General features: G+C 52.4%; 52 protein-coding genes and 1 pseudogene (1 of these 53 cut by a window edge). 21 read left to right on the top strand and 32 right to left on the bottom strand.

The window, feature by feature from the left end:
• Nucleotides 1-77: 77 nt before the first annotated feature.
• The 11 genes from ACVL1J_RS15190 to ACVL1J_RS15140 form a co-directional block, all read right to left on the bottom strand.
• The gene (locus tag ACVL1J_RS15190; RefSeq protein ID WP_491665460.1) at nucleotides 78-413 is read right to left on the bottom strand and encodes a hypothetical protein; all 336 of its coding nucleotides are present in this window, start codon (nucleotides 411-413) and stop codon (nucleotides 78-80) included.
• 16 nt (nucleotides 414-429) lie between these two features.
• On the bottom strand, nucleotides 430-1,074 hold the full coding sequence (locus ACVL1J_RS15185; protein ID WP_341237053.1) for a hypothetical protein: 645 nt from the start codon (nucleotides 1,072-1,074) through the stop codon (nucleotides 430-432).
• Nucleotides 1,075-1,144: 70 nt separating this feature from the next.
• Nucleotides 1,145-1,825, bottom strand: a complete 681-nt coding sequence (locus ACVL1J_RS15180) for a hypothetical protein (RefSeq protein WP_341237054.1) — start codon at nucleotides 1,823-1,825, stop codon at nucleotides 1,145-1,147.
• Nucleotides 1,826-2,127: 302 nt separating this feature from the next.
• Nucleotides 2,128-2,367 (bottom strand): VF530 family protein, encoded by a 240-nt coding sequence (locus ACVL1J_RS15175; RefSeq protein WP_341237055.1) that lies wholly within the window; start codon nucleotides 2,365-2,367, stop codon nucleotides 2,128-2,130.
• A gap of 23 nt (nucleotides 2,368-2,390) precedes the next feature.
• Entirely contained in the window at nucleotides 2,391-3,038 is a 648-nt protein-coding gene (locus tag ACVL1J_RS15170) for a hypothetical protein (RefSeq protein ID WP_341237056.1), read from the bottom strand.
• A 555-nt stretch (nucleotides 3,039-3,593) separates the two neighbouring features.
• Nucleotides 3,594-3,953, bottom strand: a complete 360-nt coding sequence (locus ACVL1J_RS15165) for a ribonuclease E inhibitor RraB (RefSeq protein ID WP_341237057.1) — start codon at nucleotides 3,951-3,953, stop codon at nucleotides 3,594-3,596.
• Between the two features lie 720 nt (nucleotides 3,954-4,673).
• Nucleotides 4,674-5,201 carry a hypothetical protein gene (locus ACVL1J_RS15160; protein ID WP_341237058.1) on the bottom strand — a complete coding sequence of 176 codons (528 nt, stop codon included), beginning with the start codon at nucleotides 5,199-5,201 and terminating at the stop codon, nucleotides 4,674-4,676.
• 86 nt (nucleotides 5,202-5,287) lie between these two features.
• Nucleotides 5,288-5,677: a hypothetical protein gene (locus tag ACVL1J_RS15155; protein ID WP_341237059.1), complete on the bottom strand. Its 390-nt coding sequence runs from the start codon at nucleotides 5,675-5,677 to the stop codon at nucleotides 5,288-5,290.
• A gap of 24 nt (nucleotides 5,678-5,701) precedes the next feature.
• Nucleotides 5,702-5,926, bottom strand: a complete 225-nt coding sequence (locus tag ACVL1J_RS15150; protein WP_334118956.1) for a CopG family antitoxin — start codon at nucleotides 5,924-5,926, stop codon at nucleotides 5,702-5,704.
• Complete coding sequence (locus ACVL1J_RS15145; protein ID WP_341237060.1) at nucleotides 5,923-6,210, bottom strand: BrnT family toxin; 288 nt, start codon at nucleotides 6,208-6,210, stop codon at nucleotides 5,923-5,925. Before ACVL1J_RS15145 ends, ACVL1J_RS15150 begins: the two co-directional genes overlap by 4 nt.
• Nucleotides 6,211-6,786: 576 nt before the next feature.
• Nucleotides 6,787-7,110, bottom strand: coding sequence for a hypothetical protein (locus ACVL1J_RS15140; protein WP_341237061.1), 324 nt, complete (start codon nucleotides 7,108-7,110; stop codon nucleotides 6,787-6,789).
• A 135-nt stretch (nucleotides 7,111-7,245) separates the two neighbouring features.
• Here ACVL1J_RS15140 and ACVL1J_RS15135 point away from each other — a divergent pair.
• Nucleotides 7,246-8,259 (top strand): annotated as a pseudogene (locus tag ACVL1J_RS15135) (integron integrase).
• A gap of 247 nt (nucleotides 8,260-8,506) precedes the next feature.
• On the opposite strand, the gene ACVL1J_RS15130 reads toward ACVL1J_RS15135, so the two are convergent.
• Complete coding sequence (locus tag ACVL1J_RS15130) at nucleotides 8,507-9,421, bottom strand: metal-dependent hydrolase (RefSeq protein WP_159568535.1); 915 nt, start codon at nucleotides 9,419-9,421, stop codon at nucleotides 8,507-8,509.
• Between the two features lie 292 nt (nucleotides 9,422-9,713).
• Between ACVL1J_RS15130 and ACVL1J_RS15125 the strand changes: the two genes are divergently transcribed.
• On the top strand, nucleotides 9,714-10,574 hold the full coding sequence (locus tag ACVL1J_RS15125; RefSeq protein ID WP_341237062.1) for a pirin family protein: 861 nt from the start codon (nucleotides 9,714-9,716) through the stop codon (nucleotides 10,572-10,574).
• 72 nt (nucleotides 10,575-10,646) lie between these two features.
• Here ACVL1J_RS15125 and ACVL1J_RS15120 read toward each other — a convergent pair whose 3' ends face one another.
• From ACVL1J_RS15120 to ACVL1J_RS15085, 8 genes are all read right to left on the bottom strand, one after another.
• The gene (locus tag ACVL1J_RS15120) at nucleotides 10,647-12,122 is read right to left on the bottom strand and encodes a hypothetical protein (protein ID WP_341237063.1); all 1,476 of its coding nucleotides are present in this window, start codon (nucleotides 12,120-12,122) and stop codon (nucleotides 10,647-10,649) included.
• Nucleotides 12,123-12,276: 154 nt separating this feature from the next.
• Complete coding sequence (locus ACVL1J_RS15115) at nucleotides 12,277-13,968, bottom strand: AMP-binding protein (protein WP_341237064.1); 1,692 nt, start codon at nucleotides 13,966-13,968, stop codon at nucleotides 12,277-12,279.
• Nucleotides 13,965-15,260, bottom strand: coding sequence for a thiolase family protein (locus tag ACVL1J_RS15110; protein ID WP_341237065.1), 1,296 nt, complete (start codon nucleotides 15,258-15,260; stop codon nucleotides 13,965-13,967). Before ACVL1J_RS15110 ends, ACVL1J_RS15115 begins: the two co-directional genes overlap by 4 nt.
• Nucleotides 15,257-16,138, bottom strand: a complete 882-nt coding sequence (locus ACVL1J_RS15105; protein WP_341237066.1) for a MaoC family dehydratase — start codon at nucleotides 16,136-16,138, stop codon at nucleotides 15,257-15,259. Before ACVL1J_RS15105 ends, ACVL1J_RS15110 begins: the two co-directional genes overlap by 4 nt.
• A 22-nt stretch (nucleotides 16,139-16,160) precedes the next feature.
• Nucleotides 16,161-17,303, bottom strand: a complete 1,143-nt coding sequence (locus ACVL1J_RS15100; protein ID WP_341237067.1) for an acyl-CoA dehydrogenase family protein — start codon at nucleotides 17,301-17,303, stop codon at nucleotides 16,161-16,163.
• A gap of 106 nt (nucleotides 17,304-17,409) precedes the next feature.
• The gene (locus ACVL1J_RS15095) at nucleotides 17,410-18,426 is read right to left on the bottom strand and encodes an AraC family transcriptional regulator (protein WP_341237068.1); all 1,017 of its coding nucleotides are present in this window, start codon (nucleotides 18,424-18,426) and stop codon (nucleotides 17,410-17,412) included.
• A 9-nt stretch (nucleotides 18,427-18,435) separates the two neighbouring features.
• On the bottom strand, nucleotides 18,436-20,388 hold the full coding sequence (locus tag ACVL1J_RS15090; protein WP_491665461.1) for an oxidoreductase: 1,953 nt from the start codon (nucleotides 20,386-20,388) through the stop codon (nucleotides 18,436-18,438).
• A gap of 178 nt (nucleotides 20,389-20,566) precedes the next feature.
• Nucleotides 20,567-21,601, bottom strand: a complete 1,035-nt coding sequence (locus ACVL1J_RS15085) for a helix-turn-helix domain-containing protein (RefSeq protein ID WP_159568526.1) — start codon at nucleotides 21,599-21,601, stop codon at nucleotides 20,567-20,569.
• A gap of 123 nt (nucleotides 21,602-21,724) precedes the next feature.
• Between ACVL1J_RS15085 and ACVL1J_RS15080 the strand changes: the two genes are divergently transcribed.
• Complete coding sequence (locus ACVL1J_RS15080) at nucleotides 21,725-22,885, top strand: alkane 1-monooxygenase (RefSeq protein ID WP_491665459.1); 1,161 nt, start codon at nucleotides 21,725-21,727, stop codon at nucleotides 22,883-22,885.
• Here the strand turns inward: ACVL1J_RS15080 and ACVL1J_RS15075 are convergent, their stop codons facing one another.
• From ACVL1J_RS15075 to ACVL1J_RS15055, 5 genes are all read right to left on the bottom strand, one after another.
• Nucleotides 22,886-23,323 (bottom strand): acyl-CoA thioesterase, encoded by a 438-nt coding sequence (locus ACVL1J_RS15075; protein WP_341237072.1) that lies wholly within the window; start codon nucleotides 23,321-23,323, stop codon nucleotides 22,886-22,888.
• A gap of 7 nt (nucleotides 23,324-23,330) precedes the next feature.
• Nucleotides 23,331-25,010 (bottom strand): GMC family oxidoreductase, encoded by a 1,680-nt coding sequence (locus ACVL1J_RS15070; RefSeq protein ID WP_341237073.1) that lies wholly within the window; start codon nucleotides 25,008-25,010, stop codon nucleotides 23,331-23,333.
• Nucleotides 25,011-25,127: 117 nt separating this feature from the next.
• Nucleotides 25,128-26,216 carry an NAD(P)H-dependent flavin oxidoreductase gene (locus tag ACVL1J_RS15065; protein WP_491665458.1) on the bottom strand — a complete coding sequence of 363 codons (1,089 nt, stop codon included), beginning with the start codon at nucleotides 26,214-26,216 and terminating at the stop codon, nucleotides 25,128-25,130.
• Between the two features lie 100 nt (nucleotides 26,217-26,316).
• The gene (locus tag ACVL1J_RS15060; protein ID WP_491665457.1) at nucleotides 26,317-27,774 is read right to left on the bottom strand and encodes a hypothetical protein; all 1,458 of its coding nucleotides are present in this window, start codon (nucleotides 27,772-27,774) and stop codon (nucleotides 26,317-26,319) included.
• Between the two features lie 15 nt (nucleotides 27,775-27,789).
• Nucleotides 27,790-28,071 (bottom strand): hypothetical protein, encoded by a 282-nt coding sequence (locus tag ACVL1J_RS15055; RefSeq protein ID WP_159568520.1) that lies wholly within the window; start codon nucleotides 28,069-28,071, stop codon nucleotides 27,790-27,792.
• Between the two features lie 258 nt (nucleotides 28,072-28,329).
• On the opposite strand from ACVL1J_RS15055, the gene ppnP reads away from it, so the two are divergent.
• The 4 genes from ppnP to ACVL1J_RS15035 all read left to right on the top strand — a co-directional run bounded on the left by ppnP (nucleotide 28,330) and on the right by ACVL1J_RS15035 (nucleotide 31,408).
• Entirely contained in the window at nucleotides 28,330-28,641 is a 312-nt protein-coding gene (gene ppnP, locus ACVL1J_RS15050; protein WP_159568519.1) for a pyrimidine/purine nucleoside phosphorylase, read from the top strand.
• A gap of 152 nt (nucleotides 28,642-28,793) precedes the next feature.
• Nucleotides 28,794-29,429, top strand: a complete 636-nt coding sequence (locus tag ACVL1J_RS15045) for a TetR/AcrR family transcriptional regulator (protein ID WP_159568517.1) — start codon at nucleotides 28,794-28,796, stop codon at nucleotides 29,427-29,429.
• Nucleotides 29,426-30,082 carry a DUF6989 domain-containing protein gene (locus ACVL1J_RS15040; RefSeq protein WP_341237076.1) on the top strand — a complete coding sequence of 219 codons (657 nt, stop codon included), beginning with the start codon at nucleotides 29,426-29,428 and terminating at the stop codon, nucleotides 30,080-30,082. The genes ACVL1J_RS15045 and ACVL1J_RS15040 overlap by 4 nt, the downstream gene beginning before the upstream one ends.
• Nucleotides 30,083-30,085: 3 nt before the next feature.
• Complete coding sequence (locus ACVL1J_RS15035; RefSeq protein ID WP_341237077.1) at nucleotides 30,086-31,408, top strand: NADH:flavin oxidoreductase/NADH oxidase family protein; 1,323 nt, start codon at nucleotides 30,086-30,088, stop codon at nucleotides 31,406-31,408.
• On the opposite strand, the gene ACVL1J_RS15030 is transcribed toward ACVL1J_RS15035, so the two are convergent.
• The 4 genes from ACVL1J_RS15030 to ACVL1J_RS15015 form a co-directional block, all read right to left on the bottom strand.
• Nucleotides 31,405-32,703, bottom strand: a complete 1,299-nt coding sequence (locus ACVL1J_RS15030) for a GDSL-type esterase/lipase family protein (protein WP_341237078.1) — start codon at nucleotides 32,701-32,703, stop codon at nucleotides 31,405-31,407. The two genes, ACVL1J_RS15035 and ACVL1J_RS15030, sit on opposite strands and share 4 nt — an antisense overlap.
• Nucleotides 32,704-32,854: 151 nt before the next feature.
• Nucleotides 32,855-35,965, bottom strand: coding sequence for an efflux RND transporter permease subunit (locus ACVL1J_RS15025; RefSeq protein WP_341237079.1), 3,111 nt, complete (start codon nucleotides 35,963-35,965; stop codon nucleotides 32,855-32,857).
• Nucleotides 35,962-37,074, bottom strand: a complete 1,113-nt coding sequence (locus ACVL1J_RS15020) for an efflux RND transporter periplasmic adaptor subunit (RefSeq protein WP_341237080.1) — start codon at nucleotides 37,072-37,074, stop codon at nucleotides 35,962-35,964. The genes ACVL1J_RS15025 and ACVL1J_RS15020 overlap by 4 nt, the downstream gene beginning before the upstream one ends.
• The gene (locus tag ACVL1J_RS15015; RefSeq protein ID WP_159568511.1) at nucleotides 37,071-37,718 is read right to left on the bottom strand and encodes a CerR family C-terminal domain-containing protein; all 648 of its coding nucleotides are present in this window, start codon (nucleotides 37,716-37,718) and stop codon (nucleotides 37,071-37,073) included. The genes ACVL1J_RS15020 and ACVL1J_RS15015 overlap by 4 nt, the downstream gene beginning before the upstream one ends.
• A 175-nt stretch (nucleotides 37,719-37,893) precedes the next feature.
• Between ACVL1J_RS15015 and ACVL1J_RS15010 the strand changes: the two genes are divergently transcribed.
• The 4 genes from ACVL1J_RS15010 to ACVL1J_RS14995 all read left to right on the top strand — a co-directional run bounded on the left by ACVL1J_RS15010 (nucleotide 37,894) and on the right by ACVL1J_RS14995 (nucleotide 41,886).
• On the top strand, nucleotides 37,894-38,310 hold the full coding sequence (locus ACVL1J_RS15010) for a hypothetical protein (protein ID WP_341237081.1): 417 nt from the start codon (nucleotides 37,894-37,896) through the stop codon (nucleotides 38,308-38,310).
• A gap of 13 nt (nucleotides 38,311-38,323) precedes the next feature.
• The gene (locus tag ACVL1J_RS15005; RefSeq protein WP_341237082.1) at nucleotides 38,324-39,493 is read left to right on the top strand and encodes a hydroxymethylglutaryl-CoA reductase; all 1,170 of its coding nucleotides are present in this window, start codon (nucleotides 38,324-38,326) and stop codon (nucleotides 39,491-39,493) included.
• Nucleotides 39,494-39,587: 94 nt separating this feature from the next.
• A complete protein-coding gene (locus tag ACVL1J_RS15000; protein ID WP_341237083.1) occupies nucleotides 39,588-40,718 on the top strand; it encodes a ferredoxin reductase in 1,131 nt (376 codons plus the stop codon).
• 13 nt (nucleotides 40,719-40,731) lie between these two features.
• Nucleotides 40,732-41,886, top strand: a complete 1,155-nt coding sequence (locus ACVL1J_RS14995) for a fatty acid desaturase family protein (RefSeq protein WP_341237084.1) — start codon at nucleotides 40,732-40,734, stop codon at nucleotides 41,884-41,886.
• Between the two features lie 4 nt (nucleotides 41,887-41,890).
• Here the strand turns inward: ACVL1J_RS14995 and ACVL1J_RS14990 are convergent, their stop codons facing one another.
• Nucleotides 41,891-42,493: a LysE family translocator gene (locus tag ACVL1J_RS14990; RefSeq protein WP_341237085.1), complete on the bottom strand. Its 603-nt coding sequence runs from the start codon at nucleotides 42,491-42,493 to the stop codon at nucleotides 41,891-41,893.
• 156 nt (nucleotides 42,494-42,649) lie between these two features.
• Here ACVL1J_RS14990 and ACVL1J_RS14985 point away from each other — a divergent pair, with 156 nt between their 5' ends.
• Nucleotides 42,650-43,807, top strand: coding sequence for a YbfB/YjiJ family MFS transporter (locus tag ACVL1J_RS14985; RefSeq protein ID WP_341237086.1), 1,158 nt, complete (start codon nucleotides 42,650-42,652; stop codon nucleotides 43,805-43,807).
• Between the two features lie 3 nt (nucleotides 43,808-43,810).
• Nucleotides 43,811-45,253, top strand: coding sequence for an aminotransferase-like domain-containing protein (locus ACVL1J_RS14980; protein WP_341237087.1), 1,443 nt, complete (start codon nucleotides 43,811-43,813; stop codon nucleotides 45,251-45,253).
• On the opposite strand, the gene ACVL1J_RS14975 is transcribed toward ACVL1J_RS14980, so the two are convergent.
• Nucleotides 45,239-46,798, bottom strand: a complete 1,560-nt coding sequence (locus tag ACVL1J_RS14975) for a carbon-nitrogen hydrolase family protein (protein WP_341237088.1) — start codon at nucleotides 46,796-46,798, stop codon at nucleotides 45,239-45,241. The genes ACVL1J_RS14980 and ACVL1J_RS14975 overlap by 15 nt on opposite strands.
• Before the next feature lie 258 nt (nucleotides 46,799-47,056).
• Here ACVL1J_RS14975 and ACVL1J_RS14970 point away from each other — a divergent pair, with 258 nt between their 5' ends.
• The 8 genes from ACVL1J_RS14970 (at nucleotide 47,057) to ACVL1J_RS14935 (ending at nucleotide 55,681) form a co-directional block, all read left to right on the top strand.
• Entirely contained in the window at nucleotides 47,057-48,535 is a 1,479-nt protein-coding gene (locus ACVL1J_RS14970) for a SulP family inorganic anion transporter (protein ID WP_341237089.1), read from the top strand.
• A gap of 11 nt (nucleotides 48,536-48,546) precedes the next feature.
• Entirely contained in the window at nucleotides 48,547-49,407 is an 861-nt protein-coding gene (locus ACVL1J_RS14965; RefSeq protein ID WP_341237090.1) for a universal stress protein, read from the top strand.
• 63 nt (nucleotides 49,408-49,470) lie between these two features.
• The gene (locus ACVL1J_RS14960) at nucleotides 49,471-49,917 is read left to right on the top strand and encodes an Lrp/AsnC family transcriptional regulator (RefSeq protein WP_341237091.1); all 447 of its coding nucleotides are present in this window, start codon (nucleotides 49,471-49,473) and stop codon (nucleotides 49,915-49,917) included.
• Between the two features lie 363 nt (nucleotides 49,918-50,280).
• Complete coding sequence (locus ACVL1J_RS14955) at nucleotides 50,281-51,372, top strand: TRAP transporter substrate-binding protein (protein WP_341237092.1); 1,092 nt, start codon at nucleotides 50,281-50,283, stop codon at nucleotides 51,370-51,372.
• Nucleotides 51,373-51,387: 15 nt separating this feature from the next.
• Nucleotides 51,388-51,891, top strand: coding sequence for a TRAP transporter small permease subunit (locus tag ACVL1J_RS14950; RefSeq protein WP_341237093.1), 504 nt, complete (start codon nucleotides 51,388-51,390; stop codon nucleotides 51,889-51,891).
• Nucleotides 51,891-53,213, top strand: a complete 1,323-nt coding sequence (locus tag ACVL1J_RS14945) for a TRAP transporter large permease (protein ID WP_341237094.1) — start codon at nucleotides 51,891-51,893, stop codon at nucleotides 53,211-53,213. Before ACVL1J_RS14950 ends, ACVL1J_RS14945 begins: the two co-directional genes overlap by 1 nt.
• 18 nt (nucleotides 53,214-53,231) lie before the next feature.
• The gene (locus ACVL1J_RS14940; protein ID WP_341237095.1) at nucleotides 53,232-54,068 is read left to right on the top strand and encodes a sulfite exporter TauE/SafE family protein; all 837 of its coding nucleotides are present in this window, start codon (nucleotides 53,232-53,234) and stop codon (nucleotides 54,066-54,068) included.
• A 20-nt stretch (nucleotides 54,069-54,088) separates the two neighbouring features.
• The gene (locus ACVL1J_RS14935) at nucleotides 54,089-55,681 is read left to right on the top strand and encodes a gamma-glutamyltransferase family protein (protein ID WP_341237096.1); all 1,593 of its coding nucleotides are present in this window, start codon (nucleotides 54,089-54,091) and stop codon (nucleotides 55,679-55,681) included.
• Nucleotides 55,682-55,697: 16 nt separating this feature from the next.
• On the opposite strand, the gene ACVL1J_RS14930 is transcribed toward ACVL1J_RS14935, so the two are convergent.
• A protein-coding gene (locus ACVL1J_RS14930; protein WP_341237097.1) for a hypothetical protein crosses the window boundary here: on the bottom strand, nucleotides 55,698-56,198 show its 3' portion. It continues 411 nt past the right edge of the window; the window shows 501 of its 912 coding nt (coding positions 412-912); the start codon falls outside the window, past its right edge — the gene reads right to left on this strand; it ends in the stop codon at nucleotides 55,698-55,700.

Raw genomic sequence — 56,198 nt, 5'->3', positions numbered from 1 at the left:
TCGTCAGCCAAGTTGCGGCATTGGCCGCTTAACCCGCAGTGCTGGATCTTTATTAAAAATCCACAAAAACTGTCCGATTAAACGAAGCCTGCTCTCAGAACGGCAAAAACAACTCCCGATTTTTTAAAGAAATCAGCGATTTTTTTATAGTTAGTTTCATTGTTTCGCTTGTCGTAGTGATCTACGACAACCGTAAGTAAAACGACACAACCACATATCGACGCGGCAAACATCAACCAAGCAGCAATGTCATGAAGATGAATACCGGGAGATCGCCTGCCAAAAACCAGGTGAAGATCGTTGATCCATACGCCATATGTCCCATATGCTACAAAAAAGATTGAGCCAATAATGTTTTCTACTCTTTCTTTTACGGGGATATGGTTTGGTGTGTAGTTGTTCTCTTTGTCCATGGGGTCAGACCAAGCACTATTGCAGTTTTGCCAGCAAACGCTTGACTGCAACTTGCGATGCTTTTGCAAGTGCCACTCTTAACTTGGCAGGTTCATTTTGATAAGTTTCCAAAGACTGCCCTTGGTCATTCTCAGAGGCAAAATCTGAAACAAATTCACTTTCTTGCCAGATGATCTCATTATTTGGTTTGATGAGTTTCGCAGTCATTCGAATCATCGGATTCATATGAGTTCCGAACGGGTGCGTTTTATTGAAACCATACATATCAACCACGAATGTCAGGGTGGCATCACTTTTATCAACACTGCTTATCTGATAAGTTTTCAACGCTACCGTCTGCTTGGAAACTTCTGAATAGACGATTTCAGAAATATCAATTTTGTGTTTCTCCATGAATTTAATCATTTTTTCTGCGTCTGTCATGCCAGCGTCAGCAGTAGCAAATGCACCAAGCGCGCCAAACAAAGCGCCACCCCAAGCTTGAGTAGTTCCGCGCCAATATATTGCGCTTGGCTTTGATACATTCTTTTCAAGATGAATATTTTTAATTGGAGATCTCTTTTCCACACTCAAGGGAATCGATTGTGGTGTGCTGCAACCGGCAAGCAGGATAACGGGCAACGCGATAAAAACCATCAAAAAACGTAATTTATCCAACATCACTATTCCTTCAATTAAAAGTTGAAATTACGCAGCCGTTCTCGGTCCGATCCCTAGTCTGCACTGCAAATCAAGGTAACAAACCCAGCCCTTGCAGTGATGTTCGCGCATTCGTAGTGACACTTGTGATGACAGCTTTCCGAATCAATTCCTTTTCGTCTGCAGAGTACTTCTCGAAGCTGTCTTTCCACACCAGATCAGTGGCTTGATTGCAGGGGATGCTTTCCCGCCTTGGAAAGCTCCATGCAATTCCCATCTCCTTTCCTGACTTGACGTTGTAAGCTGTTGTTACAAACAAACTGTAGATGCAAGACCTGTCCATCGCAAACAGCGTCCTTCTGTAAAACCCATAACCGGGGCGGAAATCAGGCTGATTGCTGTTTCCTGCAAGCGTCACCAACAGCAATGTATCTGCATTCCTCGCCGCAGCGGCTTTAAGTAACTCAGGCAATTTCGCACTCGATGTCAGCATCGATGCGTTTAGCTTTCCACTTTGATTAATCGCCTCAACAGCGCTTTCAGCGAGTTTTTCGTCAACCTGCCAATCGCTAACATTCACTTTGTAACTACTGTTGCCGAATACTGTGGTGGCAGTCAGGGAACCATTAAAAGTGTCGCCCAGCTGAGAGACAACCACCACTTTGCGGACTGACTGAATATCGGCTTGATCGACCTGACGGATCATGCCGGTACAACCAGCCAAAGCAAAGCTGAGAGTCGCAACTACAAATAACCTACTGACTAAATTCATGATGAAGTTTCCATTTCAATTCATTCGGTTTTATCAACCAAAATTATCCAGAAAATTGATATACCAATCCAAGCCATAAACAATGGCTACAACAGCGACAGAGGCGACGTAATACAAACCTATCTCGCGACCTGAGAGCATCATTGTGTAGAACTTAAACACACGTTTTTTGCACTCGGGGCATCGTCCGAGAATGCGAAGATCTTCTCCCCACATTGAATACAACTGCGCAAAACAATGCGGACATATCTGAGCAGTCTTTATTCTCTGAATTGGACTTTCAGGAGTGTCCAAAGGATTCTTCATGTTCTCGGATGGCTTTGTGATGCGAGTGTAGAAAGATACAGTTGCTCCACCTCCTCTCTGGCCCAAGGCGTTTTTCGAAGAAACTTCAAGCTGGATTTAACAGAGGGATCATTCTTGAAGCAATTGATTTTGATTCTATTGGCGAGCTCATCCCAGCCGTAGTGCTCAACAAGCTTTACGACGATGGTTTCAAGCTTGACTCCATGCATGGGGTTATTTGTCTGTTCCATTTTCATGCTTTAGGTATGCTCTTCGGGCTTCATTTCACAACAGGATCTTTGAGTGAATACGAGTTACCAAAAAGTTGTGTTTCAAAGAGCCCATGTCGAACTGGCACATGCTTCACGAACGGAAATTGTTGCCTGAAGCCATTCACATACCGTTCGAAATCTTTCCGACCCTCGATATAGTTTCGCCACAAGAATGGTTCTGCTCCACAGTCAAGACCGAAGTGGCCTATGTAAACCACTTCTCCGGGACCCACTGTAAATGAACCACCAATCGGTTTTCCGTCCTCGATGAGATCGTCTGTAGATCCTTTGATATGAGCAACCTCCGTTATCGAGCGAGCAACTTTTACGTCGAAGGCAGTCAACGCATATTCACCCGGTTCGATCACAAACGTATACGGCAAAAATTGATTGTCTGCAGACAACTTGGAGGGTGTTTCAAGCGCCAAAGCTGAAGACGTTTCGTTATCGATAGGTGATTTGGTGAATGTAAGTGCTTGTAGCTGCGCATTTTCGAACTGCCCACATTTCCAGGCACGGCCCCAATTTACCTGAACGACGATCATTCCAAGGTCGGCTTTGTAAGTGTCTTCAGTGAGCTTTACGGGTTCTGCCGCAGTAGCGATTAATGGCAACAATCCGGCAGTTATTACTAAATGCGGTAGATACTTGGACATTCTCATCTCCTAGTGATTGAGCCCAATGCCGGCTGCAACAAGTTCAATGATGGCAGCATAATCAACGTGATAATACGCAGTGTTCTCATGGAAGTGTCCTACGTGAAAGTGAGCAACTGGGCTGAGTGGTCCGTTTGAATGTGAGGCTAAAGATCATGCGTCTTCATGACTCTCACACAGAAAATTGACGCGTACAAACCAATTCCAATATGGGACAAAACTAACGCCATCTGCTCATGCAAGGACAACGTAAAAATTGATTCTGTCGCAACAAAGAAGATGAATAACATTACAAATACCAAAGTTAGGCCTAATTGAAGCCTATCGACCAACACTGCACGCCAGCATCCATAACAAATTAGTCCTGCTAAGACATTCCCAAAAATAAACCACGCCCCTGGCCTGAAGAGAACATTTAAAATGATGGCGATCAGCAGTAGCGCAACTAAAGTAGGGCCAGCGCTTCGCTCCATGATTAGAAATAATGATTTAGCGTCTTGCTGAGGTGGCTTATGTAGGCTCATTGGGTTTGACTTGTAAACGCGTTGTTAGGTACTACTTTACAATTTCAGTGCCCCAGCCATCGTAACTGCCACCGTACTTGCTGGTTAAGGACTCTAGAGTTGACGATACTCTGTGTATGTTATCCAAGGTCGGGATGAGAAATCTTTTTGCTTCAATAGTCACAGTTTGATCTTCGTTCTCATACACCTTCACTCTGAATCCTTGGCTCTCCATACTCTGTGCCACTACAGCAGCCTGCTTAAGGTTATCGAAATCAAGGAAGAAATCTATTTCATGAACTTTACTTATGTCGGAACCATTCGCGACAAGCGCTTCAATAACCAAAGCATCTCGATCCGCGTAAGCCGTACCCAAGAAAAGTAATGCTATGGCTATGATTATTGTGCGCATTCCACTAGTGCCTAAAGGCTGGGTTGACCGTCACGTTTGCATGTTACGGTTAAACAATGAGTTAGCTTGAATCAACTTGCGAACCACGATAGTAAGCTTTGCGGTTACATCAGAGGCCCAGCGCCGCCGGAAGACTTTGGCTTGCGGGCCCTCAGCAGCAAGATTGCTGCCAAATAGAACATTAACGCCCATACAGCTGAGAATGCTGCGAGAGCGCTGCCTCCGGCATCCTGACCGCCTGCGGAAAACAGAAACAACGGCAGTCCGAGGGCAGCCATGCATATCCAAAAAACGACCAGAAGGGCTTGGTAGGCATCCGGTGGTAGATAAGCCTTGAGGATGGAAATGTTTAGACGGCCTCCGATTGCCCGATGACTTGGTTCTAGGACACGGTCCGTGCCGATTGAAAAGCCAATGGCGAATAGATGTAGAAACCATGTCCAATTCCCAAGGGAACTGACATCGGACCATCCAGCCCAAGCGCAAACGTACAATCCGATCGCGATGACGAACAAGAGAGTAGCAACCCGGCCTAGGATGCGACGCATTTAGTGAGGCCTAAAGTTTTTCCAAAACGGAGGCCTCTCGTGTAACAGAGGATTTTGAGATGACATTCGAAAAAGGCCCATTTGCTTCTCGATTGCTAAGGTTGGAGTTAAACAGACCTATACAGTTTTATCCGCAGGTTCTGTGTAACCGATAGGTTAGAAAACTGCAATTTCATGGCAAAGAACAAGAGTCCTCTAAAGCCGCAAAACCTATCGGCATTCCCTTTGAAGGACTGTCCCCGAGCGTTACCGAAACCTGCTCAGTAACAATAGAACCGTTTGAGTCCTGAGCCCACACCTTCGCTGAGACATCCGATGAGACCTCACCCTTAAGTATTAGCTTTGCATTGGGCAGTGCATTAACTTGGAGAGCAGCGAACCCGAAGCGGCTAGAAGCAAAGGACTCTCCAGCCGCAATAACGACAACAAGCTCATGTTTTCCAGGGGAAACAGGAAACGACTTGTTGAAACTACACCGCTGTTCTTTAGCGCGGCCAGTCACCTTCTTGTCGATACTGTCCATATAGATAAGAATCGGAGACAACGGCTTCTGTCCTTGAGTTTTGGAGCCTGAGATAATTGCTCTGTTGGGTTCTTTTGCGATCAACGCTGAATCATAGAAATCCAGTTTCGGTCCAACAATCGCGCATCCACTAAGGGTCAAGAAAGGCAAAAGCAAAAGAATATAAAGTATGGGCATAAGTTTTCTAACGTCGGAAATGATCGGGCCATAACATTTATGGCGAAGCCGCCATCTGCTGTTGTGGGTCCGTGTCGATTGACAAGTTATGTGGCAACGTCGCCTCGCTGCAAAGGCTTCCACACGTACAAAAACCAAAACACGGGCATTGCGAGGATGTTCCCCATGAACAGGACGACGGCCCAAAGCACCTTTTTGTCCTTCGGAACATGCTCAGTCTTGAACAAGTAGGCGATATAAATGACGAGTAAACCTACTATCAGAGCCATGGTGCCCAGGTGGAGTCGGAAGAGCAGATCAAATTTAGCTTGCATCTCTTCCTGTGTCATCTGGCCATCCATCGAGCCGAAAGCTGTAAAAAAATAGAACATATACACGACAGGTAAAGCCGTCGCGATTGCCAGAAGGATTGCAGCGCCTCGATTTACATGGACCTCCAATGTGCCAAATAACGTTTGAGTTAAGCTGCGTTGCAAAGCAACGTCGGCTTGAATGATTAGTTAGGACTTTACCTGCCAAGAAATATCAATTTTTCGATGTTGCGCAACGCAGTCGCGAAGGTATAAATTGATGAGGCTTTGATAGGGAACCCCCTTCTCATCCGCCATCTCTTTAAAATAAGAAATGACATCTTCACTTAGCCGCATAGTCACGGGTTTTTTAAGTTTCGAGGCGTAGGGGTTCTTACGCGACTTCATTTTTGAAAGATCGTATTCTGCTTTCATTGGTCACCACCTTTGTAGTGTTTGCGCTCTGTCTTGGTCGCCTTACGGGCAGAAATGATACGAATGACTTCACCATCGGCACGCTCGCAATGGCAGACAAGAAGAACTCGTGATTCATTACTCAGACCAAGCATAAGAAAGCGATCCTCATCTTCAGAGTGCTCTTCATCATAAAACTGAATTGCGTACTCGTCATAAAAGACAGATTGCGCCTCTTCGAAGCTGACCCCATGCTTTGACTTATTTGTTGTCCCTTTATCGGGATCCCACTCGAACTTGATCATATGTACATTGTATGTACATTTAAAGAATAGTCAACTAAGTCCTAACGTCGGAGTTGACCGGCACGCACCGGCTGGGCGCTGCAAGGTGCGAGATCACCTGGGGGCCTTGCGGCGCCCAGCCGGTGCGTGTCCGTGTCGAACGACATGTTAGACCTCACTTCCCTTTCCTTCCTTGTGCGTAGCCTCGGTCGGACTTCCTCTTAGAGAGGACTATTGCCACCAACAGGAGTCCCAGCGCGAACGCTGTTCCAAGAGATTTGCCCGTGCCGTTCGGCAACCAAGCGAAGGGAGCGTACAGCAGGTAAAAGGGCGCACTCCGGGCGCTGGAGCCTGCGTGAAGGGAAAGAGGTCCGGCGGCGTGTGGATGACCGCGATCAGGGCAAAGGCAAGTAAGACCAGGAGCGGGCGCATTCGGTGAGGTCTAACGTTGCGGTAAACGGCAGAATTTAAGTAGCTTTTTTGTGGAAATATTTTACGAAGTAAAACCACATAAAAGCTACTTAAATTCTGTCCAGTGGAGCGAAGCGAACGATGTTTGACCGCTTTGTTAGCTGCTTCTAAAGGGCTGAACAGCTATTAAATAAGCTTATGCTCTAACAGAGAATCTTCCCAAATAAAGTCTTTATTTGCTAAAAAATAGCTTCTTAGAATGTCACTAGCTTGTGGGGAATTCAAATTATTACTTTCGATAGCTGAGATTAGTATTTTGGAACTTTTTGTTTCTATAACACCAATTCCGATTTCTGGAGTACAGCAGCAGTATCCGTCAAATGATATTCGTACTAAATAGAGACAACCAGCTTGGTTAATATTGAAGTCTGCAAAGACGGAATCATCTTGAAAGGCCAAACAATATTTACATGGGCGCGTTTGCATAGGTTCAGATTTTCTAATTTCCATGATCAGTGTCTTTTCAGCTAACTAGTTTTATCGAACAATAACGGCGATATCCATTTATCCGAACATCCCCCCTGAGAGCACCTCAACCGAGTGAGCCCTTTGTATAGCTTAGCGACTGACAAATACACTGGGCAAATGAACAGTATAACCAAAACCCAAAACTCGCCACGTTTGCTTGACCAATTGCGCACTGCAATTCGGTACAAGCACTATTCCTATGCAACTGAAAAAGCCTATGTTTATTGGGTTCGGTTTTACATTCGATTCCACAACTTGCGGCACCCAGCAGAAATGTCTGCAGCTCAAGTTGAAGCATTCTTGCAGTATCTCAGCGTTAAACGAAAAGTTTCAGCATCGACACACAAGCAAGCATTGTCCGCTTTACTCTTTCTTTATCGCGAAGTTCTGAAGCAAAATTTGCCGTGGCTAGAAGAAGTGAGTCGTCCAACTACTTCAAAGCGTTTACCTGTGGTTCTTACGCGTCAAGAAGTCGCCTGTGCTTTCAATAACCTCGAAGGAGTCCACTTACTGGTTGCCAAGCTACTATACGGCACCGGCATGCGAATCATGGAAGCGCTTCGCCTGCGTACAAAAGACATTGATTTTGACCATAACTGCATCATCATTCGATGCGGTAAAGGTGACAAAGACTGAGTCGTTATGCTGCCAGCTTCACTTGCTGGCTCTTTGAAAAATCAGCTGCAATATGCGAATAGTGTATGGAAAGGTGACAGAGCGAATTTGCTTCCTGGTGTAGAGCTTCCCAACGCACTAGAGTTTAAATATCCTCGAGCACCCGAGAGTTGGGCGTGGTTCTGGGTATTCCCACAAGATAGAACTTCCACTTGCCCGGTAAGCGGCATTCACCGCAGGCATCATTTGTATCCACAAACTTTCAGAAGAGACTTCAAGCGAGCCTTGGAAAATGCTGCCATTCACAAACCGGCCTCGCCTCACACACTTCGACATAGTTTCGCAACGCATCTTCTCCAATCCGGCGCTGATGTTCGAACTGTTCAAACATTGCTAGGTCATAACGATCTGAATACAACTATGATTTACACACATGTTGCGAATTGCGTGGACGGAGTAGCCAGTCCTTTGGATTCGCTTCTTCGACCCACCATGGCTACCGCAGGCCGATACTGAAGCCCAGCTTTTGTTTTCAACATAATTTTAATAGTAATAGAAAGTAAATTATTCCTGCGCTAACAGCAAGCAATCTACTCCCGCCACCCTGCTGCTTAATAAATAATCAATAGCCAAAACCTGCACCCAGATTCACTCTCAACCAAACAGCAAAACACGCCACCCCACATTTGAGGGGCGTAAATAAAAAAACCGGACCCACCCCGCTACGAATGGTCCGGTTTTCAAGAACTAGAAGCTACTATTTTTATGCAGCCACTGGCGCCTTACTTACTGCTTTGCTCATGCGTGCACGCACTGCTTTTTTGACTTCGGGGTTGGGGTTGCGCATGGCCTGGTTGACCTTCTCCACGAATGAATCAATTTCGTTCATGAAGTGGCTGTTGTCATGGTCCCAGGGGTGAAAGTCGGCGCGGAAGTAGTCGAAGAAATCGCTCATCGCGTTGCGGAAAATGCCTTCCTTGCCCAGCAACATTTTGGCCACGGCTTTGTAGCCACTCAAGTGCTTGCCCTTGGTGTTGGGATCGGCAAATACCAGGCGTGCGTGGAAGTACATAATCACTGGCCAGAAAATTACCGTGGCCAGTACCATGCCGAAGCGGCGGATGAAGCGGTTGTACACATTGTCGGGAACAACTGTGTTCCACACGTCGTACGCAACTGCTTTGTGTTCGGTTTCTTCGTATGCGTGCCACTGCCACATTTGCTTGAAACCTTCGTTTGATTTCTCGCCAGTTACTTTTGGATCTTTCAACACGGCGTCGGCCATGATGGCGGTGTAATGTTCCAGCGCAATGGTGCCAGCCAGTGACAATTTTTTGCCCAGGCCTTTTTGCAAACCGCCCAGCAGGCTCCACAACATTTTATCAAGCTTCAATGCGGGCACGCCACTGCGGTCCATCATCTCGTTGTATTCCTCGTGCTCGCGGCTGTGCAGCGCTTCTTGGCCGATGAATGCGGTGATGGCTTTTTTCAGGTCAGGATCGGTTACCTGGTCTTTGTAAGCGCGTACGGAGTCCATGAACAAACGCTCGCCAGCCGGGAACAACACGGACAAGGCATTGAAGAAATGAGTAACGTGTTCACCGGCTTCGTGCCAGTTGTTGATGCGGGACTCGTCGAGATTGATTTTGACGTCACGGCGCACTGGAATAATTTTCATGGTGTACTCCTTTGGTTGCAGCTATTTTTATGCTTTGGTACTAACGTTGACACTGATCAATGTATCAATCATTTACGGCATTAACAACTGTAAACGTTAGAAAAACACTCTAAATTTCAAACGAGCGTTTGTTTTTAGAAACAGTGCAAACCCTTGATTCAATTGCGTTAATTATTTTGCACTGCAATATGAAATTAGGGAAACCCTGCAGAAGTGTTTGTTCCACAAGGTGTTCTTGCGCTTGTGGTGTGCGGTAAAATCGAAATATTCACCAGTTCATTAAGAGGTATGTATGAACGAAAAGCACACACCATCAGTTAGTAATCCACGCTCGGTTGAACACATCATTACGGGTCAGCCCACCAGCGATGGCGCGGGCGTGAAATTGACCCGCGTGATTACCCAAAACCTGCAGCGCAGGCTAGACCCCTTCCTGATGCTGGACAACTTTGGCAGCGACAACCCCAACGATTACATTGCGGGCTTTCCGAACCACCCGCACCGTGGGTTTGAAACCATTACCTACATGATTGCCGGCCGCATGTTGCACGAGGACAGCAAGGGCAACAGGGGCTTGCTGGAAAACGGTGGCGTGCAGTGGATGACCGCTGGGCGCGGGGTGTTTCACAGTGAAATTCCGCAGCAGGAAGAAGGTGTAATGGAAGGGTTTCAGCTGTGGTTGAACCTGCCTGCGAAAGACAAAATGTGCGCGCCCTGGTACCGCGATTTCACCAACGCTGATCTGCCCCAATTCACTACACCGGAGGGCGTGGCTGTAACCGTGATTGCAGGCAATAGCCACGGCGTAGAAGGCGCAGTGAGCCGCGAGGGCACAGAACCTTTGTACCTGGATTTGCACCTGCCTGCCGGTTCACAGTTTGTTCAAAACTTACCCGCCCAACACAATGCGGTGGTGTTTGTTTACCGTGGAGAAGTGAAGGTGAGTGGTCAAACCATTGGCGACAAGCGAATGGCCATTTTGAAAAATGAAGGCGATGGCGTGGTACTTGAAGCAACAGCCGAGACCAAGGCTTTGCTGATTGCAGGCAAACCATTGAATGAACCGATTGCGCAGTACGGCCCGTTCGTGATGAACACCGAGCAGGAAATTCGGCAGGCCTTGCAAGACTTCCGCGAAGGCACACTGGCATAAAAAAAGCCCGGAAAACTCCGGGCTTTTGATGAAACGTTTTGCGAATCGAAATATTACATATTGCGGCTTCGCTTACGGGGCTGGCGCTGCTTGCTCAAATTCACCCACGCGTTCGCTCAGTGAAAGAATGCGGAAGATGGTAAAGACATCTGTCTCATTCGGGTCGCTTGAGTCGGTCAATTCACGGTTGGTATCATTCAGCATTGCTGCACTCACTGCCACGGTTAAACCCGCTTCCAACGCGGGATTATTCACCGGATCAACACTGACCGTGTCTAGCAGAATGTCTGTGAATGTAAGTGATGTCCCAGTACTGTTCAACGAATAGTTTGCCAACACCACACCGTTTCTTTCATCTGAAGTCATTTCTGCATCGAGATCGGTGAACACCAGCATGACTCGCGAACCGGACAGGAAGTAATAGAACACGGATGCAACATCGGAACCGAAAGTTACTCGACCGTTGTCAGGAGCCGCAGTGGGCGTAACCCCAGGATCGCCTTCCGCAAACACCTCGTACCAAGTGCCAACCAAGCTGTCTTTAACGCTGTTGAAACGCTCGAAGGTGGCCACAATGGTGATGTTGTCTTCAATCAGCGTCAGTTCCAGCTGATTGCCACTCAATACAATTTTTGATGTGAAAAATGCAGCATCATTCTCTGTTGAAGAGTTGTTGAAGCCAGAGACCAACCTGCGCATGGGCAAGGACGTAAACTGAAATTCACCGGTTTCGCCGTTGTAGTTGGTGGTGCCGACACCAATGAAAGCAAATGGATCCATCGAGTCTGTGATGTCGTACTCGGAGAATACGAAGGAATTCACGATACCGTCTTCCGCCGCATTCGCATTGCCTACATCAAAGCTCAACAACACCTGGTAGTTCGCATTCGTTGTGGTTGTCACACCCTCTTCAACCGAGCTGACCAAACGCCAGTTGCCTTGCAGTTCGTTGCGGTAAAAACGCAGCATGGCTTCAACATCTGTAACCACTGTGGGGGGAGGTTCGCCCTCGTCACGCAGTTCTTCGCCGCTGGAAATGGCTGTGCTCAACTCGCCCTGAAAAGTTGCAGGAGCTTCGTCCAGATTGGCCAACAAGGCAGCCGTATTACCCAAAGTGGCGCCTTCACGAATGGCAATCGAACCGTTCTCGGGATCACCGTCGTTGTCCAATGTTTGGAACAGCGTAGCCAGGTTTGCAAGAATATTGGATTGCGTGGCTGCGTTACCAGCAGCCAATGATTCAGCAATTGTTTGTGGCGTAATTCGGGTTCCACCGGGTACGTCAATTTCAAGGCCTGCAATGTTGAAAGTCACTGTGTCGCCAGCCTGGAAATTGAACATGCCACCGTTCATTGTGGTGCCAGTCAGGCCACTGGGTGCTGCGCTGTAGCCAACGCCATCAATTGGAGAATTGGTAAGCTGCCCTGAAGTGGTGGTTCCACCACCGCCGCCGGCCGCAGGAGCACTACTGTCACCACCGCCACCGCCACAGCCTGCCAAAATGGCCAGGCTCAATACGCTGGCACCGAAAAAACGATTAAACCCCATACAACACCCCTTTTTGAGTCGGCTATTTGTTTCACCTTGATAAACAGATAATTAACACATTATTGATTGTGCAAATATGCGTTAACTACTTCAGAATACCGAAGCAACTTAGTGCCTGCCACCCACTCAAATTGGGGCCTGTAAAAATACTGACTTACTGCTCAATCACGACCGACTTTTTCATCTTCACCCAGGCCTCGGCCTTGGGCAAATAGTGCTCCTCAATCACATTGCGCTTGATTTTCATGGTGGGCGTCAGGAAGCCGTTTTCCATGCTCCACAAATCTTTCACCACCACAATGCAACTCAGTTTTTCATGCGCTTCAAGCTGATCATTTACATTTTGAAGCAATTCAGCCATTTCACTTTCAACCCGTGCAGCCTCAGAAGGGTTTTGTTCCACTTGTTTGTGTTCCTCAAGCGGCAACATCACCAAGGCAAAAGGCTTTGAAAACGAGGGGCCAGTTACGCACACGGCCTCAATCAGTTCATGACCGTTCAAGCGGTTCTCGATTGGCACAGGCGCAATGTATTTGCCCTTGCTGGTCTTGAACAGTTCTTTCACGCGGCCAGTGATTTTCAAGCGCCCTTGCTCATCGACCACACCCATGTCGCCTGTTTTCAGGAAACCGTCTTCGGTGTACGACTGCGCAGTAAGTTCGGGATTCTTGTAATAGCCCATCATGTTGCAGGGACTTTTTACCAGCACCTCGCCCACTTCGGAAATCTTGCATTCAACGCCTGGGTAGGTGTTGCCCACATAACCAACGCGCACCTTGCCGGGCAGGCTGCAATGCGAGTAAGCGAAGTTCTCGCTCATGGCATAACCTTCGAGCAAATCCAGGCCCAGGTTGCGATACCAGGACATTAGCGCGGGGGCCAAAGGCGCTGAACCGCTCAGCGCCATGCGCACTTCGGACAAGCCTAGTTTTTTCAGCAAGAATTTTTTGAACAAAGCCGAAAGAATCGGAATTCGGAAAATGACGTGTTGCACGCCCAGCGGAATTTTTCCGCAAATGCCGTTGTAAAACTTGGTCCACAAACGGGGCACCGAGAAAAACAGGGTTGGCCGCGCACGTTGCAAGTCTTGAATGAAGCTATCTAGCCCAAACGAGAAGTACACATGAAAGCCATAGAACAGCGAACCAGTTTCCAGAATGGCGCGTTCAGCGGCATGGGCCAGCGGCAAATAAGAAATCATGCGATCGGAGCTGTTGAAGGTCATGACCTTCGATGTGCCACGCAGCGCGCTGATCATGGCGTTGAACGAAATCATCACACCCTTGGGCTTGCCTGTACTGCCAGAGGTATACAGCATGGTGGCCATTTCATCTTTGCTGCGCTTCACGGGGTTTTGTGTGGGTGCAGTGGTGGCAACAATGTCGTCCCATTTTTTTGCGTGGGCCAATTGCGGCGCCAAAGGCAAAGTGATAGTGGGCATGTCAACAGGAATTCCCTTCTCGACCACGCGCCACAGCTCGTCCATTTTGCCGATGAAGATCATTTTTGAATCGCTGTTGTCCAGCACGTACTCAGCGGTTTCAGCATTCAGCGTGGGGTACAAGGGAATGGATACATGCCCTGCCCGCCAAATGGCGAGGTCGGCCATGATCCAGTGCGCGCTGTTCTTGCCCAAAATTCCAATGTGGGTTTTCTCGGGCAAGTTGAGCGACTGCAAATACGCTGCCATTCGGTTAACCTGGTCGGCCACTTGCGCCCAGGTGTAGTCCACGGTTTTCTCGGCCGAGAAAGGCTGCGTGAAATAAACCTTGTTCGGTTGTGCGGCAGCCCAATGGTCCAGGCAATCCAGGAGGGTTTCGAATTTTTCGTACTGCGCTGCACTCATGTGTTTTTCTCCATATTTTTTATTAGTATGGCGGCACCCAATCCACCGCCCGCACAACTGGATACTACAGCGTACTTCGCTTTTTCCGCCTTTAATCTTTTTGCAGCCGTGGTCAGCAAACGAATGCCCGTGGCTGCAAACGGGTTGCCCAGCGAAAGCGAGCCACCCCAGGTATTGAGTTTAGCGAGTGGCAACTCTCCGGGCACCACACCACCGTAATACTCTTCTGCGAATTCGCCACGCTGCATGCACGCCAAATTCACAAGTATTTGAGCCGCGAATGCCTCGTGGAGTTCCCACACGCCAATGTCGGCCATGCTCAGTTTGTTTCGCGCCAGCAGTTCAGGAATTGAAACCGCAGGACCCAGTAACATTTCTGTTTCGAGATCTTTCACGGCGGCCAATTGATAATCGACCACCTCAGCCAAAGGCTGCAGGCCCATTTCCTGGGCGGCTTCCTGACTGGTCACCAGCAAGGCGGCTGAACCGTCTGTGAAGCGGGATGAGCCCGCTGCAGTGATCACACCGCTTTTGCTGAAAATGGTACGCATGGTCGAGAGCTTCTGAATATTACTGTCTTCGCGCGGTGTGTTGTCTTGTGTAATGGGCTGTTGAAAACCGGGTACCTGTACAGGAATAATGGTGCCATCGAAATGGCCTTGGTTCATCGCCTCAATGGCCAGCTTGTGGCTGCGCACGGTGAATGCATCGCAATCTTCACGACTCACCTTGAATTTTTGCACCATTTGCTCGGCGCACACACCCATGGTTTTACGCGTGGTGAAGTCAGTGCCGGTGGGCACTTCAGGTTTCAAATCCGAAGGGCGCAGCTTGGCCAGGTTCTTGAATATGTTTTTTGCGGAGGAGTTATGCCGAACCTTCATGGCAGCACGGCGAATTTTCTGCGAGTAGCGAATTGGAATGTCAGAAAAACTTTCCACCCCGGCAGCAATGCCCACATCAATTCGACCCAGCGCAATCATGTCGCACAAATTGGCAAAGCCCACGCTGGCCGACAAACCCGCCATGGAGGTGGTGTAAGCCGGAATGGTGGCGGGAAGCCCTGCACTCAACATACTCTCCCGGGCCACGTTCGAGGTTTCAATTTCATGCAACACGGTGCCCATGGTCAGCATGTCCACGCGGCTTGAGTCAATGCCAGTTTTACTCATCAACCCTGCGATTGCTTTACCACCAAGTTCATACGTCATTAATTGGGAATACGCACCACCCGAATCGAGAAACGGGGTGCGGACACCATCAATAATCACTGCCTTGCGAATCGACTTCATTTGAAACGCCCCACCATGTGAAGTGTGCCGTCTGCTGAAGCCAAGCGCAGTTGCGTGTAGCCCTCAGAATCTTTCGTGGTGCTTGTTTGCACTTGCATGTGCGGGCTTGGCAATGGCAGTGGCTTAATCCAACGCACATCCAGATCCGCCAACGAATGCCCAGCGTTGTTCAACACTTCCCAGGTTCGGGCCAATTGCCCAAAGCCATGCAAAATACAGCTTTTGAAGCGGGTGCGTTTGCCCACTGCCTTCATGGTGTGGATGGGGTTGAAATCGCCCGTCAGCATGGCGAATGCCAAACCGTCCTCCTCTTCTGCATCCCAATGACCAGCGGTGGTGAATTCGAATTCCTCGCGCTTGGCGGTTTTGCTTTTGCTTGCAGGTTTGGCACGGGGCACAGTGGAATAACTGTCGATGACCATGGCCAGTTCGCCCTTGGGGTTGCTGGCCTGTACGCGGGTGTGAATGCGTACTTTGTCGCCATCGTCGGTCACATCCACTAAACTGCCACGCAGCGCGATCGACTCATTGCGGTTCAAAGGCTTGTGAATTTGCATGCGCAAACCCTGATTCAACAGAGACAACAAATTGTAAGGCGCAAGGCTACCAAGTTTGGCCAGCATGGGCATGGCCCAGTGGCTGCAAAAATGCGCGGGTATGTCGCTGCTGTAGCGGTTGGCGAGTGCGCCTGTCCAAGCCACGTATTGATCAAGCAATTCATCGTTCAATGCAGGCACATGCATGCTGTGATGCACAGGCAATTCCGGCAAGGTGCCTGGCCGCGTAATGGGCGTTGCATTGCGAATGGCCGCCCAACCCATGGCGCGGATATTGGGCCAGTGCAAGGCCAAATACTTCAAGGGGTAATCTGCCAACATGGTGTGCGTATTCCTTTAATTTTTACAAGCCCAACTGCTTGCCAATAATTTCATTCATGATTTCGTAGGTGCCGCCGCCGATCGATGCAATGCGGTTGTCGCGGTACAAACGCTCCACCAAACTTTCGCGCATGTAGCCCATGCCACCGAAAATTTGCACGGCTTCGTAAGTGATGAAATCCGATGTTTTCGTGGCAAAGTTTTTCGCCATCGACACTTCTTTCAAAGCGGGCTTGCCAGCCTGCATGCGCGCTGCAACCCGGTAGGTGAATTCGCGACTGGCTTCCAGTTGTGTGGCCATGTCGGCCAGCTTGTGGCGAATCACCTGGTGTTTGCTCAAGGGCTTGCCAAAGGTGCTGCGGTTTTTTGCATAAGCCAACGCCTCATTAAAAGCCAATTCAGACAAGGTGTTTGAGTAGCAGGCCAGACCCAAGCGTTCGGCTTCGAAGTTGGTCATGATCATCATGAAGCCGCCGTTCTCGATACCGATCAGGTTCGACTTGGGAACCACCACATTGTCAAAAAACAGCTCGGCTGTGTCGCTGCACCACCAACCCATTTTCTTCAAAGGCTGACCCGTCGTAAAACCGGGTGTGCCCTTTTCAATCAGCAACATGCTGATGCCGCCGTAGCCATCACCACCCGTGCGCACGGCCACGGTGTAATAGTCGGCGCGAATGCCCGAGGTAATGTAGGTTTTAGAACCCGACACTTTGTAATGGTCGCCGCAATCCACCGCGCGTGTTTTCAAGTTGGCCACATCAGAACCACCACCGGGCTCGGTCACCGCCAAGGCAATGATTTTGTCGCCGCTCAGCACTTCGGGAACAATGCGCGCTTTCATCTCGGGGCTGCCCCATTTGGCGATCGGTGGCAGGGCAATGCCATGCGACATCAAGCTGGAGAAGAAACCGCCTGAACCTGCACGCAGCAGTTCTTCAGTGACCACCAGGCTCATGAAATAATCGCCTTCGGAATTGCCGCCGAATTCCTCTGGGTAACCAATGCCCAGAATGCCGGCATCGCCAGCCAGTTTGTAAATTTCGCGGGGGAAGGTGCCAGCCTCTTCCCAAGTATTGATGTGGGGCTGAATATTGCGCTCGACAAAACGCCGAATGTTGCGGCGCACTTCTTCATGCGTTTCATTGAAGTAATTGGTGAACATGCGTGCCTTGTGATGAATTCAATAAAGAGAATTCATCATGCGTGGGCAAACCAAATTCGGCGAGGGCAAAGCTGGACAGAATGGGGGTAAATAGTGACAGCTTGTCTTAGTTTACCCTGTTGCGCTGAATGAACTCTATCGGGGACATGCCAAACCAGCGTTTGAAAGCGCGGCGAAAGTTCGACACTTCTTGATAACCCAAACTCAGCGCCACCGACTCAACCGTGTTGTTGCTGACCAGTAAACTGAGTTTGGCTTGCCGGGCCAGTTCAGAATCGCGCAGGGTTTGATAGCTGGTTTCCTCATCGCGCAAGTAGCGCATCAAGGTGCGCGAGGATAAATGAAAGTGATTGGCCACTTGCTCGCAAGTCCAGATTTGGCCTGGGTTGCCGCGAATCAGCTCGGTAACCCGTGCCGACCAGCTGCTGGGCCTGCGCTGTTCAAGCAGCAGTTGCTCGCAGCGCGCCAAAGCCATGGCATGGGTTTCCGGGTCGGCCATGGGATTGGACATCAAGGCCAAGCCATGGGGAATCACAATTTTTGTTTTGGGTTTGTTGAACAGGCAAGGTGCATGCAAAAACCCCGGGTATTGCGTGGCATAGGCTGGGGCAGAATACGCCAGCTCCACGCGCAATGCGGGGCGGGAATTTCCAATAATCATGCCCAGGTGATTCACCATGGTGGCCAGCACAGCCTCGCATAAAAAGCGCCCTACTTCGTCCAGTGCAATGCCCATATTGATAATTACTGCGAAGTGATCGCTGGCAATGTGGCCTTCCATGCGGGCGAAGCCACCACGAATGTCATGAAATTTCTCGGTGGCTTTCCAGGCATGGCCCAAGGTGGGTGACGACGCAATCAAGGTACCCAAAGGCCCATGTGCAGACAAATGCAGATTGGCACCCCAGCGCAAACCCAAGGCCGGGTTGTTGCTCAATTGCAGGGCGTTGCGCACAATTACGGCCTGGGTGTCGGCATCAATGTACTTGTTCAGCTCCAGCAAATCGGCCGGGGCCAGCCGCGTGCCCTTCAACAACAGAAGCTGGCCTTTGTGGTCCAGCCCCTGCTCCCGCGCAAGCGTTCGCGTGTACGCGGTGGGAAAAACAACGTGATTGTTGGTCACGCTGATTGCTTACAGCACGGCGGCCAGGCGGGCACCTTGGTTAATCGCTTCCTTGGCATCGAGTTCAGCCGCCTTGAAAGCGCCACCAATAATGTGCACTGGCATGCCCAAGGCGCGCACCGATTCTTCCAGTTCTCGATTGGGGTGCTGGCCTGCACACACAATCACATTGTCGACTTCCAGCAAATGTTCTGCGCCATCGGGAGTGCGAATACGCAAGCCCGCATCTTCAACGCCGATGTATTCCACACCCGACAACAAGCGTACGCCTTTGGCTTCAAGCGCTGCACGGTGGATCCAGCCCGTGGTTTTTCCGGGGCCTGCAATCTTCTTGGGCTTGCGTTGAAGAATGGTAATTTGGCGTGTGGCTTTTTCTGGATTGGCCTTGACACCGGCAATGCCGCCACGTGCTTTTTGATCGCGATCAATGCCCCAGAATTCGCAAAAATCGTCGATGCTGGTGGAAGGCGATTGCTCGCTTTCGTGATGGGTTAGAAACTCGGCGGTATCCACACCAATACCACCCCCACCCACAATGGCCACGCGCTGGCCCACAGCTTTACCGTGTTTCAACACATCGAGATAACCCATGACTTTGGGATGTTCAACACCGGGCAGACTGGGCACATTGGGAATAATGCCAGTGGCCAAAATCACTTCATCAAATTCTTTCAAATCATTTGCACTCACACGCTTGCCCAATTGGAATGTCACGCCTTCCTTGTTCAGCATGGTGCTGAAGTAACGAATGGTTTCGTGAAACTCTTCCTTGCCGGGCACTTGCTTGGCAATATTGAACTGCCCGCCAATTTCGTGCGCTTCATCAAACAGCGTTACGGCATGGCCGCGTTGTGCAGCGGTGAGCGAGAACGACATACCCGCCGGGCCAGCACCCACAACCGCCACTTTTTTCTTCGCTGTGGTTTTCACAAAAATCAATTCTGTTTCGTGGCAGGCCTGCGGGTTCACCAGGCAACTGCAACGCTTGCCGCCAAAGGTGTGGTCCAGGCAAGCCTGGTTACAACCAATGCAGGTGTTGATTTCATTGACTCGATCTTCTTTGGTTTTCAGCACCCAGTCCGGGTCGGCCAAAAACGGGCGCGCCATGGCGATCATGTCGGCATCGCCGTTTTGTAACACGCGCTCGGCATCACCAGGCATGTTCAAGCGGTTCGACGCTGCAACTGGAATGGACACCACTTCCTTGATTTTGCGGGTTGCCCAGGTGAATGCGCCGCGCGGTACTTGCGTGGCAATGGTTGGAATTTTTGCTTCGTGCCAACCAATGCCGGTGTTCAGAATGGTGACACCGGCCTTCTCGAGTTCGCGGGCCAGCAGCAGTGTTTCGTCCAGACTTTGGCCATCAGGCACCAAATCGAGCATCGACATGCGGTACACGATAATGAATTCAACCCCCACTTTGGCGCGAATGCGGCGAACCACCTCGAGCGGAAAACGCATGCGTTTCTCGAAAGTGCCGCCCCATTCATCGGTGCGTTCATTGCCGCGCTCGGTCAAAAACTGGTTCAGCAAATAACCCTCGGAACCCATTACTTCGACACCGTCGTAGCCCGCCATTTTTGCAAACGCGGCCGAGTTGGCGAAGCCATCAATTTCCTGCTCAACTTCAGCAGCTGTGAGCTCTCGCGGTGTAAATGGAAAAATTGGAGATTGCTTGGCAGAAGCCGAAACCATGTTCACGTTGTAGGCCTGTCGACCTGCATGCAGCAATTGAATGGCAATTTTTCCGCCCGCGGCGTGCACTGCATCAGTCACCGTGCGGTGGCGTGTGGCATCTTGCTCGCTGGTCATTCGGCCTGCTCCGGGCCACAGCACGGCAGTTTCTGACGTTGCAAAACCACCGGTAATCATCAAGCCCACATCGCCTTGCGCGCGCCTTGCAAAAAAAGCAGCCAGCTTCTCGGGCGCTTCTTCTTCAAGCCCGGTGTGCATGGACCCCATAATGACCCTGTTTTTCAAGGTGGTGAACCCAGGTTCAATGGCTCGAGTAGCTTGGTGTGCGCGTGGTTGGACAATGCTGCTGGCATTTCAATTCCTCGGTGGTTGATTCATCAAAAACATTACGAATTTAGCTGAATATTACGTCATTAAGAAATTATTTATGGTGACCCTGCTACTTTCACGATGAATGTTCCTGGCGATACGCCTTGGGGGTTTGCCCACACCAGCGTTTGAAGGTTCGGCTGAAATTGGAGGCATCTTCGTAACCCAAGGCATAGGCGATGTCTTCGACCGTGTTGTGGGTGTTCGCCAGCAGCCAACAGGCGCGCTCTTGCCGCACCTCGTCCAGTAATTGCTGAAAACTGGTGCCCTCGGCCTGAAGGTGGCGCATGAAGGTGCGCTCGGTCAGGTTTTCTTTGGCGGCCATGGTTTGCAAGGTGGGCATGGGGCCTTCTGTTTTCTGCAACTGCATGCGCACGCGCTGGGCCAAAGTATCGCCCTGCTGCAAGCGTTGAAGCTGCAAGTCGCAGTCGCGAAGAAGGCGCTGCAAGGCTTCGTCATCGGCAGCAAGGCTTGGGCTGTTCACCAGTGTGCTGTTTAGCACCACGCGCAATTGAGAAAAACCAAAGCTGTTGTGCTGCGCAATGCGCTGGTATTCATGCGCCCATGCGGGCTCATCAAACGGCCATTCAATGCGCAACTGTTGTGGAAGCTCTTGCCCGGTCATTGCAGTTAACAACTGCACCAAACCACCCAGCAATTGGCAGTGCAGGTATTCACGCACGGGCCCCAAGTCCACCCACTCTTCCAGCACGGCTGCAAAGTCGGGTTCAAGCTCAAACTGCAAATTGGCCAGGTTTTGGCGCAAACCGGCATAGCGCTGCAACAGCAACATGGCACTGGGCAAATTCTTGCTGGCGATCATGGCTGCACCCAAGGTGCCGTGAGCAGAGGCCGGGGTTCGCAAGCCCACCTCCAGGCCAAGCCAGGGGCATTGGCTAAGCTGCACGCCGCGCTCAATGAGTTGCCGCATTTGATCAAAACTCATGAACTGGTTGCTTTCATGCAGGTGCTGCCAGTTCAGGGGCAAACCATCAAGAATGTCGGCTGGCGCAAAGCCACGCCGCTGCAATTCGGCACACAGCAAGCGCGCATACACCGGGTGCAGCGCAGGCGAAAGGACTGCAGTGAAATCGTGCAAGGACTGGGGCAAGTGTTTGTCTCGTGTGGTTTTGTTTTTGTCACTTTATGACGATCTTATGCCACCCTGTGCGGTGTTGTCCATCGCCTTGCGCGCCTAAGATGAAATCATCCTGAATAACCCGGTGCACAAAAAATGACATCAAACACAATGCCCGCAACTCAATACAAAGATCCCAAGAAATTCCTGTGGCTGCTTTCGGTGATCGCGCCCTTTGCAGCGCCGCTGGGCCCGATCATGTATTTGTACACCGGCCACACACAATGGCTTTGGGTGTTTCTGGCATTTTTCTACATCGGCCTGCCCGTGCTTGATTTCATTTTTGGCGAGGACAAACAAAACCCGCCCGAGCAAGCCGTACCCCAGCTGGAAGATACAGCCTACTACCGCGTAATCACTTACCTGCTGGTGCCGATTATTACTTTTGGATTCTTGTTCAATTTGGTGTTTCTGGCCACGCACGACCTGCATTGGCTGCACTGGTTGGCAGTGGCCATTACCACAGGTTCACTGCTGGGTTTTGGTTTGAACCTGGGCCACGAGATGGGCCACAAAAAACGCAAACTGGACAAAGCACTGGCGCTGTTTACGCTCTCGCTAGGTGGTTACGGACACTTCTCGATTGAACACAACCGTGGGCACCACCGCGATGTGGCCACGCCAGAAGACCCGGCCACTTCACGCATGGGTGAGCACATTTATGAATTCATGCTGCGTGAAATTCCTGGTGCCTTCAAGCGCGCCTGGAAACTGGAAAGTGAACGCCTGGAACGCGCAGGAAAAAGCCGCTGGAATGTGGGCAATGAAATGCTTCAGGCCGGGATAATGACGGTGATTCTGTACACAGCGCTGATTGCCATGTTTGGCTGGCCCATGGTGCCTGTGTTGGCTGTGGTTGCCTTTTGGGGTGCCTTTCAGTTGACCAGCGCCAATTACATTGAACATTACGGCCTGATGCGCCAGAAGTTGCCCAACGGCGAGTACGAGCGTTGCGCCCCGCACCATTCGTGGAACAGCAACCACCTGGTATCCAATCTTGTTGTGTTTCAGTTGCAACGCCACTCGGACCACCATGCCAACCCGGCACGCAGCTATCAGTCACTGCGAGATTTTCCGGAACTGCCCAGCTTGCCATCCGGTTACTTCGGCATGTTTCTGGCGGCTTATGTACCCCCGCTGTGGTTTGCAATCATGAACCCAAGGCTGCTGGAAGTGGCTGGCAAGAATGCGCAGAAAATCAACATTCACCCCCGCAAGAGAGAACGCGTCATTCAACGTTATTCATTGGCAGCCTGATTAGCCAGCCTGGTTGATCTGCTTGCCCACAGCGCCCTCTTGCAGGGCGCTTTTTATTTCAGCCGGAATTGTTTGCTTGGTGAATTCTTTCGCGTCCACCAACACGTAAGTGGCTTGTGCAGTGGCCACCAAAACATTGGTGCCGGCGTTTATAAATTCAAAGGTCACAGTGAAACTGGTGTTGCCGAAATGGCTCGGGTACACAATCGCTTTCAACACATCATCAAATCGCGCAGGGGTTTTCCATTCGGTGAGCAAGCGAACCACTTGGGTTTCAAACCCCATGTGCACCAGTTCGTTGTAGCCACCCATGGCAGCCCGCATGTATTCCGTGAGTGCCAAGTCGACGTAGTCACCGTAACGGGCATTGAATACGACGCCTTGCGGGTCGCATTCGCTGTAGCGCACCCTGAATAAAAACTCAAAAGGTTGATTCATTAAACAATTACACCGGTTGAGGAATCAGGGATTGAGCCAGGTGTTCCTGACGCGCTCTTGCATTGTGCTCGGCCTGCTCCAGTGCGGGCACGCGCGACACACCGCGCATCAGGTCCACTGCCTTTTCAGCCATCATCATGACTGGCCCATTGGTGTTGCCACCGATCAGGCTGGGCATGGCCGATGCATCCACAATGCGCAAGCCTTCAAGCCCGTGTACACGCAACTGCGAATCGACCACTGCCATGGAATCGGTGCCCATTTTGCAAGTGCCTGTGGGGTGGTACACCGTGTCCACCCGGTTGCGCAACACCTCGCGAATTTCATCATCGGTGTGCACATTCTCGGTGAATTTGTCTTTCACAATCCACTTGGCCAATGCGGGTGCATGCATGATTTTACGGGTCAGTTTGAAACCCTCCACCAACTCATCCAGATCGCGCGGATCGTTCAAAAAACCGATGTCGATCAACGGTGGCGTGTCCATGGTGTTGCCCTGCAAAGTCAGGCTGCCACGGCTGCGCGGGCGCAACAAACACACATGGCAAGAAAAGCCATGACCCATGTGCATTTTGCGGGCGTGGTCATCGACCATGGCCACCACAAAGTGCAATTGCACATTGGGGTCTTTCAATTCGGGGCTGGTTTTCAGAAACGCGCCACCTTCGGCAAAGTTGCTGGTGAGTGCGCCCCGGCGGTGTTTGCGATAGCGGAAAATTTCACGCAGCAAGCGGATGCCACCACGAAGCGACAAACCCAAGGTGTCGAGGCTTTTGGTCGAGTAACCAAAAATGAAATCAGGGTGATCCTGCAAATTTTTTCCCACACCTGGCAGGTGGTGAATCACATCAATACCCTGGCGTGCCAGCTCGGCGGAATCGCCCACACCAGAAACCATCAGCAGTTGCGGCGTTTGTATTGCGCCCGCAGTCAGAATGATTTCCTTGCGCGCCTTCAACACGGAGACTTGCCCGTTGATGGACACTTCCACACCCACCGCACGTTTGCCCTCGAACAACACGCGCTGAACCATGGCCTTGGTGTGCACAGTCAGATTCTTTCGGTGCATGTGCGGGAACAGATAGGCACGCGCTGCGCTCCAGCGTTCGCCGTTTTTCTGGGTGACCTGATAAATGCCAACACCTTCCTGGTCAGCACCATTGAAGTCATTGTTGATTTTGAAGCCCGCCTGCTTGCCCGCTTCCAGATAAACCTGTTGAAACGGGTTGTCAGAACGCAGATCGGCCACATTCAAGGGGCCGCTGTTGCCGTGGTAGGCATCGCGAATTCGTTCATTGCATTCGCTGAGTTTGAAGTAAGGCAACACGTCTTTGTAAGACCAGCCTGCGCAACCCTCATCGTTTGCCCAACGGTCGTAATCTGAAGCAGTGCCGCGAATGTAAACCATGGCATTGATGGCTGAGGAACCACCCAGCGCTTTGCCGCGCGGCTGGTAACCTTTGCGGCCGTTCAAGCCAGGTTGCGGTGTGGTCTCGAATGCCCAGTTGTTGATTTTGGTGGGCAGCATGGCCACCGCACCGCTGGGAATATTGATGAGATTGCCGGTGCCCTCACCCCCTGCCTCCAGCAGGCAGACATCAAGCGTTGAGTCTTCACTCAGGCGACCCGCCATGGCACAGCCACCGGAACCACCACCCACAACGATGTAGTCGTGCTCTGTCTTCATCTGCTCCTCCTGATTTCAAACTCGCTTGGGGCAAGTTTTATGATTTTGTTACTTGATCATAGAGGAAGCCGGGCAAAAAGAAACACGTCAATGCCGACAAAAAATTGATAATTCCGGTCAAGCGATGCGACTGATTTTCTCGGATGTGGCTGGTGTACTCGTCGAAGCATTTCCCGCCAGCAGATTGATTTGCGCCAAGGCTTCATCAATCTCTTTCATCACGCGCTGAGTCAGCTCTTCAACTGAGGGCACGTCTTGTACCAGGCCCTGCACCTGACCAATCAACTGCACACCTTGCGTGTGGTTGCCATCAATGGTGGCTTTTTTAATTTGAAGCACTGCCGCACCGTAGAAGGTTACAGTGAGCGTTTGCTCCAATCCCATTTTGAATACGTCTTTGATAATACCGAGCAAAGGCTTGTTCATTTCCCGTGCCGCCAAATAGGCACGCCACATGGCACGAACCGGATTGAACGGTTTGGACATCACTTTTCTGGAATTGGGTGTGGTCATGACCCGGCAAGGAATGCTGTCGAAGTTCTTGCTGTAAATGGTTTCTTCCACTTCTTTTTTCACAATCAATTCTTTGGTGTTGGCATGCACCGGGCTTTCTTTGGAAGCAGCCCAGCGTGTGCCCATGGCCACGCCATCGGCACCCAGTGCCAGTGCAGCAACAACGCCACCGCCCGTGCCAAAACCACCTGCAGCAATGATGGGCAGTTTTGTGACCTGCCGAATTGCAGGCACCAGAACCAGTGAAGTCACTGCGCCACCGTGTGCGGCCGCTTCATGGCCGGTGACCAACAAGGCATCGACACCCGACTGCTCGGCTTTCAGCGCGTGTTTGGCATTCACCACCGTGGCGATGACTTTGCCACCATAATCGTGCACGCGTTTGCACACATCCGCAGGGCTGCCCAAACTGAAATTAATCACAGGCACTTTTTCGTTCAGAGCCACTTCAAGATTGTCGAGCGCGCCAGGCATGATCAGGGCGCAACCAATGCCGAACGGCTTGGAGGTCAGGCTACGCACCTTGCGAATTTCAGCCAGAGTTTGTTCGGGATTCAAATGACCAATGGCCAGAATGCCCAGCCCGCCTGCATTGGCAGTGGCTGCAACCAAATCGGCATTGGCCACGTAGGTCATGCCGGGGCACACCAGCGGGTATTGAATATTGAACATCTCGGTGATGCGGGTTTTCATGGGCTGTCCGTAGATCAAGTGGGCCGAGTCTGGCAATCCAATCAATATTACATCAACCGAGATATTCTGATAAGCAATGTAAGTATGTGCAGGCCTGGTTTTATCCCAGGGTTTTGGTTAAATCACCCAGCAGTGGCAAGCCACCGAGCAAGCCACCCTCTGCGCCGCTGCTTGAGCTTATCGACGAAGTGAGACCATCGAGTAGCGGAATGTCGCCCAACACACTGCTGCCACCTAGCCCACTGGTCAAACCATCCAATGCGCCGCCGAGGAACGGAATATTGGCCAACGCAGAACTGACATCACCCCCCAGTGAACCGGCAAGATCACCAATCAAATTGGTGAGCGGTGCAGCAGGTGTGCTGGCACCAACCGATGAAACAGAATCGCCGACACCGCCCAATAATCCACCCACCGTATTCAACAAGGTGTTGCCGCCCTCGCCGATCAGCGCCAGCGGCGTTGAGGACAGACCTTCTTCAAGGCCACCGCCCAAGCCACTCAAAATGCCGCCCAAACCGCCTTCGTTGTTGCCGGTGGCCACGGAATCAACAACACCGCCCAGTGTGCCAGCGATATCACCAAGCACAGGCACGGGTTCAAGCAGCTGGCCCACGCTGTCGGTAACATTCACCACCGTGCCAACCACACCACCCACACCATCATCGGTGTTGGGGCCAGTGGTTCCCAACAAGCTGGCTACCAAATCCGACACGGGTGCCAGCGGTGTTCCTTCGCCAAAACCACTCACCTGATTGGCCGCAACTCCCAAAAGATCGGTCAGGGTACCCAAGCCCGTGTCCAGCACATTCGCCACCGGTGCCAAGGGTGTGCCCTCAAGGCCAGTGGTCAAGCCATCGGTCAAACCAGTCACAATGCCGTTCAAGCCACCGTTGTTGTTGCCCACCAGTGTGGACTCAATTACATTTCCAACGGCATTCACAACGTCGCCCACCACCGGCACTGGTTCGGTCAATTCGCCAAGGTTATTGGTCAGATCGCTGACTGTTTCAGCAAGGCCACCTGCATTTTCAGCAGGCAAGTTACCCGGTGTGTTACCGCTGTTACCGCCACCGCTGTTGTCATCGTCAGACCCCGCAAACAAGGCTGCGGCACCCACTGCACCGGCAACTGGCAAGGCACTCAGGCCTGCACCTGCGCCGAACAAGCCGGCACCGAACAAGCCGCTCATTTCGCCGTTGGCCTCTTGACCGTCAAGTACAGCAGCCTGATTTTCGCCATCGAATTCAGACACCAGTGTAACGTTGCCCAGGCCATCACCTGCATTGGATGAAATCACCACTTGCCCATTCGGACCAACATCAGGATCGAAGGCCAAAGTGGCCACGCCACCATTGGAAATTTCCAGGAACGCCGGGATTTGCTGCTGAGTGCCGGGAATGCTGAGCACTGCAATCGAGTTGCTGGTGGATCGCAACACGTCACCGGCTTGCAACACCATGTCTTCACGCAAAGGCGCTTCAATGCCGTTTCGCTTTACAAATACATCGCCGTCAATATTGGTCACGGAGGCTACTACTGGGCTGTCAAAGTTCATGTTGTTTTCCTTGAATCAAGCAAAGTCAGCGTTCTGAACCACAATGGATTCTGCAAATGCTGCGGCGGAGTTTATGGGCGAAGAAGACTGGGAGAAATCAGAGAAATCAGTCGGAAAAATTGCAGCGGTTGCAGCATCAAATTGACTGTTCATGCCGTACAGTGACAAATCGATTTGCGTGATCAATGACACAATGCTTTGAAACAACTCACCCGGAATGAATGAGGAAGCCAGCGACAAATCGATTGCGTTCAATTCGGGAAGCGAGTCCATGCTTTCAAGCAAGTTGTTTGACATACAAAACCTTTAATGGAATGAGCCACAGGTTGGTTAACCCTTTTTGGTTAACCATTTGTAGGTAGCAAATATACCTAATTTGTAAGGTTTTTACTTACAAGTTGTAAGGGTTTTTGTAAAAAACAACAAACCAACCCATTTTGGGGGGTGCTTTGCCCGCACAGCAAAGCAGGACTTTCTGGCAAGCCCGGGGCTGTATTTCACCGAAATTAAGGCATCATTCAGCATCCGAATTTTTTGCAATCAAGGGGAAATCAAATGGCTCAATTCGAGAACGTGACGGTGGTGAAAGCCGCCAATATTTACTTCGACGGCAAAGTGACCAGCCGCACTGTGTTGTTTGCCGACGGCACGAAAAAAACCCTGGGCGTGATGCTGCCCGGCGACTATGAATTCGGCACCGCCGAAAAAGAAATCATGGAAATTCTGGCTGGCGACATGGATGTTTGCCTGCCCGGTGAAAGCTGGAAAAACATTCAGGGCGGCCAGTCTTTTGAAGTACCAGCCAATGCCAAGTTTCAGTTGAAAGTGAAAACGCCTGTGGATTATTGCTGCAGCTACATCAAGTAACTAGGCAGGCGACACAAATTTTCCGAATTCCAGACTGCCCGTGCGCGACGCAGGGGCGGTGCCTTGGAAGAAAGCACCCTATCAGTGGTTGCGCTTTGTGAAACAAGCTCACTATAATTTGGACAAGAAATCTTGTCAAAAGTGAAACCTGAATGAGCAAAACACCCACAAGGGCTTACGGGGGCGTTGCCGCTGAGCAGCGTGCCGAGGAAAGAAGAGAACGCCTGCTGGCTGCAGCACTGGAGTTGTTTGCAAGACAAGGCTATGCACGCACCACCATTGAAGCCTTGTGCAGCGAAGCCAAGGTGACGGCACGCCACTTCTACCAACTGTTTGACAGCCGGGAAGCCATTCTGCGTGCGCTGTACAACAACATCATCGCAGATTTGCGGGCTGGCGTGTTGCAGGCCATGTCAGCACCAAACTTGAATTTGTCTGAACAAATCCCCCTTGGTGTAAGCGCCATGGTTCACCACTACCTGGAAGACAGCCGACATGCACGCGTGGGAGTGCTGGAGGTGGTCGGTGTCAGCCCGCAAATGGAAGCTCGCAGACGTGAGGCCATTCACGACATGGCTGGCCTGATCGAGGCTTACCTGAACAATTTGGCTGAAAAGGGAGAATTGCCCAAGCGAAATTATCACCTGGTAAGCGTGGCTTTGGTGGGTGGTATCAATGAATTGCTGGCTGAATGGCTGACGTTGGAGAACCCGCCTGACATTCCCACATTGAGTGAGGAAATCATCAATATATTGAACGCATTGATACGGGGCGCTGCCAGACAATGACCACGGTCGACTCGAAAGGCGTGCGCGACGCATTGGTGTTTCACGCTGCATTTTTTGCAATCGCAATTCCGGTTGCGCTCAATACGTCAGGTAATTCACTGGGTGTGGCATTGGTGGTGTTTGCGCTGGCTTACAACATTGCCTTGCCCCTGGCTGGCGCACTGCGGGGTCATGGCGAATGGGTGCGCTTGTGGAAATTTTTATTGCCTTTGTCGATCGCCCTGCCCTGCGCAGACTGGATGCTGGTTGAACGCATGGGCACCCTGACTTTTCCAGACCATGGAATTCCCCGGCTCGGCGGCGCAGTGCCGCTGTATTTCATGGGACTTTGGATTATGTTGCTGTGGCAGGTCTGCTGGCTGGCACTGGCCACACGCAAACCCTACCCCGTGGTGACCATGCTGTCGCTGGGTGGTTTCCTGATTTGGGAATGGGCAGCCCGGCCCATGAACCTGTGGCATGCACAAGATGTTCTCCAAGTGCAGGGCTTTGCAATTTACCCTTTGATTCCTGAAATGTTGTTGGCGATTGGCGCCTTGTGGCTGTGGAATGTACTGGGTAAAAAATCAACTATTCAACAAATTACTGGCGCACTGGCCCTGGCTGTTTTTTATGCAGGTGCCCTGTCACTTTCACTGCTTTGGATTGGCTAAACCATGAACTCGATTGAACTGAAACAACCCTTCACACTGCCATGCGGCGTAGTCATTCAAAACCGCTTGTGCAAAGCCGCCATGACCGAGGGTGTGGCCAATGCCAGGCTTCAAGCCACCGAACGACATGCCACCTTGTACAAGCGTTGGGCAGAAGGTGGTGCTGGTATTTTGATTACCGGCAATGTGTTGATTGACCGGAATATTCTGGAACGACCCGGCAATGTGTCCATTGACCCTGCCCCTGAACATGGCGACCCTGAAGGCATGGACGCACTGCGTGCATGGGCCAAGGCAGGCACCAGCAACGGCAACCAGTTGTGGATGCAAATTTCCCATGCCGGGCGGCAATCGCCACGCTACGTCACCACGAAACCGGTGGCTCCGTCTGAAGTTCAACTGGAGTTGCTGGGCAACTACGCACCACCACGGGCACTGCGTGAAGATGAAATTCTGGATCTGATACAGCGTTTTGCGCGTGTGGCCCGCATTGCAAAAGAAGCTGGATTTACTGGTGTGCAGGTGCATGGCGCACACGGCTATTTGCTGTCGTCATTTCTTTCGCCCATTACCAACAAACGCACTGACCAATGGGGCGGTAGCCTGGAAAACCGCGCGCGCTTTTTGCTGGAAGCGGTGCGCGCCGTGCGTAATTCAGTGGGCCCTGCTTTCCCGGTTGCGGTGAAGCTGAATTCCGATGACTTCCGCAAAGGTGGATTTTCCAATGAGGAATGTTTGCAGGTGGTGAAGTGGTTAAACGACGAGAAAATCGATCTGCTTGAAATTTCAGGCGGCACCTACGAGCAACCGCGTTTGCTGGGCCACACAGGGGCGGCTGATTCAGTGAAAGACGAGCAACCCACACAGCGCGAAAGCACCAAAAAACGCGAAGCCTATTTTCTGAATTATGCAAAAGCAATTCGCGAAGTGGCTACCATGCCCTTGATGGTGACAGGCGGGTTCCGAAGCCGCGAAGCCATGGAAGAAGCATTGAATGATGGTGTTTGCGATGTGATCGGGCTGGGTCGCCCGCTGTGCACACACCCGGACACGCCCAAGCAATTGATGAACAGAAAAATTGATCGCGCGGCGAATTTCGAGAACATGCTGAAACTGACTGACAAAGGTATATTTTCGCCAGTCAGCCCGGTGCTGCCGCTGAAATTAATCAATGTGCTGGGTGCGCAAGCCTGGTACTACCAACAAATATTCCGGCTGGCCGATGGGCTGGAAGCAAAACCTTCCATGACCCTGATCGGTGCCTTTTTCAAATACTTGTACAACGAATGGACCACCGCATTTAAAGTTAAACGCGCCAAATCTTAAGGCTTCGTCTTTTTGACCCATTCACCCAATGGTGTGGCCGCCGCCCACAAGGCATGGCCTGCATCGTTGGAGTGAATGGAATCTCCACTGTTGTATTGCGGCAAGAAAGTCAGGCCGCCAGGGGCTTCCACTTCTGCATTGTAATCGGCAACCCCATCGCATTCGCCACTGTTCAGAATCCAGTCGTTCAGCTTGGCGCGCTCGCCGCTCAAATTGGCCTGAAACGATTGCGCACCGGGAATCCAGGTGGGGCAATATACATTGATGCCTTTGGCATGGGCTTTCGCAATCAGCTCCTGGTAATTGGCAATAATTTCATCAGCACTTCGGCTCGACAAATCGTTGGTCACCCACACCACCACCGAGCTTACACCCGCGGTATCAAACACATCCCGCTCAAGCCTTGTTGCACTGGCGTTTTGCAGTGTGTCGCCGCCAATGCCACGGTTCACAATGGTGTCGCGTTGGCCAACCGGGATTTCGTTCAACATGCGAACCGACAGCAAATCGCCCACTCGCTTGAAACCATTCTGGGTGGTGTTAAAACCATGAAAACTGGAACTGCCCAAAAACACCATGGCGCCCTTGGCATCTTTCGTCAGCACCTCAATGTCACGAAGCGCATACACCGTGCAACCATTGCAGAGGAGTGGCAAGCCTGGGGGCGTTGAAAAGCGGCTGTCGTCAATCAGGCCGTAACCTGCGCCTGAATCCTCGAGCGTTTGGTTGCCCGATCCATCAGGCAATTTGTAAGACTCAATCCATGTGGCACCAAACTCACCAGGGTTGTCCGCGCCTTTCACATACAAACTCACCGCCAAGTCGTCTTGGTTGTTGACTTTGAACTGAATTGGATCGCTGTAAAACGACTCGGTTTGCGGTGGAATGGTTGCACTGGTTTGCCCACAATTGAAGGTGATTGCCTTGCTGGTATTCAATTTCAGGTTGGCACCCGTTGCCCCCTCACGCATGCCCACTGCTGCCGCACCGATTTGCATGGGTTGATCGCTCAGGTTAATGAATCGAACCCGAATGGCGTTGCCACTGGCTGTAACCCGCGCAATGTTTCGCACTGTGGTGTCCAAAGGTGCAGTACCGGTTACATGAGTAACGCCCCAAGCCGACATCCAGCGTGCTCCATCGGCTGCATTGGCATTGCTGTTGCACGCCAACCCCGAGGCCTGCGTGTTGGTGCCAGAAGTACCGGCGGAGGTACCATCCGATTCCGAAGAACAGGCAGCCACTGCCAACAGAAGCAGCGGCCAAAGAAATTGTTGTAGTTTATGGCGGTTCAAAACATGTCCCCTGAAGTTATATTTCTAATACTTCAGAGGATGCTCTGCTGGATGTATTCCCGCATTAGTGGATAGCCGCAGCAGAAATCTACCTAAGGGGTTTTACGCTCAGGTTCGAAGTGGGTCTGCGTTGTGCACCGATCTGCTGCTGTCATGTTTTGCGTGCTCCAGACTGCTTAAAGATTGAACCGAATTTTTGATAAAAATTCTTCATGCCATGCTCGAAATCATCCATCAGGGTGTACACCACGGGAATCACCAAGAGGCTCAAGAAAGTGGAGGTCATCAAGCCGCCGATGACCGCTATGGCCATGGGGCTTCGGAAGCTGGTGTCAGCGTCGCCCGTGCCAATTGCAATGGGCAGCATGCCTGCGGCCATGGCAATGGTGGTCATAATGATTGGACGTGCCCGTTTGTGGCAGGCATCCACCACCGCATCAAGGCGGCTCATTCCTTTTTCATTGCGCGCCATAATGGCGTACTCCACCAGCAAAATCGAATTTTTGGTGGCAATGCCCATCAGCATGATCAAACCAATCAGCGAGGGCATCGAAAAACTTTTTCCAGCCATTAACAAACCAACAAATGCACCACCCAAACTGAGTGGCAATGCGGCAAGAATGGTAACGGGTTGTAAAAAATCTTTGAACAACAACACCAGCACCACGAAAATACACAACACCCCGGTGAGCATGGCCAGGCCAAAACTGGCGAAGAGTTCTTCCATCACTTCGGCATCGCCAATGTTTCGCTGGGCAACACCCGGCGGCAGGTTTTTAATGCTGGGCAGTTGTTGAACCGCCGCAGTCACGTCGCCCAAAGGCTGACCCTGCAACTCAATTTCAAAGTTCACATTGCGGGCCCGGTCGTAACGGTCAATCACCGAGGGACCTGCATTCATACCCAAAGTGGCGACCTGATTCAAAGGCACACTGGGCACACCCGGTTTTGCGGAAGGAACGGCCAAGCGTTCAAGCACGCTCAAGTCCTTGCGGGCCTCGTCGTCCAGGCGAACCACAATGGGTACCTGCCGTTGTGGCAGGTTAAGTTTTGGCAAAGCGGCGTCATAATCGCCCACGGTGGCCACGCGCAAGGTTTCACCCATGGCTGCGGTGCTAACGCCCAGGTCAGCGGCTTTGGCGAAGTCGGGTTTGATCCAGATTTCAGGGCGAACCAGTGCGGCACTCGATGCAATTGAACCCAAGCCCGCAATGGTACGCAAATCACGCTCGACCTCGCTGGCGGCTCTCGACAGTGCCTCGCCATCTTCGCCCGACAACACCAACACATACTTCTCGCCTGAAGCACCCAGCCCCACTTTGTAGCGCACGCCAGCCAGGTTGCTAAGCGCCTCGCGCATTTGTGTTTCGGTAACCTGCTTGCGAACAGCGCGTTCACCACGGGGGTCCAGAAGCACTGTAAGCGTGGCTTTGCGCACCTCGGCCTGCCCGGTCATCATGAAGGGGTCGGTGCCCGCCGCACCACCGCCAATGGTGGTGTAAACGCTGCGGACATATTCCACCTTGCTGATCAGTTCACGCGCTTTTTCCGCAGCCTTGCGGGTTTGCTCGTAAGTGCTGCCGGGTTGCAGTTCAATGTAAACCTGGGTTTGCGACAAATCATCGGGCGGAATGAAACCGGTGGGCAACAAGGGAATCAACATGACCGAACCGATGAAAAACGCACCGGCTGCAATGCAGGTAACAAGCCGGTGAGCCAACGCCCAGCGTACCCAGCCCAGGTAGCGGCGCATCAGTTTGCCGGGCTCATTCTTCTCATGCTCCTCGCCTTTTGATTTCAACATGTAGGCTGCCATCATGGGCGTTAACATGCGTGCAACCACCAGCGAGGCAAACACAGCCAAAGCAGCTGTCCAGCCAAACTGCTTGAAAAATTTACCGGCTATGCCACTCATGAATGCGGTGGGCAAGAAGACGGCAATCAAGGTGAATGTGGTGGCGATCACGGCCAGGCCAATTTCATCGGCCGCCTCACGGGCCGCATCCAGCGGACTTTTTCCCATGCGCAAGTGGCGAACAATGTTTTCCACTTCCACAATGGCGTCGTCCACCAAAATACCGACCACCAGCGACATGGCCAACAGCGAAACCACATTCAAACTGAAACCCAGGTAATACATGCCAGCGAATGCAGGAATAATTGATAGCGGCAAGGCCACTGCTGAAACAAACGTGGCACGCCAGTCGCGCAGGAAAAACCACACCACGACCACCGCCAGGAACGCGCCCTCGTAGAGCATTTTCATGGAGCTGTTGAAATCTTCTTTCACTGGCTCAACAAAATTGAAGGCTTCAACAATGGTCAAATCGGGTCGCTGCGCCTTCAGGTCGGCGAGCGCTTTTTCAACGCCCTGCCCCACCTCTACTTCGCTGGCACCCTTGCTGCGGGTAATCTCGAAACCCACCACGTCTTGACCATTGAGCAAGGCCGCCGATCGCCGGTCTGCAATGGTGTCTTTGATGGTGGCAATTTCAGGCAATTGAACCCGGCGACCATTGCTAAGCACAATCGAAATTTCTTTCAACTGGTTCGCATTGTCCACAGTGGCAATGGTGCGCAAAGGTTGTTCGCCCACACCCAAGTCGGCCCGGCCACCGGCCGTTTCCAGTTGGGTATTGCGCAATTGGCGCGACACATCCAGTGCACTCACGCCCAAGGCCTGCATTTTCAGGGGATCAAGCTCAACCACCACTTCACGCGTCACGCCACCCACCCGGCTTACCGCGCCCACACCCTTCACATTCAACAGGGTTTTGGTAATGGTGTCGTCGACGTACCAGGACAAACCTTCTTCATCAAACGCTGTGGATGCAATGGTGTAGGCCAGCACGGGTGCGCCGCTTAACTCCAGTTTGTTGACCACCGGATCACGCAAATCAGTTGGCAAATCTGCACGCACACGCGACACCGCGGAACGCACATCGTCGACCGCTTCCTGTGTGTCTTTTTCCAGATTGAATTCAACTGTGATGCTGACAATGCCGTCTTGAATCTTGGTGTAAATGTGTTTGAGTTGTTGCAGTGTGGCCAGCGAGTTTTCAATTTTACGGGCCACATCGTTTTCAAGCTGTGAAGGCGATGCGCCGGGCAAGCTTGCTGTGACCAGCACCGTGGGCAGTTCAATATCTGGAAACTGCTGAATTTTCATGCTGGAAAAGCTGTACAGGCCCATCACGGTGAGCAGGAAAAACAGCATCACCGCAGGAATGGGATTTTTAATGGACCAGGTCGAAACGTTCACTGAACCACCTTCACCAAGTCGCCATGCGCCAGAAAGGCCACACCGCCTTTCACCACTTTGTCGCCCGGCTTCAAACCTTCCAGCACTTCGATGAATTCGCCTTGTGCTTTGTTCACCCGCAACTTGATGCGCTGCACTTTGCTGCTGGCTTCGTCCAGCGTGAAGGCATAGGTAAACCCGTCGCGTTCAATGACGGCTGTTTGAGGTATTACCGTGGCGGTTTGCCCGCCCAGATCAAATTCACCGCGCAGGTACATACCGGGTTTCAGGCCTTTGGCATAGGCGCCGGGCACATCGACATACACCATGCCCGTGCGCGATTGCGCATTGATCACCGGGCTGATGGTGCGCACTTTGCCTTTCAAGGCTTGATCATTGTTGAACACGGTCACCGCCATGCCGTCGGTAATTCGAGCCAATTCAGAATCAGTGACCTCAGCCTGCCATTCCAGGCGTTGCTGGCGCACCAGCCTGAACAACTCTTGCCCCGGTGCGGGCACTGCGCCCAGCGTGGCGGTTCGGGCGCTAATCACGCCATCGTCGAGCGCAGTGACAGTGGTGTTGCGCAAGCGAATTTCCTGTTGGGTTTGCAAAGCCCTGGCGGACAACAAACGGGCCTGGGCCGATTTTTCAGCGGCCAGAATCTGATTGCGTTCTTGCGCGCTCACTGCGCCTTGGTCGGTGATGTTGCGAATCATGTCTGCATTCAGTTTGGCCTGATCAAACAGCGCCTGCGCTTCGGCCACACCCGCACGGGCCTGTGCCAAATCGGCATTCACGGTTTGTTGGTCGAACACCGCCAGGGTTTGGCCTTTCTTGACCTTGTCGCCCACTTCGACGCGAAGCGAGTCAATGCGCACACCATTCAGTTGCGATGCAATGATGGCCTCTTGCCAGGCAGCCAGGCTGCCGTTCACCGACATTTTCAGCGGAATGACTTTTTCCTCCACCGCAGCCAGTTCAACCGACAAGCTGGCTTTGCCGGGAACTTCCGTTTCTGAGCCTGCGCCAGTCTCGGCTTCCCCTGTGCCCGACGAACAAGCGCTGAGCAACACAGTAAGCACCAACAAGGCAGCCGGGTATTTCTTCGAAACCGTAGACATTTTCATTTGCTGCAATCCTGTTTGCGTCGTTTGCTTTCACTGTCGAGCATGGCGCGGGCGTACCCAGCCAGGCGTTCACTCAAGGTGTCAATTGCTCGTGCACTGCCCATCAGCTTTGGACAAACCACATCCACCACGTCTTGTGCCACATAGAAATTCACAGCCATGCCCATCATGGCGAAGGCCAGGCGCTGAATATCCAGGTCGGGCTTGTTCAAGCCAAAATACGCGGTCAGCATGTTCACCAAGGCCATGTGCTGCGGCTTGATTTCCGCATCAATTTCATGCTCCCAGGCACCTGTGGGTTCAATCATTTCCCGGAAATGCAATTTCATCACCAGGCGTAAGGTTTCACCGTGTTTCAGGGGTTCCAGAAAATCCCTGAAAAGCTGCCTTAGCGCCTTGTCCACATCGGTGCTGTTCAGGTCGGGAATGACCTGCTCAAACGGTGTGCCACACAAAGGCTCAGTGTAAGCGGCCCGGTACAGGCCCGCTTTGTCGCCAAAGTAATAGCGGATGGAGGAAATATTGGCACCTGCTTTCTCAGCGATTTCGCGTGTCGAGGCACCTTCATAGCCTTTCTCTGCGAAGGTGGCGAGTGCGGCCAGCACCAGCTTTTGCCGTGCCGACTGCTGCGTGTCTTGAAGCATGGGAAAATCCGGAAAATTAATTCAATCGATTGATTTAAAAATATATCAAACGAACGATCAAACAGCAAACGGAACAGGGCGGTTTGTCCGGATTGAAAGGTTCTGCACCACCAAATTCCATAATCTTGATACTCTTTGATGGCAAATTCAAAAAACAATAATCTGGAGACACAACATGGGTGTGGCACAAAAAGGCGGCAACGCGCTGCGAAAACTGAAATCAGTGGCTCAAAAAAGGGCGTCCAGTCTTCCTGCCGGGAATTTGATCAATGCAGTGGTTGAGCAGGTCAACCAGTTTGAAAGTGGCATTAAGCAAACTGTGGACGGCGTTCAAGACAAGGTAAAAGGCCTGCAGGCCAACCTGCTGAAAATGTACCAGGCCAACAAAGAACTGGAACAGGAAAACCGGGAGCTGAGCAAGGCCATGGTGGGTCTGGAAAAAGACAATGCCCACCTGACCATGAAGCTGGACCGCACGCAAATGGAACTCGATGTGCTCAAGGCCAAACTGGAAAACATTGGCAAACTGGTGAGTGGTTACGAGGAATCGATTGCAGCAGTAACACGCACCACGAAATCCAAGCGCAAATAAAGGCAAACCACTGATGACCCGCACACCCATTCCACGATTTGACGACAATTATTCCGAAGACGCTGCCAAGGCCCGCCGCGAGTTTTTAACGCAGCAAACCGGTGCCACGCTGCAACACACTGGCACCTATTCCCTTCCCCCTGAAAGCCTGAAAAGCAACACCGAGAATTTTATTGGTGTGGTGCAAATGCCGGTGGGTGTTGCAGGGCCAGTGCTGATCAACGGCGAACATGCGCAAGGCTGGTTTTACGTGCCCATGGCGACAACGGAGGGGACGCTGGTGGCCAGCTACAGCCGTGGTATGCGCATGGTGAGTGAATCGGGCGGTGTGAAAGTAACAGTGGCTGAGGAATTCATGCAGCGCGCACCCTTGTTTGAATTTGAAGATGCGCGGGCTGCAAAACGATTTTTAAATTGGATCAATGAAAACCTGCTCACCGTGAAAGCCGAGGCAGAGAAAACCACAGGCTTTGGCAAACTTGAACACATTCAAACCTGGCAAGTGGCCCGCATGGTGTACACACGTTTTAACTACACCACGGGCGACGCAGCCGGGCAAAACATGTGTGGCAAGGCCACCCACGCTGCCTGCCAGTGGATTTTGAAAAACTCACCAGAAGCAATCAGTTACTTTGCGCTGAGCGGCGCGATAGAAACTGACAAAAAACATTCCCACATGAATTTGTTGCACAGCCGGGGTAAACGGGTAATCGCAGAAGCCACCATTCAGCGTGAAGTGCTGCAACGCCTGGCCCGCACCACGCCTGAAACGATTTTCAAGCAACGCCAGCGCAGCGCCATTGGTGCTCAACTTGCGGGCAGTGCCTACAGTGGCCCCCACTCGGCCAATGGCATTGCAGCCCTGTTCATTGCCACCGGGCAAGACGAGGCCAATGTGGTGGAAAGCCACACCGGCATGGTGTTCATGGATATTACAGCCGATGGGGATTTGTATTTTTCTGTCACATTGCCTTCCGTAATTTGTGCAACAAAAGGCGGCGGAACTGGGTTGGCCACACAATCTGAATGCCTGAAAATGCTGGGCTGCGAGGGCACAGGCAAAGCACGAAAACTGGCGGAGATCGTGGGTGCTACAGTGATTGCGGGCGATTTGTCTTTGTTGTCGGCCATACTGGCCGATGAGTGGGTTTCGTCGCACGACGCTTACGGCAGAAATCGCTAAGGTCAGAAAAACACCGACTGCTGGTGCAGTGCGGAATGACTTGCAATGTGTTTCAGTGCACACTCGTTTTACAATACAAAAACGAGGAGACAGAATGCAGGCTCAGGCAGGACCCACGTTATTCAAACAGATCACTGGCCTCGTGACGAAAGTCTCTGACGCCTTTGCATTCCCCCTTCGAACTTCCCATTACATTGAACTGGTCAACCCGCTGTGGAGCACACATGCTTTACAGGCCCGGGTTGAAGCGGTGTGGGACGAAACCTCCGATTCACGCACCATTACGCTGCGCCCCGGGCTGAACTGGCGAAGCCACCGCCCCGGCCAGCATTTGCGAATTGGCGTGCCCATTGGCGGCCAACACTTCACACGAACCTATTCCATCAGCTCCGCACCAGAGCGCAACGACGGCTGCTTCACGATCACCGTGAAAGCCATCGACAACGGCCGCATGTCGCACCACTTGGTGCGCAAACTGAAAGTGGGCGATTATGTGCCGATTGGCGTGCCACAAGGCGATTTTTACCTGCCCGATGCGCAACCCGTGCTGCCACTATTCATTACTGCAGGCAGTGGCATTACGCCGATTATGAGCATGCTGCGCAGCCTGGTACTGCAAGAACGCATGCCCAACACCGTGCACATTCACTATGCGCCCCACACCTACGATGTGATTTTTGGGCGTGAACTGAAAGAAGTTGCAGATCGACAAAAGCTGTACAAGTTAAACCTGGTGCACACCCGTGAACCGGGTCAAAAGCCAGAGGAAATCACTGGCAAGCGCCCGCACTTTTCGAAAGAACAACTGGAACAGCTTTGCCCGGACTGGCGCAAACGCGATGTGTACGCCTGCGGCCCGCAGACCATGCTGGATTCTATCGAGCAGCTGTACGAAGCCGAAGGGCTAAGCCGTCAGGTACACACCGAGCGTTTTCGTGCGCAGTTGGCTGGTGTCCCAACCGAGGTAAAAACCGGGGTTGTGAAATTCCTGAACAGCAATGTGAACGCGAATTCAGACGGTGAAACCAACCTGCTTCGCCTGGCCGAAGATTCCGGCTTGAACCCGGAGCATGGTTGCCGCATGGGTATTTGCCATGGCTGCGACGTGAAGCTGGCCAGTGGTTGTGTACGCGACTTGCGCACCAACGCACTGATTAACGAAACCGGGCAAGTGATTCAGATTTGCGTGTGCGCTGCCGTGGGCGACGCAGAAATCGAAGTGTAAGCAGGAGACACACATGGGCATGCCAAAACATTTGAGCGCCAGCGACATTGAAGAATTCGGTCGCGAAATGGACGCCATACGCAATGAAATTGCAGACTCACTGGGTAGCAAAGACCGCGCCTACATTCTTTCAGTGATCAAGTGGCAGCGCACACTGATGCTGACCGGGCGCATTGTTGTGTTTCTCAGCTTTTTCCTGCTGCCCATGAGCGACTGGACCTTCACGGGCTGGCCACAATTCTGGGCAGTGCTGCTGCTGGGTGCGATCATGCTGGGGGTTTCAAAAAGCATTGAGAACATGGAGCTGGGGCACAACATCATGCATGCCCAGTTCGACTGGATGCGCGACCCCAATATTCAATCCAACACCTGGGAATGGGACAACGTCTGCCCTTCTGACCAATGGAAGCACAGCCACAATGTGGTGCACCACACGTGGACCAATGTACACGGCAAAGACCCCGATATAGGCTACGGCGTGCTGCGTGTAACCGACGACCAGCGCTGGCATGCCAAGTACCTGTTCAACCCGGTGATTAACTTCATTCTTATGATGATGTTCCAGTGGGGCGTGGCCTTGCACGATCTGGAAGCGGACAAGCTGCTGGCGGGCAAAAAAAGTTTCAGGGAAATTATTCCGATGCTCAAACGTATTGGCTGGAAGGTGCGCCACCAATTGCTCAAAGACTATGTGTGCTGGCCTTTGCTGGGTGCGGCCGTTACCCTGCCATTCACGATTTACTTTGGCTTTGACATTGTGAACATTGCGCTGGCTGCAACAGGCTTCACCGTGATCGCCAACCTGATTGCCAATGGCATTCGCAATATTTGGTCGAATGTGATTATTTTCTGTGGCCACTTTCCGGCGGGTGTACACCACTTTACCAAAGAAGAAGTGGAAGGCGAAACGCGCGCGGCCTGGTATGTGCGCCAGTTGCTGGGCAGTTGCAACATCACAGGCGGCAAGCTATTCCATATTTTGTCGGGCAACCTGAGCCACCAAATTGAGCACCACCTGTTCCCCGACATTCCTGCCAACCGCTATGCGGAAATGTCACCCCGGGTACAGGCCATGGCGGCGCGATACGGATTGCCCTACAACAAGGGCAGCTTCACGCGGCAGTTCGGCACCACCACGTGGAACATTTGGCGTTTGTCTTTGCCCTGATCAATTACACGGCCTGCGCGGTGCTGTATGCAAAAAACAGCACCAAGCTGGCAGCCATGGTTCCATTGAACCACTTCAGGCGCGCAGGGCTGTTGATGAATGTTCGCAGGCGTGCGCCCAACACCAGCCACACTCCCACACACACCATACCCACACTGGCCATGATCAAGGCAACAGTGAGCACATCCAGCAAGGGTGCGTTTGAACTGGCAGGGAACAAGGCCACAGCAGCGGTCGCCATGAACCAGGCCTTGGGATTAACCCACTGAAACAGCACAGCATTCACAAAGCTCAAGGGCTTGGAACCTGGCTTCAGTGAATCTGCAGCCGGTGAAAAGCTGGCAATTCGCCACGCCAAATACACCATCATCAACAGGCTAAACACCAACAGCACCGTGTGAAACCACGGCAGGCTTTCAAACACCGCATTCAAACCCAGGCCCATGGCCAGCAGCATCAAAGGGAAGCCCACGATGATGCCGAAGAAATGGGGCAGGCTTTTTCGAACACCAAAATTCATGCTGCTTGTCATGATCATGAGGTTGTTGGGCCCGGGCGTAATGATGCTTAAAAACGCAAACAAGGCGATTGCTTGAAAGTGCTGCATGGCGAACTCCTCTCGTGGAGTAAAAATGGAACACTCACTGTAAGAACTTTTGCAATTTCAGTACAGATTCAGGATAATCAAATAATGTGCAGTACAGATTAAATTTAAAAAAATCTGTACTGCTTTTGAAACCGGAATTCTGTGCGGGTGGCCCCCATGAAATTAGAACGCTGGCAAGTCATTGCTGCAGGCATTTGCTCCCTTATTCTGACCGTGGGTTTGGCACGCTTTTCCTACACGCCCCTGCTTCCCATCATGCGAGAACAGGCGGGTTTAAGCGCCTTTGATGGCGGCTGGCTGGCCACGGTGAACTACATTGGCTACATCAGCGGCGCATTGTTGGCCTCCACCCTCAGCAACCTGACTTACAAATACCTGCTGTACCGCTTGGGCTTGATCGTGGCTGTGCTCAGCACCATTGCCATGGGCCTGACCACCGATGTGAACATGTGGATGTTTCTGCGTTTTATTTCTGGCGTGTCCAGCACGGCAGGCATGTTGATCGCATCGGGTTTGATCATGAACTGGCTGGCCCGCCAGAACCTGAAAACCGAGTTGGGCCTGCACTTTGCCGGGGCGGGTATGGGCCTGGTGTTGTCTGGCCTGGCGGTGATGGCCATGGTCGACCACCTGGCCTGGGACCAACAGTGGTGGGTATTGGGTGTGGTGGGGGTGCTGTTTTTTGTACCGGCATGGATCTGGATGCCCCAACCCGCCAAAGCAGGCAGCACTGAAGCCCAGGTGGCCGATGTTCCACCACCCAGCGCCAAGTGGATGCGGTTGATGTTGGGCGCCTACTTTTGCGCAGGGTTTGGCTATGTGATCAGCGCCACCTTCATTGTGGCCATTGCAGAAACCCTGCCCGAACTACAGGGCAAAGGCCCGTGGGTTTGGGTTGTGGTGGGGCTGGCCGCAATTCCATCCTCTTTCTTTTGGGATCGGGTTGCGCGAGTAACCGGCGTGTTCGAAGCGCTGGTACTTGCCTACATTTTGCAAATTATTTCGATTCTCATGGCTGGTTTTATCGACGGCTACTGGGCCAACATGGTCAGCGCCGTGCTGTTTGGCGGCACCTTTGCAGGCATCGTGAATTTGACCTTGAGCATTGCGGGCCGGCAATTTCCGGCCAACCCCAGCAAGGCCATGGCACGCATGACATTGAGTTATGGCGTGTCGCAAATTGCCGCACCCGCTTTGGCCGGAATCATCGCCGAGCGCACCGGCACCTACCGGGGTTCGCTGTACCTGGCGGCGGCATTGATGGTGGCCGGTGTGTTCATGGTGTGGCAACTGAAAAAGCAAAGCGAGGTTTAAACCGTGGACACCACTTCTCGCAAATACGAAACCCTGGCCTTGAACCTGCAAGCCTTGATTGAAAACAATCACTTTGCAGCCGGGTACAAACTGCCCTCCATCCGCAAATTGTCTGAGCAATGGCACTACTCCATCGACACCGTACAAAAAGCATTGAACCTGCTTGAAGACCGTGGCTATGTTCAGCCAGTGGCAAAATCGGGCTATTACGTGCAGGCCCGCAATGCACCCACCGTTCAAAGCTGCACCCAGGCGCCCGACTCCATTGTGCTGGAACCCCCGGTTAACCTGGAAGTGGCGGATCAAATCGCCATGCTTTTGAAAAGCAGCACACGACACGATGTATCACCACTCGGCGTGGCTTTCCCTGCACACGAGCTGTTACCCATTGCCACCCTGCGCCGAAGCTATGCCACGGTTAACCGCACTCGCCCCGACCTGCTAACCCTGGGCAGCCATGTGGAGCCCAACCAGCCGGAACTGGTGCAGCAGCTGCAACAACGGTTCGAGTTAATGGGCATGAAGTTAAAGCGCGATGAACTGGTGATTACCGATGGCTGCACAGAAGCCCTTAGCCTGGCCTTGCAAAGCGTGGCCAAACACAACGACATTGTTGCAGTGGAATCGCCCGGTTATTACCTGCTCTTGCAAATGATCGAGTCGCTGGGTTTGCGTGCGCTGGAAATTCCAAGCAGCCCGGAGCATGGCATGTCGCTGGAAGCACTGGAAATTGCAGTGAAACAAACCCGCATTGCGGCCTGCATTGTGTGCCCCACTGCCAGCAACCCGATGGGCTCGGTGATGCCCGACACCAACCGCAAAAAATTGCTGGAGTTGGCCGAGAAATACGACTTTCCGATTGTGGAAGACAATGTGTACGCCGACTTGTACTTCGAACGGTTTCGCCCACGCCCCTTGAAGGCTGGCAAACAAAGCGACCGAGTTTTAATGTGTGGCTCGTTCTCGAAATCGCTGAGTCCGTCGCTTCGTATTGGCTATGTAGCCGGTGGTAAATACGCCGCACAGGTGTTGTCGAAAAAACGAATACTCAGCGGTTCGACCAATCCGATTACCCAAGTGGCCGTGGCGCACTATCTTGAAAAAGGATCGTTTGAGCGGCACCTGCGAACACTGCGACAGCAGTTTGAAACACAGGTGCGCGCCATGGGTAGTTTGGTGCTGAAGTACTTCCCCAAGGGAACCCGAATTTCTGAGCCCAAAGGCGGCTTTGTGTTGTGGGTTGAACTGCCCGGCGACATTGACACCACCGCACTGTTCAACAAGGCCATTGCCCGCAAGGTAGCCTACATGCCGGGGGCGGTTTTTTCAGCCAGTGGATTGTACAAAAACTGCATTCGCCTGAACTGCGGCCACCCGGTGACAGACGACACCGCAGTGGCGATTGCAAAACTGGGGGCCTTGTTTGAATCTTCAATTGTCGCCTAGCCAAACCACCTTGTACAAGTCACGCCTGCGGTCCAGGTAGTTGCGCACTGAGCCCTCATTCTTCAGCGTTTGAAGTTTGTCCAGATCCACATCCACAATCAGGGTCATCTCGGTGTTGGGTGTGGTTTCAGCCATGATGGCGTCGTGCGGGAATGCGAAATCAGAGGGTGAGAACACAGCGGTTTGACCATACTGAATGTCCACATTGTCCACCTTGGGCAGGTTACCAAAGCTGCCTGAAATGGCCACATAACATTCATTTTCAATGGCGCGGGCCTGCGCACAACGGCGCACACGCAAGTAACCGTTTTTGGTGTCGGTCCAGAAAGGCACCAGCAAAATTTGCATGTCTTTGTCAGCAAGCACGCGCGACAATTCCGGAAACTCGGAGTCATAACAAATCAAAATGCCGATCTTGCCGAAGTCGGTGTCGAAAACACTCAACTTGCTGCCGCCTTCCATCATCCACTCGCGCTTTTCATGCGGTGTGGGGTGAATTTTGTACTGGGCTTCCACTGTGCCATCGCGGCGGCACAAATAGGCCACGTTGTACAGCGCACCGTCTTCCATCACCGGCATGGACCCCGCCACCACATTGATGTTGTAGCTTACCGCCATGCGGCTCATTTCGTCGCGAATTTGATCCGTGTAGGTGGCCAGGTGGCGGATGGCCTCCAGTGAATTGCCGTTGCCAGCCAAGCCCATCAGGGGCGCATTGAAAAATTCGGGGAACAAGGCCACATCGCAACGGTAATCAGACAAAGCATTGATGAAGTACTCGGCCTGCTTCACCACATCTTCAACATTGTGGAATTCGCGCATTTGCCACTGCACGCAACCAATTCTTGCAGTTGTTTTGGGCGCACCAAACAACATGGGCTTTTCTGGTTCGAAATACAAATTGAACCACTCAAGCAGCGTGGCATAACCCTGCGACTCTTTGTCCTCGGGCAGGTAGCCTTTCAACACCTGCTTCACTTCGAAATCGTTACTCAACTGAAAAGTCAAAATCGGGTCGAAAATGTCTTTGCGCTTCACCGCCGCAATGTACTGCTGGGGCGACATGTCCTTCATGTGTTCTTTGTAGCCGGGAATTCGACCACCCGCCATGATCGCGCGCAAGTTCAGATTTTGGCACAGCTCTTTGCGTGCCTCATACAAACGGCGACCCAGGCGCATGTTGCGGTAATCCGGATCCGCAAACACATCAATGCCGTACAACACATCGCCCTTGGGGTCGTGGGTGGTGGCGTAAATGTTGCCCGTAATTTCCATGTAGGTGTGCTTGTCACCAAACTTGTCGTAATCAACCACCACGGCAAAGGCGGCGGCGATCACTTTGCCATCGTCTTCAATACAGATTTGCCCTTCGGGAAATGTTTTCAGAATTGAACGAAACTTGGCCTCGGGCAATGCGCCACCGGCACTGTGATACACCGCCTCCATGATTCGCTTGATATCTGGGTAATCCGAGACCTGCAAATTGCGCAAGGTTAACTTGTGTTCGGTGTGTTCATACTCGGTATTTTCGGTTTCTGTCGACATGGTGACTGCTCCATTTGTTTACTTCGTGAACTGCTCTATTAGAACATATCTAAAAAGTTGATGAATTTTTAGTCAATTAACATGCCTGGGTCTGGTTTGACACACCCATTGGCTTGCGGTTATCCTTCGCGCCTGCATTGTTAACAAATCCCGCCCCTACCCTTGTAAAAATTCAAGTTCATATTCGTAGTTTCTACTGGTCTGGCCTCCCCGAGTTGCCGGGCACCCACTGCTTTTCCAAAATATTGATTGATTAAAATGATGAAGAACTTCCGTGCGGACTGGTTATCCAACGTCCGAAATGATCTTTTGGCTGGCCTTGTTGTTGCGCTGGCGCTTATTCCCGAGGCAATTGCCTTTTCCATCATTGCAGGCGTTGACCCCAAAGTGGGTCTGTACGCATCGTTCTGTATTGCCACTGTGATCGCCTTCACAGGCGGGCGCCCCGGCATGATTTCCGCCGCAACAGGCGCCATGGCCCTTGTTATGGTCACCTTGGTGAAAGATTACGGTCTGCAATACCTGCTGGTGGCCACCCTGCTTACAGGTGTTCTGCAAATTCTTGCGGGTGTGTTGCAACTGGGCAAGTTGATGCGGTTTGTCTCGCGCTCTGTGATTACCGGCTTCGTCAACGCACTGGCCATTCTTATTTTCATGGCACAACTGCCCGAACTGATCAACGTGACTTGGCATGTGTACGCCATGGTGGCTGCGGGCCTGGGCATTATTTATTTGCTCCCCTACCTCACCAAAGCCGTGCCTTCTCCACTCGTGGCCATCGTGGTGCTGACCGCATTCAGCATTGCCGTGGGGCTGGACATTCGCACGGTGGGTGACATGGGTGAACTGCCAGACTCCTTGCCCGTGTTCCTTTTGCCCGACGTGCCCTGGACCCTTGAAACACTGAAAATCGTATTTCCGTTTTCACTGACCCTGGCTGTGGTGGGTTTGCTTGAATCCATGATGACCGCGCAAATTGTCGACGACCTCACCGACACGCCCAGCGACAAGAACCGCGAGTGCGTGGGCCAAGGCGTGTCCAATATTGCAGCAGGCTTTTTGGGCGGCATGGCCGGTTGCGCCATGATTGGCCAGTCGGTCATCAATGTGAAGTCGGGTGGGCGTGGGCGTTTGTCCACCTTGTGCGCCGGCATATTCTTGCTGATCATGGTGGTATTCATCGGCGACTATGTGGCGCTGATACCAATGGCCGCCCTGGTGGCGGTCATGATCATGGTGTCGATTGGCACCTTCAACTGGGCCTCTATCCGCAATCTGCGCGAACACCCGAAAAGCTCCAGTGTCGTGATGCTGGCCACCGTCGCAGTGACCGTGGGCACCCACGACCTGGCGCAAGGCGTATTGGTGGGGGTATTGCTGTCGGGCTTTTTCTTTGCCAACAAGGTGGGCCGAATTCTGCGTGTGCAGTCCAGCACCCAGGATGAAGGACGCAACCGCACCTACATGATTGCCGGACAGGTATTTTTCGCCTCAGCCGAAACTTTCATCAATTCATTCGACTACAAGGAAGTGATTGATGAGGTGACGATTGATGTCAGCCGCGCGCATTTCTGGGACATCACTGCGGTCAGTGCTCTCGACAAAGTGGTGATCAAGTTCAAGCGGGAAGGCACCGAAGTGGAAGTCATCGGCATGAACGAGGCTAGCCGCACCTTGGTGGACAAATTCGCCATTCATGACAAAGACGATGCGCTTGAACGCATGGCCGCCCACTAAGGAGACTCAACATGGACGAACGTAAAATTGTGGCCTGTGTTGACCGCTCCAAATATGCAACTGCCGTGGCGGATTGCGCAAGTTGGGTTTCCAGGCAGATCAATGCGCCTGTCGAATTTCTGCATGCCATCGACCGCCACCTGGAACAGGGTTCCGGCGAGGACCACAGCGGGGCGATCGGATTTGACGCACAGGAAAATTTGCTGAATAAACTCTTGAGCAGCGACAGTGAAAAAACCAAAAAGGCCCGAGACCAAGGCCGCCTGTTTCTCAATGAACTGCGGAAACGCGCACTCGATCACGGTGTAGCGCAGGCCGATTCCCGGCTTCGGCACGGCACGTTGGTGAACTGCCTGCTTGAGCTTCAGAACGAAACACGCATTGCAATCATTGGCAGGCGTGGTGAAACATCAGAGGCATCGAACCGCGACATTGGCCGCACTTTCGAAGCAGCGGTGCGTGCATTGAACAAGCCGGTGCTTGGGATTCACGACGAATTCAAAGTACCAGCACGCTTCCTGTTTGCATTCGATGGCAGCGCCGTGAGCAAACGCGGTGTTGAAACCGTGCTTCAAAGCCAACTGTTTAAAGGCATGAAAGGCACCTTGCTGATGTGTGGCGAGAAGAACAACAGCGGGATCAAACTGCTTGAGGAGGTCGCACAAACCTTGAGTGAGTCTGGCGTGCCGACCGAGTTCAGCCACGTGCAGGGCGATGTGGTAAGCCAAATGATTCAGGGTTTGGAAATTCACCAGGCCGATATGTTGGTGATGGGTGCTTACACGCACTCGCCTTTGCGTAAATTGTTCTTTGGCAGCAAAACTGAAGACATGCTGAGAGCAACCAAGGTGCCTGCACTCTTGCTTCGCTGAATCAACTTACAAGCCAGGTACAGCTCTTGCATCCTTCATGGCAAATCCACACCGGAATTTCCCATGAATGAACTCGATGCTGCCCTGCTAAGCCTTCTGATTAAAGACTCCAGGTTGTCTTTCGCTGACATTGCGCGTCAATTGGGCTGCTCACGCGCCCATGCCCGTACGCGCGTGCAAGCCTTGCTGGAGGAAGGCACGGTGGAGCAATTCACAGCCGTGGTGAACCCGGAGAAACTTGGCAAGGTAACCAGCACTTTCGTCGACCTAAAGGTGAAAAGCCATGTGATAGAGGCTGTGGCCAATGAATTGGCCGCTCAACCGGAGGTGGCGAGCCTGTACATCATGTCGGATTTACAAAGCCTGCACATTCACACATTGACCGACACGCAAGAGAGCTTTTTGGCCTTCGCTCAGAAATATCTTTTCGGTCAACCCGACATCATTTCAGTGGAATGCAAGAACCTGTTGAAACGCGTGAAGCACCGCCGAGGCGGCGCACGTTTGTAAAAATGGTAGCCCTGTTGTGGTGCAGCGCCACATTTTAGGTGCATGAATACATTCGACACCAAAGTGTCTGTTTTCAAATCCATCTGATTCCGATTGATTTTTTCAATGTATCAATTGCGATCGATTCGACGCCAAAAGTAAACAAAAGGTATACAAATGGAATCCCTTTCAGCATTCTGCGTGCTTCATTGTGGGGTATGACACCGCGACAGAGGGTAAACCCTGATCCATAAAATATCATTTATTTTCAATTACTTAAAATATCTCAAGGCTGGCACACCTTTCGCTAAAGAAGGCTTATGACCGATCGCCATTTGTGCGGTCGGCGAACCCTTTGTTTTTCAAGCAGCAGGAGTGTGTTCCATGACTTCAATTGATCGTCGCAAGTTTATTTCAGGTGCTGCCACAGCAGCCGCTGGTGGTGCCGCACTGGTTGTACCCGGTGTTGCAAGCGCACAAAGCGCCAAAGTCACCATGAAAATGACCAACGCCTACCCACCCGGCTCGCCTTTTTACGTGGCGGGCCCCGGAAGCCCCACCGACTTTTGCAAGAAAGTGGAAGTGATGTCGAGTGGTCGCCTGAAAATTCAACACTTTGCTGCAGGCGAACTGATTCCGGCTTTGGAAGGATTCGATGCTGTATCCGCCGGCACAGTCGAAATGAACGCGGCCAATGCTTACTTCTGGTCGGGTAAAGCGCCCGCTGCACAATATTTCACCACTGTGCCGTTCGGCATGAACACGCAGGGAATGATGGCATGGCTGTATCACGGTGATGGCATGAAGTTGTGGCAGGAAGTGTACGCACCATTTGGACTAACGGCCATGCCGATGGGCAACACGGGCGTGCAAATGACAGGCTGGTTTCGCAAACCTGTTGAAACGGTTGGCGATTTGAATGGTTTGAAAATGCGCATTCCTGGTCTGGCTGGAAAGGTGTACAGCGAATTGGGCGTGAATGTTCGCCTATTGCCCGGTGGTGAAATTTTTCCGGCGCTGGAGCGCGGTGTGATCGACGCTGCTGAATTCGTCGGACCATTCCAGGATCGCCGCCTGGGCCTGCACAAAGCGGCCAAGTACTACTACACCACCGGCTGGCACGAGCCCACCAACGTCACCGAACTTCTGATCAACAAGAAAGCCTGGGACAAGCTGCCCAAAGACTTGCAGATGATGGTGCAAATGGCTGCGCAAGCCAGTGTGATGGAAAGCCTGGCCTGGTCAGAATCGGTGAACGCCGAGGCGCTCGAAGACCTGGTGAAAAACCAGGGCGTGAAAGCGCAAGCCTTGCCCAAACCCATTGTGGACAAGCTGAAAGAAGCCACCATGGACACGCTTGAAAGTGTTGCTGCTTCTGACCCCTTGGCGAAAAAAGTGCACACCTCGTTCATGGCTTTCAAGAAGAAGCATGAATCGTGGGCCGCACTCAGCGAAAAAACTTTCCTTAATCTTTAACAGGCGATAGTTGTCATGAAGCAAGCCATCCCCAAACTCGAGGCTTTCGTCGAGTTCTCTGGGGGGCTTGCACGCTTTTGCGTGCTTGCCCTCGTAGTACTCGTGGCAGCCAATGTCATTTTGCGTTACCTGTTCTCGATTGGCCCCGTGGCCCTGCAAGAACTGGAATGGCACCTGATTTCTCCCATTGCCCTATTCGGCCTTGCCTATGCCATGAAACACAAAGCCGATGTGCGCGTCGATTTTGTCTATGAACGGTTTGGTCCGCTCGGCAAAGGCTGGATTGATCTGGCCAGTGCAGTACTCACCTTTGCAGTGGCCCTCGTGATTGTGTATTTGTCAGTGCCCTACGTGCTTCAGTCTTACGACATGCTTGAAGGTTCGCCCGACCCCGGTGGCTTGCCTTACCGCTACCTGCTCAAAATATTTCTGCCCCTGGGCTTTGGCCTGTTGATGATTCAGGGCCTTGCCAATCTTTTGCACGCTGCTGTGCAAATCAAAGAAGCAAAGGTGGCGTGATGGAAAACGAATGGATTGTGCTGGGCATGATCGCGGGCTTTTTAGGCCTGATGATCATCGGCATTCCAGTGGCCATTGCCTTGGCAGTGTCCGGCTTTGTCGCTGGCTATATCGGCTTTGGCCCCATGCTGTTTAACCTGATGCCTGCCCGCCTGTACGGTGTGGTCAGCAATTACACGCTGTTGGCGATTCCGCTGTTTGTATTCATGGGCGTGATGCTGGAGAAAAGCCGTGTGGCCGAGGACATGCTCGACACAATCGGTACCGCCATGGGCGGCCTGAAAGGCGGCATGGGTCTGGCAATCGTACTGGTGGGTGTGCTGATGGGTGCTTCCACAGGCATTGTGGGCGCAACTGTAGTTACGGTGGGCTTGCTTACCTTGCCTACCTTGATGCGGCGTGGTTATGCACCCAGTGTGGCCTGCGGCACCATTTGCGCCTCGGGCACCTTGGGGCAAATCATTCCACCCAGTCTGGTTCTCATTTTGTTGTCCGACATCATGGGTGAATCGGTTGGAACACTGTTTGCCGCAGCACTCATTCCCGGTTTGGTGTTGGCTGGTATTTATTGCGCCTACCTAATTCTGCTGGGTATGTTCATGCCCAAACTGGTGCCTGCTGTGCCCCTGGAAGAACGCCAGAAAATCAACAAAGCCGAGCTACGCAGAAAACTGATTCGGGACGTTTTGCCACCTGTATTGTTGGTCTTCGCAGTGTTGGGTTCAATTGTAGGTGGCGTTGCAGCCCCCACAGAAGCCGCTTCCATGGGCGCACTGGGTGCACTGCTGATTGCAGTTGGTTTTGGGCGCATGAATTGGCAACTGCTCAAGGACACCATGCACGGCACTTTGACGATTTCTGCGATGGTGTACTTCATCCTGTTGTGTGCGCAACCATTCGCCCTGGCCTTCCGTGGACTCGGCGGTGAAGACATGGTGCACAGCCTGTTCGACATGATCCCCGGCGGCGAGGTGGGTGCCCTGCTTTTCCTGATGGCTTTGCTTTTTGTGTTGGGATTCTTCCTGGAATGGATTGAAATTTCCTACATTGCCCTGCCTATGTTTCTGCCCGTGTTCATTGGTTATGGCACCGACATGGTTTGGCTGGCTATCTTGATTGCAATGAATTTGCAAATGTCCTTCCTGACTCCACCTTTTGGCTGGGCACTGTTCTTTCTCAAGGGTGTTACGCCGCCGGGCATTACCACACGCGATATCTATGTGGGTGTGCTGCCATTTGTGCTGTTGCAGGCCGCGGCTGTGGCAGTCATATTCGTATTCCCATCGGTCGCAACATGGCTACCCAAAGCCATTGGCTGGTAAAAAAGGCGAGGAGCTTTCATGGAATTATTAAGCGGATACTCCCTGCCGTGGCTGGCAGGGTTGGTAGTGGCGCTCGCCATCACAGGAACTATCGCGGGCCTGTTGGCCGGCTTGTTGGGTGTGGGTGGCGGCATTGTGATTGTGCCGGTGCTGTACCACCTATTCACGCTGCTGGGTGTGGATGAAAGCGTGAAAATGCATGTGGCTGTGGGCACTTCCTTGGCCACCATCATTCCCACGTCATTCATCTCGGCAAAAAGCCACAAGGCCAAAGGCAATCTGGACGAGCCGCTGTTCAAAAGCCTGGTACTGCCTTTGTTCATCGGCGTGATCATTGGCAGTTTTGCAAGTGGATATGTGTCGGGCGATGTGTTGTCAATTGTGTTTGCAAGCATTGCACTTGTGGTGGCAGCCAACATGGCATTTCGCAGCAAGGCAAAACCAGTTGCGGAAAGTTTGCCGGGTAGCCCTGTGAAGCAAATCATGGGTACATTTATCGGTGGCTTTTCAACCTTGATGGGCATTGGTGGTGGCACCTTGAGCGTGCCCATTCTGAATGCATTCAATGTGCCCATGCACAGGGCTGTGGGTACGGCTGCGGCCATTGGTATGGTCATCAGCATTCCAGGCGCAATCGGGTTTTTACTCAATGGCTGGAACGTTGAAAATACGCCACCATTGACGATTGGTTATATCAATTTGATCGGCTTTGCACTGATCGTGCCCATGACCATGTGGATGGCCCCGGTGGGTGCACGCATGGCCAATGCTACCACTGCTGCCCGCCTGAAACTGGCATTTGCATTTTTTCTGTTCATCACCGCCGTGCGTATGTTTTACGGCGTGTTGGTCTGAACAACAAAGGAGTTAAAAAAATGATCCACACCAAACGCGCTCTCGGTGGCGTATTTGTAGCCCCCCATCATTTGGCTGCCCAAGCTGGCCGCGATGTATTGAAAGAAGGTGGCAATGCCGCCGAAGCCATGATTGCCGCCGCTGCTGCCATTGCCGTGGTGTACCCGCACATGAACTCGATTGGAGGCGATGGCTTCTGGTTGCTGAGCGAACCGGGCAAAGCACCTATTGGCATTGATGCCTGTGGCAAAGCCGCAGCAAAAGCCACGCGTACTTTTTACACCGAGCAAGGGTTTGATGCCATTCCAAACCGAGGTCCACTGGCTGCACTCACTGCGGCGGGTACCGTGGGCGGCTGGAGCAAGGCGCGCGAAGTGGCCACACAATGGGGTGGCAAATTACCCTTGAACCGATTGCTCAGTGATGCGGTTATTCACGCCCGGGAAGGGGTGGCGGTAAGCGGTAGCCAGGCACGTTTAACCCGCGTGAAGTTTGATGAACTTTCAACGGCGCCCGGCTTCGCTGAACATTTTTTGACCAATGGCCAGGTACCTGCGGAAGGCAGTGTGCTGAAACAAAAAACATTAGGCGACACTTTGGCACGCATGGGCCAAGTGGGGCTGGATGACTTTTATCGCGGTGAACTGGCCCAGGCCATGGCCGAAGATTTGGCCCGCGTAGGCAGCCCGATCAGCCTTGCTGATTTGAACAATCACCATGCCCAGTTTGTAACCCCGCTGCAAACCGAGCTGAACAACAGCACCATTTACAACATGACGCCGCCCACGCAGGGCATGGCCTCGCTGATGATTCTGGGCATGTTCGACACGCTGGATGTGCAGCAGGCCGACGGTTTTGATTATTTGCACGGCATGGTGGAAAGCACCAAGCAGGCCTTTCTTGTACGCGACCGCTATTGCACCGACCCGGCTTACATGACCGTGAACCCCAGCGATTTTCTGACCCGCGAGGCCTTGGCTGAACGCGCGAAGAAAATTGACATGCGACAAGCCCTGCCCTGGCCGCAAGACCCCTGGCAAGGCGACACCATCTGGATGGGTTGCATTGACAGCGAAGGCCGCACCGCCAGCTTTATTCAAAGTGTGTTCTGGGAATTTGGTTCAGGCGTGGTGTGCCCCTCTACCGGTGTGATGTGGCAAAACCGGGGCATCAGTTTTTCATTGAAAGAAGACGCACTGCACTGCCTTGAACCAGGCCGCAAACCTTTCCACACGCTGAACCCGGCCATGGCGCGTTTTAAAGACGGCCGCAGCATGGTGTACGGCACCATGGGCGGTGAAGGTCAGCCGCAAACACAGGCCGCTGTGTTCAGCCGCTACGCCTTGTTCAATCAGGCATTGCAAACTGCTGTAACCGCCCCGCGCTGGTTGCTGGGCCGCACCTGGGGTGAACAAAGCACCACCTTGAAACTGGAAAACCGGTTTGATGAAAAGCTGGTTGCGCAATTGCGCGACGCAGGCCATGTGCTGGAAGTGTTGCCGGAAGCCTTCAGCGACACCATGGGCCATGCGGGGGCTGTGGTGCGCCACCCCAACGGCATGATGGAAGGTGCTGCTGACCCACGTTCAGATGGCTCAGTGGCGTGTGTTTAAACGCATTGAGTGCCGTTTAAACGCCCTCGCTGATTCGCGTGAAATAAGAGGTGTGCGCAGCAGTGCCTTCTGGCCATTGGCTTAGAAAGTGCTGCTGCCAGGCCGCCTGGTTGAACTGCACACGGATCTGTTCAATGTGCATGCCATGCAGCTGAATTGACTGAAATACAAGTGCCCTGTTTAAAAAAGGCTGGGCCGAAATGCGGGTAAACAGGCCGTCCATTCCAGCGCTGGGCATGCCCGCCGCGCCGTTGTTACTAATCAAACCCGTTTGCCCGTTTTTCAAGGGCTCAATGTGAAAAGCTGCACTGCAAGTGTGGCTACTGGTGAACACATCCACCTGCGCTTTTTCAAACAGGCCTGCGCGCCACCCTGCTCCCTCTGCGCGTTTCAAATGCACGGGATCAAAGTGCCAGCCTGCCAATGAATCGCCATCGCCGTGCACCACGGCCACCTGCAACCCACCCACGGCATAACGGGCAAAGAACGGTTTTTGCAACAAGGCATGCAGCAAGTC

The sequence above is a fragment of the Limnobacter sp. G6BE5S genome (genome assembly GCF_058448965.1).
Note: the sequence above shows the minus strand (reverse complement) of the source record. Positions and strands in the feature narration are given on the sequence as shown.

Bases quoted from the DNA above. Each gene is read 5' to 3' on its own strand.
- ppnP (WP_159568519.1), top strand. From the start codon at position 28,330: ATGGCTCAATTCGAGAACGTGACGGTGGTGAAAGCCGCCAATATTTAC.
- ACVL1J_RS15150 (WP_334118956.1), bottom strand. From the start codon at position 5,926: ATGAAAGCAGAATACGATCTTTCAAAAATGAAGTCGCGTAAGAACCCC.
- ACVL1J_RS15015 (WP_159568511.1), bottom strand. From the start codon at position 37,718: ATGCTTCAAGACACGCAGCAGTCGGCACGGCAAAAGCTGGTGCTGGCC.
- ACVL1J_RS14940 (WP_341237095.1), top strand. From the start codon at position 53,232: ATGGAATTATTAAGCGGATACTCCCTGCCGTGGCTGGCAGGGTTGGTA.
- ACVL1J_RS15185 (WP_341237053.1), bottom strand. From the start codon at position 1,074: ATGTTGGATAAATTACGTTTTTTGATGGTTTTTATCGCGTTGCCCGTT.
- ACVL1J_RS15175 (WP_341237055.1), bottom strand. From the start codon at position 2,367: ATGAAAATGGAACAGACAAATAACCCCATGCATGGAGTCAAGCTTGAA.
- ACVL1J_RS15020 (WP_341237080.1), bottom strand. From the start codon at position 37,074: ATGAAAATGTCTACGGTTTCGAAGAAATACCCGGCTGCCTTGTTGGTG.
- ACVL1J_RS15180 (WP_341237054.1), bottom strand. From the start codon at position 1,825: ATGAATTTAGTCAGTAGGTTATTTGTAGTTGCGACTCTCAGCTTTGCT.
- ACVL1J_RS15125 (WP_341237062.1), top strand. From the start codon at position 9,714: ATGAACGAAAAGCACACACCATCAGTTAGTAATCCACGCTCGGTTGAA.
- ACVL1J_RS15060 (WP_491665457.1), bottom strand. From the start codon at position 27,774: ATGAACTTTGACAGCCCAGTAGTAGCCTCCGTGACCAATATTGACGGC.
- ACVL1J_RS14960 (WP_341237091.1), top strand. From the start codon at position 49,471: ATGAATGAACTCGATGCTGCCCTGCTAAGCCTTCTGATTAAAGACTCC.
- ACVL1J_RS14935 (WP_341237096.1), top strand. From the start codon at position 54,089: ATGATCCACACCAAACGCGCTCTCGGTGGCGTATTTGTAGCCCCCCAT.
- ACVL1J_RS14955 (WP_341237092.1), top strand. From the start codon at position 50,281: ATGACTTCAATTGATCGTCGCAAGTTTATTTCAGGTGCTGCCACAGCA.
- ACVL1J_RS15190 (WP_491665460.1), bottom strand. From the start codon at position 413: ATGGACAAAGAGAACAACTACACACCAAACCATATCCCCGTAAAAGAA.
- ACVL1J_RS15170 (WP_341237056.1), bottom strand. From the start codon at position 3,038: ATGTCCAAGTATCTACCGCATTTAGTAATAACTGCCGGATTGTTGCCA.
- ACVL1J_RS15105 (WP_341237066.1), bottom strand. From the start codon at position 16,138: ATGTTGGCAGATTACCCCTTGAAGTATTTGGCCTTGCACTGGCCCAAT.
- ACVL1J_RS14975 (WP_341237088.1), bottom strand. From the start codon at position 46,798: ATGTCGACAGAAACCGAAAATACCGAGTATGAACACACCGAACACAAG.
- ACVL1J_RS15075 (WP_341237072.1), bottom strand. From the start codon at position 23,323: ATGAATCAACCTTTTGAGTTTTTATTCAGGGTGCGCTACAGCGAATGC.
- ACVL1J_RS15040 (WP_341237076.1), top strand. From the start codon at position 29,426: ATGACCACGGTCGACTCGAAAGGCGTGCGCGACGCATTGGTGTTTCAC.
- ACVL1J_RS15045 (WP_159568517.1), top strand. From the start codon at position 28,794: ATGAGCAAAACACCCACAAGGGCTTACGGGGGCGTTGCCGCTGAGCAG.
- ACVL1J_RS15010 (WP_341237081.1), top strand. From the start codon at position 37,894: ATGGGTGTGGCACAAAAAGGCGGCAACGCGCTGCGAAAACTGAAATCA.
- ACVL1J_RS15070 (WP_341237073.1), bottom strand. From the start codon at position 25,010: ATGAAGACAGAGCACGACTACATCGTTGTGGGTGGTGGTTCCGGTGGC.
- ACVL1J_RS14945 (WP_341237094.1), top strand. From the start codon at position 51,891: ATGGAAAACGAATGGATTGTGCTGGGCATGATCGCGGGCTTTTTAGGC.
- ACVL1J_RS15000 (WP_341237083.1), top strand. From the start codon at position 39,588: ATGCAGGCTCAGGCAGGACCCACGTTATTCAAACAGATCACTGGCCTC.
- ACVL1J_RS15100 (WP_341237067.1), bottom strand. From the start codon at position 17,303: ATGTTCACCAATTACTTCAATGAAACGCATGAAGAAGTGCGCCGCAAC.
- ACVL1J_RS15055 (WP_159568520.1), bottom strand. From the start codon at position 28,071: ATGTCAAACAACTTGCTTGAAAGCATGGACTCGCTTCCCGAATTGAAC.
- ACVL1J_RS14990 (WP_341237085.1), bottom strand. From the start codon at position 42,493: ATGCAGCACTTTCAAGCAATCGCCTTGTTTGCGTTTTTAAGCATCATT.
- ACVL1J_RS15035 (WP_341237077.1), top strand. From the start codon at position 30,086: ATGAACTCGATTGAACTGAAACAACCCTTCACACTGCCATGCGGCGTA.
- ACVL1J_RS15080 (WP_491665459.1), top strand. From the start codon at position 21,725: ATGACATCAAACACAATGCCCGCAACTCAATACAAAGATCCCAAGAAA.
- ACVL1J_RS15110 (WP_341237065.1), bottom strand. From the start codon at position 15,260: ATGAAGTCGATTCGCAAGGCAGTGATTATTGATGGTGTCCGCACCCCG.
- ACVL1J_RS14995 (WP_341237084.1), top strand. From the start codon at position 40,732: ATGGGCATGCCAAAACATTTGAGCGCCAGCGACATTGAAGAATTCGGT.
- ACVL1J_RS14965 (WP_341237090.1), top strand. From the start codon at position 48,547: ATGGACGAACGTAAAATTGTGGCCTGTGTTGACCGCTCCAAATATGCA.
- ACVL1J_RS15065 (WP_491665458.1), bottom strand. From the start codon at position 26,216: ATGAAAACCCGCATCACCGAGATGTTCAATATTCAATACCCGCTGGTG.
- ACVL1J_RS15140 (WP_341237061.1), bottom strand. From the start codon at position 7,110: ATGGAAATTAGAAAATCTGAACCTATGCAAACGCGCCCATGTAAATAT.
- ACVL1J_RS15090 (WP_491665461.1), bottom strand. From the start codon at position 20,388: ATGGGGTCCATGCACACCGGGCTTGAAGAAGAAGCGCCCGAGAAGCTG.
- ACVL1J_RS14970 (WP_341237089.1), top strand. From the start codon at position 47,057: ATGATGAAGAACTTCCGTGCGGACTGGTTATCCAACGTCCGAAATGAT.
- ACVL1J_RS15120 (WP_341237063.1), bottom strand. From the start codon at position 12,122: ATGGGGTTTAATCGTTTTTTCGGTGCCAGCGTATTGAGCCTGGCCATT.
- ACVL1J_RS15165 (WP_341237057.1), bottom strand. From the start codon at position 3,953: ATGCGCACAATAATCATAGCCATAGCATTACTTTTCTTGGGTACGGCT.
- ACVL1J_RS15160 (WP_341237058.1), bottom strand. From the start codon at position 5,201: ATGCCCATACTTTATATTCTTTTGCTTTTGCCTTTCTTGACCCTTAGT.
- ACVL1J_RS15145 (WP_341237060.1), bottom strand. From the start codon at position 6,210: ATGATCAAGTTCGAGTGGGATCCCGATAAAGGGACAACAAATAAGTCA.
- ACVL1J_RS15005 (WP_341237082.1), top strand. From the start codon at position 38,324: ATGACCCGCACACCCATTCCACGATTTGACGACAATTATTCCGAAGAC.
- ACVL1J_RS15130 (WP_159568535.1), bottom strand. From the start codon at position 9,421: ATGAAAATTATTCCAGTGCGCCGTGACGTCAAAATCAATCTCGACGAG.
- ACVL1J_RS14950 (WP_341237093.1), top strand. From the start codon at position 51,388: ATGAAGCAAGCCATCCCCAAACTCGAGGCTTTCGTCGAGTTCTCTGGG.
- ACVL1J_RS14985 (WP_341237086.1), top strand. From the start codon at position 42,650: ATGAAATTAGAACGCTGGCAAGTCATTGCTGCAGGCATTTGCTCCCTT.
- ACVL1J_RS15115 (WP_341237064.1), bottom strand. From the start codon at position 13,968: ATGAGTGCAGCGCAGTACGAAAAATTCGAAACCCTCCTGGATTGCCTG.